Source organism: Chitinophaga sp. XS-30 (assembly GCF_008086345.1).
In the GTDB taxonomy this organism is placed as follows: Bacteria; Bacteroidota; Bacteroidia; order Chitinophagales; family Chitinophagaceae; genus Chitinophaga.
Window position 1 is genome coordinate 2,825,904 of the sequence record NZ_CP043006.1, and the last position, 57,671, is coordinate 2,883,574.

Annotated in this window: 47 protein-coding genes and 1 pseudogene (2 of these 48 cut by a window edge); 31 read left to right on the top strand and 17 right to left on the bottom strand. The window is 52.4% G+C overall.

All coding sequences use genetic code 11. From position 1 onward, the window contains the following. The 3 genes and pseudogenes from FW415_RS25360 to FW415_RS11640 form a co-directional block, all read right to left on the bottom strand. Window positions 1-443 (bottom strand): annotated as a pseudogene (locus FW415_RS25360) (glycoside hydrolase family 172 protein); it reaches 197 nt to the left of the window's first position. Further along, window positions 343-942 (bottom strand): DUF2961 domain-containing protein, encoded by a 600-nt coding sequence (locus tag FW415_RS25370; protein ID WP_246859009.1) that lies wholly within the window; start codon window positions 940-942, stop codon window positions 343-345. Before FW415_RS25370 ends, FW415_RS25360 begins: the two are co-directional and overlap by 101 nt. Window positions 943-1,003: 61 nt before the next feature. After that, window positions 1,004-2,017 (bottom strand): LacI family DNA-binding transcriptional regulator, encoded by a 1,014-nt coding sequence (locus FW415_RS11640; RefSeq protein ID WP_148385018.1) that lies wholly within the window; start codon window positions 2,015-2,017, stop codon window positions 1,004-1,006. A 244-nt stretch (window positions 2,018-2,261) separates the two neighbouring features. Between FW415_RS11640 and FW415_RS11645 the strand changes: the two genes are divergently transcribed. After that, on the top strand, window positions 2,262-3,263 hold the full coding sequence (locus FW415_RS11645) for a 2-hydroxyacid dehydrogenase (protein WP_148385020.1): 1,002 nt from the start codon (window positions 2,262-2,264) through the stop codon (window positions 3,261-3,263). Between the two features lie 11 nt (window positions 3,264-3,274). Here the strand turns inward: FW415_RS11645 and FW415_RS11650 are convergent, their stop codons facing one another. Continuing rightward, window positions 3,275-5,860 (bottom strand): phosphoenolpyruvate carboxylase, encoded by a 2,586-nt coding sequence (locus tag FW415_RS11650; RefSeq protein ID WP_148385022.1) that lies wholly within the window; start codon window positions 5,858-5,860, stop codon window positions 3,275-3,277. A 178-nt stretch (window positions 5,861-6,038) separates the two neighbouring features. On the opposite strand from FW415_RS11650, the gene FW415_RS11655 reads away from it, so the two are divergent. Next, window positions 6,039-7,187 carry a glycoside hydrolase family 5 protein gene (locus tag FW415_RS11655; protein WP_148385024.1) on the top strand — a complete coding sequence of 383 codons (1,149 nt, stop codon included), beginning with the start codon at window positions 6,039-6,041 and terminating at the stop codon, window positions 7,185-7,187. Window positions 7,188-7,294: 107 nt separating this feature from the next. Here the strand turns inward: FW415_RS11655 and FW415_RS11660 are convergent, their stop codons facing one another. Further along, window positions 7,295-8,650, bottom strand: a complete 1,356-nt coding sequence (locus tag FW415_RS11660; protein ID WP_168208780.1) for a trypsin-like peptidase domain-containing protein — start codon at window positions 8,648-8,650, stop codon at window positions 7,295-7,297. 189 nt (window positions 8,651-8,839) lie between these two features. Between FW415_RS11660 and FW415_RS11665 the strand changes: the two genes are divergently transcribed. From FW415_RS11665 to FW415_RS11680, 4 genes are all read left to right on the top strand, one after another. Further along, a complete protein-coding gene (locus tag FW415_RS11665; protein WP_246859010.1) occupies window positions 8,840-9,931 on the top strand; it encodes an efflux RND transporter periplasmic adaptor subunit in 1,092 nt (363 codons plus the stop codon). Continuing rightward, a complete protein-coding gene (locus tag FW415_RS11670; protein WP_148385029.1) occupies window positions 9,928-11,187 on the top strand; it encodes an FtsX-like permease family protein in 1,260 nt (419 codons plus the stop codon). The genes FW415_RS11665 and FW415_RS11670 overlap by 4 nt, the downstream gene beginning before the upstream one ends. 1 nt (window position 11,188) lies before the next feature. Further along, window positions 11,189-11,869, top strand: coding sequence for an ABC transporter ATP-binding protein (locus tag FW415_RS11675; protein WP_148385031.1), 681 nt, complete (start codon window positions 11,189-11,191; stop codon window positions 11,867-11,869). 146 nt (window positions 11,870-12,015) lie between these two features. Continuing rightward, a complete protein-coding gene (locus tag FW415_RS11680; protein WP_148385035.1) occupies window positions 12,016-13,188 on the top strand; it encodes a hypothetical protein in 1,173 nt (390 codons plus the stop codon). Between the two features lie 136 nt (window positions 13,189-13,324). On the opposite strand, the gene FW415_RS11685 is transcribed toward FW415_RS11680, so the two are convergent. Continuing rightward, window positions 13,325-14,275, bottom strand: a complete 951-nt coding sequence (locus tag FW415_RS11685) for an AraC family transcriptional regulator (protein ID WP_148385037.1) — start codon at window positions 14,273-14,275, stop codon at window positions 13,325-13,327. Window positions 14,276-14,444: 169 nt separating this feature from the next. Between FW415_RS11685 and FW415_RS11690 the strand changes: the two genes are divergently transcribed. The 10 genes from FW415_RS11690 (at window position 14,445) to FW415_RS11735 (ending at window position 29,749) form a co-directional block, all read left to right on the top strand. Then, entirely contained in the window at window positions 14,445-15,329 is an 885-nt protein-coding gene (locus FW415_RS11690; RefSeq protein WP_148385039.1) for a sugar phosphate isomerase/epimerase, read from the top strand. A 3-nt stretch (window positions 15,330-15,332) separates the two neighbouring features. Next, window positions 15,333-16,499 carry a mandelate racemase/muconate lactonizing enzyme family protein gene (locus FW415_RS11695; protein WP_148385041.1) on the top strand — a complete coding sequence of 389 codons (1,167 nt, stop codon included), beginning with the start codon at window positions 15,333-15,335 and terminating at the stop codon, window positions 16,497-16,499. 10 nt (window positions 16,500-16,509) lie between these two features. Continuing rightward, window positions 16,510-17,001, top strand: a complete 492-nt coding sequence (locus FW415_RS11700) for a VOC family protein (protein ID WP_148385044.1) — start codon at window positions 16,510-16,512, stop codon at window positions 16,999-17,001. Further along, window positions 16,998-17,933, top strand: coding sequence for a 2-hydroxyacid dehydrogenase (locus tag FW415_RS11705; RefSeq protein ID WP_148385045.1), 936 nt, complete (start codon window positions 16,998-17,000; stop codon window positions 17,931-17,933). Before FW415_RS11700 ends, FW415_RS11705 begins: the two co-directional genes overlap by 4 nt. 17 nt (window positions 17,934-17,950) lie before the next feature. Beyond that, window positions 17,951-18,811 (top strand): ThuA domain-containing protein, encoded by an 861-nt coding sequence (locus tag FW415_RS11710; protein WP_246859011.1) that lies wholly within the window; start codon window positions 17,951-17,953, stop codon window positions 18,809-18,811. Window positions 18,812-18,825: 14 nt separating this feature from the next. Beyond that, on the top strand, window positions 18,826-22,038 hold the full coding sequence (locus FW415_RS11715; protein ID WP_148385050.1) for a PVC-type heme-binding CxxCH protein: 3,213 nt from the start codon (window positions 18,826-18,828) through the stop codon (window positions 22,036-22,038). A 536-nt stretch (window positions 22,039-22,574) separates the two neighbouring features. Next, window positions 22,575-25,847 (top strand): TonB-dependent receptor, encoded by a 3,273-nt coding sequence (locus FW415_RS11720; protein ID WP_148385053.1) that lies wholly within the window; start codon window positions 22,575-22,577, stop codon window positions 25,845-25,847. Between the two features lie 11 nt (window positions 25,848-25,858). Next, window positions 25,859-27,796 (top strand): RagB/SusD family nutrient uptake outer membrane protein, encoded by a 1,938-nt coding sequence (locus tag FW415_RS11725; protein ID WP_210420867.1) that lies wholly within the window; start codon window positions 25,859-25,861, stop codon window positions 27,794-27,796. A 27-nt stretch (window positions 27,797-27,823) separates the two neighbouring features. Beyond that, entirely contained in the window at window positions 27,824-29,041 is a 1,218-nt protein-coding gene (locus tag FW415_RS11730; RefSeq protein ID WP_210420868.1) for a DUF5000 domain-containing lipoprotein, read from the top strand. Between the two features lie 12 nt (window positions 29,042-29,053). Continuing rightward, the gene (locus FW415_RS11735) at window positions 29,054-29,749 is read left to right on the top strand and encodes a DUF4998 domain-containing protein (RefSeq protein ID WP_148385058.1); all 696 of its coding nucleotides are present in this window, start codon (window positions 29,054-29,056) and stop codon (window positions 29,747-29,749) included. 195 nt (window positions 29,750-29,944) lie between these two features. On the opposite strand, the gene FW415_RS11740 is transcribed toward FW415_RS11735, so the two are convergent. After that, complete coding sequence (locus FW415_RS11740; RefSeq protein ID WP_148385061.1) at window positions 29,945-30,538, bottom strand: DUF4142 domain-containing protein; 594 nt, start codon at window positions 30,536-30,538, stop codon at window positions 29,945-29,947. Window positions 30,539-30,702: 164 nt separating this feature from the next. On the opposite strand from FW415_RS11740, the gene FW415_RS11745 reads away from it, so the two are divergent. The 3 genes from FW415_RS11745 (at window position 30,703) to FW415_RS11755 (ending at window position 35,228) form a co-directional block, all read left to right on the top strand. Next, the gene (locus tag FW415_RS11745) at window positions 30,703-31,506 is read left to right on the top strand and encodes a hypothetical protein (protein ID WP_148385063.1); all 804 of its coding nucleotides are present in this window, start codon (window positions 30,703-30,705) and stop codon (window positions 31,504-31,506) included. 36 nt (window positions 31,507-31,542) lie between these two features. Then, window positions 31,543-32,319: an alpha/beta hydrolase-fold protein gene (locus FW415_RS11750; protein WP_148385066.1), complete on the top strand. Its 777-nt coding sequence runs from the start codon at window positions 31,543-31,545 to the stop codon at window positions 32,317-32,319. A 92-nt stretch (window positions 32,320-32,411) separates the two neighbouring features. Beyond that, window positions 32,412-35,228, top strand: a complete 2,817-nt coding sequence (locus FW415_RS11755; RefSeq protein ID WP_148385068.1) for a prolyl oligopeptidase family serine peptidase — start codon at window positions 32,412-32,414, stop codon at window positions 35,226-35,228. A 197-nt stretch (window positions 35,229-35,425) separates the two neighbouring features. Here the strand turns inward: FW415_RS11755 and hemL are convergent, their stop codons facing one another. The 7 genes from hemL to hemA are packed head-to-tail and all read right to left on the bottom strand — an operon-like array spanning window position 35,426 to window position 42,572. Beyond that, window positions 35,426-36,712: a glutamate-1-semialdehyde 2,1-aminomutase gene (gene hemL, locus FW415_RS11760; RefSeq protein WP_148385071.1), complete on the bottom strand. Its 1,287-nt coding sequence runs from the start codon at window positions 36,710-36,712 to the stop codon at window positions 35,426-35,428. An 11-nt stretch (window positions 36,713-36,723) separates the two neighbouring features. Next, a complete protein-coding gene (gene hemB, locus FW415_RS11765) occupies window positions 36,724-37,695 on the bottom strand; it encodes a porphobilinogen synthase (protein ID WP_148385073.1) in 972 nt (323 codons plus the stop codon). Window positions 37,696-37,737: 42 nt separating this feature from the next. Then, window positions 37,738-38,658: an oxygen-dependent coproporphyrinogen oxidase gene (gene hemF / locus FW415_RS11770; RefSeq protein ID WP_148385075.1), complete on the bottom strand. Its 921-nt coding sequence runs from the start codon at window positions 38,656-38,658 to the stop codon at window positions 37,738-37,740. Continuing rightward, window positions 38,655-39,686: a uroporphyrinogen decarboxylase gene (gene hemE / locus FW415_RS11775; RefSeq protein WP_148385077.1), complete on the bottom strand. Its 1,032-nt coding sequence runs from the start codon at window positions 39,684-39,686 to the stop codon at window positions 38,655-38,657. Before hemE ends, hemF begins: the two co-directional genes overlap by 4 nt. Continuing rightward, a complete protein-coding gene (locus tag FW415_RS11780) occupies window positions 39,683-40,405 on the bottom strand; it encodes a uroporphyrinogen-III synthase (RefSeq protein WP_168208781.1) in 723 nt (240 codons plus the stop codon). The genes hemE and FW415_RS11780 overlap by 4 nt, the downstream gene beginning before the upstream one ends. Continuing rightward, window positions 40,386-41,315, bottom strand: coding sequence for a hydroxymethylbilane synthase (hemC, locus tag FW415_RS11785; RefSeq protein ID WP_148385082.1), 930 nt, complete (start codon window positions 41,313-41,315; stop codon window positions 40,386-40,388). The genes FW415_RS11780 and hemC overlap by 20 nt, the downstream gene beginning before the upstream one ends. A gap of 3 nt (window positions 41,316-41,318) precedes the next feature. Then, on the bottom strand, window positions 41,319-42,572 hold the full coding sequence (hemA, locus tag FW415_RS11790; protein ID WP_148385085.1) for a glutamyl-tRNA reductase: 1,254 nt from the start codon (window positions 42,570-42,572) through the stop codon (window positions 41,319-41,321). 286 nt (window positions 42,573-42,858) lie between these two features. Between hemA and hemH the strand changes: the two genes are divergently transcribed. The 6 genes from hemH to FW415_RS11820 all read left to right on the top strand — a co-directional run bounded on the left by hemH (window position 42,859) and on the right by FW415_RS11820 (window position 49,630). Beyond that, window positions 42,859-43,902 (top strand): ferrochelatase, encoded by a 1,044-nt coding sequence (hemH, locus tag FW415_RS11795; protein ID WP_148385088.1) that lies wholly within the window; start codon window positions 42,859-42,861, stop codon window positions 43,900-43,902. 73 nt (window positions 43,903-43,975) lie between these two features. Next, the gene (locus FW415_RS11800; RefSeq protein ID WP_148385091.1) at window positions 43,976-45,109 is read left to right on the top strand and encodes a Re/Si-specific NAD(P)(+) transhydrogenase subunit alpha; all 1,134 of its coding nucleotides are present in this window, start codon (window positions 43,976-43,978) and stop codon (window positions 45,107-45,109) included. Window positions 45,110-45,138: 29 nt separating this feature from the next. Then, entirely contained in the window at window positions 45,139-45,447 is a 309-nt protein-coding gene (locus FW415_RS11805) for an NAD(P) transhydrogenase subunit alpha (protein WP_148385093.1), read from the top strand. Window positions 45,448-45,453: 6 nt separating this feature from the next. Further along, window positions 45,454-47,025 carry an NAD(P)(+) transhydrogenase (Re/Si-specific) subunit beta gene (locus tag FW415_RS11810; protein WP_148385095.1) on the top strand — a complete coding sequence of 524 codons (1,572 nt, stop codon included), beginning with the start codon at window positions 45,454-45,456 and terminating at the stop codon, window positions 47,023-47,025. Window positions 47,026-47,055: 30 nt separating this feature from the next. Next, window positions 47,056-48,441 (top strand): RNA methyltransferase, encoded by a 1,386-nt coding sequence (locus FW415_RS11815; RefSeq protein ID WP_148385098.1) that lies wholly within the window; start codon window positions 47,056-47,058, stop codon window positions 48,439-48,441. Between the two features lie 154 nt (window positions 48,442-48,595). Beyond that, window positions 48,596-49,630: a LysM peptidoglycan-binding domain-containing protein gene (locus FW415_RS11820; RefSeq protein ID WP_168208782.1), complete on the top strand. Its 1,035-nt coding sequence runs from the start codon at window positions 48,596-48,598 to the stop codon at window positions 49,628-49,630. A gap of 210 nt (window positions 49,631-49,840) precedes the next feature. On the opposite strand, the gene fmt is transcribed toward FW415_RS11820, so the two are convergent. Both fmt and FW415_RS11830 read right to left on the bottom strand, forming a co-directional pair. Beyond that, window positions 49,841-50,761 carry a methionyl-tRNA formyltransferase gene (fmt, locus tag FW415_RS11825; RefSeq protein ID WP_148385103.1) on the bottom strand — a complete coding sequence of 307 codons (921 nt, stop codon included), beginning with the start codon at window positions 50,759-50,761 and terminating at the stop codon, window positions 49,841-49,843. A 38-nt stretch (window positions 50,762-50,799) separates the two neighbouring features. After that, the gene (locus FW415_RS11830) at window positions 50,800-51,951 is read right to left on the bottom strand and encodes an exo-beta-N-acetylmuramidase NamZ domain-containing protein (protein ID WP_148385106.1); all 1,152 of its coding nucleotides are present in this window, start codon (window positions 51,949-51,951) and stop codon (window positions 50,800-50,802) included. 102 nt (window positions 51,952-52,053) lie between these two features. Between FW415_RS11830 and FW415_RS11835 the strand changes: the two genes are divergently transcribed. The 4 genes from FW415_RS11835 (at window position 52,054) to FW415_RS11850 (ending at window position 55,091) form a co-directional block, all read left to right on the top strand. Beyond that, a complete protein-coding gene (locus tag FW415_RS11835) occupies window positions 52,054-52,482 on the top strand; it encodes a peptidylprolyl isomerase (RefSeq protein ID WP_148385108.1) in 429 nt (142 codons plus the stop codon). Window positions 52,483-52,608: 126 nt separating this feature from the next. Further along, window positions 52,609-53,856, top strand: coding sequence for a peptidase T (gene pepT, locus FW415_RS11840; protein ID WP_148385110.1), 1,248 nt, complete (start codon window positions 52,609-52,611; stop codon window positions 53,854-53,856). A gap of 74 nt (window positions 53,857-53,930) precedes the next feature. Next, on the top strand, window positions 53,931-54,647 hold the full coding sequence (locus tag FW415_RS11845; RefSeq protein ID WP_148385112.1) for a MotA/TolQ/ExbB proton channel family protein: 717 nt from the start codon (window positions 53,931-53,933) through the stop codon (window positions 54,645-54,647). A gap of 63 nt (window positions 54,648-54,710) precedes the next feature. Then, window positions 54,711-55,091 (top strand): biopolymer transporter ExbD, encoded by a 381-nt coding sequence (locus FW415_RS11850; RefSeq protein ID WP_246859012.1) that lies wholly within the window; start codon window positions 54,711-54,713, stop codon window positions 55,089-55,091. Window positions 55,092-55,152: 61 nt separating this feature from the next. Here FW415_RS11850 and prmC read toward each other — a convergent pair whose 3' ends face one another. Next, on the bottom strand, window positions 55,153-56,007 hold the full coding sequence (gene prmC, locus FW415_RS11855; RefSeq protein ID WP_168208783.1) for a peptide chain release factor N(5)-glutamine methyltransferase: 855 nt from the start codon (window positions 56,005-56,007) through the stop codon (window positions 55,153-55,155). 72 nt (window positions 56,008-56,079) lie between these two features. Between prmC and ribD the strand changes: the two genes are divergently transcribed. Continuing rightward, complete coding sequence (ribD, locus tag FW415_RS11860; RefSeq protein WP_246859013.1) at window positions 56,080-57,126, top strand: bifunctional diaminohydroxyphosphoribosylaminopyrimidine deaminase/5-amino-6-(5-phosphoribosylamino)uracil reductase RibD; 1,047 nt, start codon at window positions 56,080-56,082, stop codon at window positions 57,124-57,126. A 2-nt stretch (window positions 57,127-57,128) separates the two neighbouring features. Further along, window positions 57,129-57,671, top strand: the 5' portion of a protein-coding gene (locus FW415_RS11865; protein WP_148385119.1) for a YigZ family protein. It continues 54 nt past the right edge of the window; the window shows 543 of its 597 coding nt (coding positions 1-543); the start codon lies at window positions 57,129-57,131; its stop codon lies off the right edge, out of view.

Here is a 57,671-nt window from a genome sequence, read left to right on the forward strand (position 1 = left end):
GGCCGAAACGCTGCTGTGATTTATACAGGCCGTCCGGGCGGATCACCTGGTGCAGCCCGGCGTATGGCGTGGAAAATTCCTGGTAGCGGCCCTTGTTGTCGAAATTATAGGAGCCGCAGAAATAGTCTTCCGTGCCGGTGCCGCAGATCGTGGGATATTTGTTATCGCCATCCATAAAGAATTTGATCTCGCCTTCGCCCCACCAGCCGTTGTTGTTGACGCCCCAGGCCATATAGGTGCCTACGTACTGTCCTTTGCCTTTGATGCCATCCACCATCGTGAATTCCGCGTCTTTCACCGGGTTTGTTGCGGCGGAACTGCGCATGGAAATAACCCGCATCATCAGGTACCTGCGTGAGCGTGTAATCTACCTGGTAGTACAGGGTCATTCTTTCGGTGTTGATGTTCTCCATGGTGATCCGGCATTTTTTGCGGAAGGGCATCGTCCAGTAACAGTTGAAAGCGCTGCCGGGGGTTTACGGTAACGGCGAGGGAATTCATCTGTGCATATTCCCCCCAACCCATGCCGAAGAAGTCGCCAACCGGCACTTCCACCGAAGGGGTGGTCTCGTCGTCCCAGTAAAAACGCAGGATGGAATAGCGCCAGTTACCGGTTGGGGTCATCCAGATATGCTGGATAGCGCCCGGGCCGGTAATTTCGGCAAGCGTGTAGGTCTGCCCGGGTTCTATGTGAATATAAGGATTCACTTTCCAGCCCTGCCCAAGCTCGCGGGCCGCATTCCGGGCATTGCCCTGTTCCAGTGTGGCCATGCCGCCTTTGCCTGGTTCGCCGGTCGGGTTTTCCGGACTGATGGAGCGGGTTTTGGCGTCGGAAAGGCGGTGAAGATTGCCCATATTCATTTCCAGCCCGTTAAAGCCTTGCTGGGCGAGTGCAGCCAGGCCTGTGCAGACTGCCATCGAGAGGAGAAACAGTTTTTTCATACGGTGTTATAATTTGTGTGTTACATTGCTTTATCGATTAAGCATTGGCGTGAACGGAACATCAGCTGCTGGATCTTCTGATGACCAATGTTGTTTCCATGCAAACCGCTTCATGTGTTTTTTGCCTGCCCGTTATTTGATCCAGCAGCAGGCGAACCGCCATTTTTCCCATTTCCAGTATTGGTTGCCGGATGTAGGTGACGGGGGAATAGAAAAGATCGAATGCTTCGCTTTCATCAAAACTCAGCACCGCCAGGTCTTCCGGAACACGAATGCCCAGTTCATTGATATATTTCAGGCCTTCGATGGCGAGGCTGTTCGTGGCAAAGAACACGGCATCCGCGGGTTTGCTGCCCCCGAGCAGCTGATCTACCGCTTGTTTCGTGTCTTCTTTCAGGTGAGCATAGCGGGCGGTCTTCAGCAATTGCCGGGAAGGCAGCCCGTGATCGCGCAGCGCTTCCGAGTAGCCGCGCTTCCGTTCGGCGATATGATGTAATGTGGTGGCATACGCGATCATTCCTGTTCGCTTGCGGCCGCTTTTTACGAGATGGGAAACGGCATTGTAAGCCGATTCGTAATTGTTGACGCAGATGTGGCTGGCGCTTATGCCCGGAAAATACCGGTCTGCCAGCACAAAAGGCACATGCTGTTTTTTCAGTTGCCTGATCTGCTGCTCCGAGCCTTCCGCGGGGATCAGGATCAGGCCGTCCACCTGGCGGTTGAGCAGCACATTGATGAGATCGGCGGACTTGTCCGCATTCTCATCCGAGCTGCCGAAGATCACCGTGTAGTTGTGCTGTTTGGCTTCGTCTTCTATAGTCCGCGCGAGATTGGCAAAAAAGGGATTGGAAATATCCGCCACGATCAGCCCGATGGTATCCGAGCGGCCGCTTTTCAGGCTGCGTGCAATGTGATTGGGCTGATAGTTGAGCCTGTGGGCAATTTTTCTGATCTTCAGGGCCATTTCCCGGCCCACCCTCGCTTTTTCTTCCTTATTGGTCAGCACATAGGAAACCAGGGCGGTTGATACCCCCGCTTCCTGTGCAATATCCTTCAGCGAGACCTTTTTCTTCATGCCTGTAAAAATATGCTTAAACGTTTAAGTAATCAAGTTACGGGCGATCTTTTTTAACGGCGGCAGAGATGGCTCCTGCATGCGGGTACCCGCAGTTGGGCAAAACGCGGGAAAACCAGCGGGATATGTGTATTTTGTGAACTGATGAAGCCGGCATGATTAAAATTATCATTAGGCCAACAGGGGAATGATCATTTTAATCATCGAAGGCTCCATCAGACCCGTAAAGAATTAATATGAACTGATGAAAATCCTCTTCTTTTCTGCGAAACCTTACGACCGCGAGTTCTTCACCCGGCACAATGCCCCTTACGGCTTTGAACTGGAATTCCTGGAAACCCACCTCGGCCCGCATATCGTCAATGCCGTGGCGGAAGGCACTCCCGTGGTCTGCGTTTTTGTGAACGACCGGCTGACGGATGAGGTGATTGGCATACTGGCGGAAAAAGGGGTGAAGATCATCGCCCTGCGCTGCGCCGGTTTCAATAATGTGCAGCTGGAGACCGCAAAGCAACACGGCATCCGGGTATGCCGCGTGCCGGCCTATTCACCCGAAGCGGTGGCCGAGCATACGGCCGCCATGATACTGACGCTGAACAGGAAAACGCATAAGGCCTACAACCGGGTACGTGAACAGAACTTTGCGCTGAACGGCTTGCTGGGTTTTAACCTCTTTGGGAAGACCGCAGGGGTGATCGGCACCGGCAAGATCGGCCGCGCTTTCTGCAGGATCATGCTCGGCTTCGGCTGCAGGGTGCTGGCTTATGATCCCTATCCTGACGCGTCACTTGCGGCCACGGGTGTGGAGTATCTGCCGTTTGAGGAAGTGTTGAAAGAATCGGATATCATTTCCCTGCATTGCCCTCTCACCCCGGAGAACCGTTATCTCATCAACCGGGAAACGCTTGGTCTCGCCAAAAAAGGCATGACGCTGATCAATACCAGCAGAGGCGGGCTGGTCAATACCAATGATGTTATTGAAGGACTGAAAACGGGGCAGATCGCCTACCTGGGAATAGATGTGTATGAGCAGGAAGAAAACCTGTTCTTCAAGGACCTTTCCGGCAGCATTATTGAAGATGACACCATACAACGGCTGATGAGTTTCCCGAATGTGCTGGTCACCGGCCATCAGGCCTTCTTTACGGAAGAGGCGCTGGCCCAGATCGCGGAAACCACGCTGGGGAGTGTTGATCAACTGATGAAAGGGGGCGAACCTTCCGGCGAAGGCATCATGCTGGCGTAGCCGCGCGCGCCTTACACCAGGTTCCTGCCTGCATTCACAATGCCATAGACGGTGCGGATCACCAGCTTCGCATACGCATTCTTCAATTCCTCATCACCGGAATTTTTTGCCTTCTGCAAGGCATAGTGCTGCAAGACCACCAGCGGCAGCATGATCCGTTCGCGCATGGCGATGGAATGCTTCTCCACCGGATATTCCTGCATCAGTTCCCGGGTGCCGGTCAGTTCCAGCAATAATGCCTTCGTGAGATCAAATTCGTTTTTCAGCTGGGTCCAGAACGGGCCGTAATGCTCATCATACTGAAGATGCGCGGTAATGCGGAAATCGGATTTGGACATGGACATGATGCAGTTATCGATCATCGTCTTGAAGAAACCGGATGATTTGTACAATGCAACGATATCTTCCCACTTACCTGCATCCCTGGTGGCTTTCAACGCGGAGCCTACGCCGTAGAAAGCGGGAACGCTTTGTTTGAGCTGGCTCCACGCGGTCACAAAGCTGATGGCCCGGAGGTCTTCCAGCTTGAGTGCGGCGCCGGCATTCCGTTTGGTGGGGCGGCTGCTGATATTGATGTTGGAGAGGAGCTTCAGGGGGCTGAGGTTCTCCAGGTATTCCACGAATACCGGATGCTCGCGCAGGGCCACGAATTTCCCGAAGCTCTCTTCCGCCATCGCGGTGATCAGTTCTTTTTCCTTTCCGCAGAGATGATCGCGGTGGCCGGGATGCAACACAGGCGCCAGCCCGGCATTGACGAGCTGTTCGATATTGTATTTTGCCGTTTCTGTGGAGCCGTACAGGGAGCTGACGGTTTGTCCCTGTATGGTCAGCTGTATATGATCGTTGGCCACTTCCTCGCCCATGGCGGCATAGAAACGGTGGGTCTTGCCCCCGCCGCGGGAGGGAGGGCCGCCCCTGCCGTCAAAGAAGGTCAGGGCTATGCCGTATTTCCTGGTGATGGCGGTCAGCTCAACCTTTGCCTGGTAAATGGACCAGTTGGCCATGAGGTATCCGCCGTCTTTCGTGCTGTCGGAGAAACCGAGCATGATCATCTGCCGGTTGCCGCGCCTTTCCAGGTGCGCTTTATAAACAGGATGCGTGTACAGCTTTTCCATCACATCTGCCGCATGCTTCAGGTCGTTGATGGTCTCGAAGAGCGGCAGGAAATCAACCGTAAGGTCTTCTTTCGTCCAGCCGCACCACAGGAAAAGGTTCATCAGCTGCAGGATGTCCGATGCCTGCTGGCAGTTGCTGATGATGAAGCGGTGGCTGGCCATTTGCCCGTTCTGCTGCTGGATGCTGCGCATCAGCCTGATGGTGCAGAGGGTATCGTTGATCATGGGATCTACGCCCTGTACGGGAGCTTCCTGGCAGGGGAAGTCCACTTCATTGAAGCTGATGAGCTGCAGTTTTTCATCTTCGGGAAGACTATCGTACCCGTCTGCCGGCAGCCCGTTGTTCAGCTCGGGCTGCTGCAGCCCGTAACGGAACACATTCCGCAGTACCCGGCTGTCCTGCCGGATATCCAGCCTGGCAAAATAACAGCCGAACAGGCGGATCTTCAGCAGCAGGTCGTCCGCGAGATTGACGAAGAGGCCGTCGTGATCCCTGTTGAGCGTTTCTTTTATATTTTCCAGCAGACCGGTCATTTCGGGCTGCAGATCGGCCGTACCGGGCTGGGGATTGAATGCATTGTCATACAGCAGGCTGCCCAGTTTGTTCATGGGCTCTTCTATCCCCCGGAAGGTGATGCGGCGTTTGAGCGTGCGGTAGTCGCGGTAATAACACCTGAAGATCGTTTGCCGCAGTGTGGCGGCCACGGTGCGGGTGGACCCGGTGGTAACGTTCGGGTTCCCGTCCCTGTCCCCGCCGGGCCAGAAGCCCAGTTCCAGTATGCCGGCGCCGCCGGTATCGAATTCTTCGCTGATCCGGCTCTGTATTTCCGCCAGCGCATGATAGAATACATGCTCCAGGAACCAGATCAGGCTTACTGCCTCGTCTACCGGGGTAGGGGAGGTTTTATTGAAGAAGGGCGTTTTGCCCAGTTGCTGCAACAGCAGGTTGATGGCATTGATATCATTGACCTTCAGGGCCTCGGTGAGGTCCGTCATAATGGTCAGCACCGTTCCGGGATAGAACTGGGTGGGGTGAGCGGTCAGCACCAGGCGCAGGGAGAAGTCCCGCAGCTTTTCGCTGATCTTGTCCCGCAGTTCATCTTCCCCGGAGATCTGTTGCAGCATGCCCTGGAGGGTGCCGCTGCCGTCGGTTTTGCTGAGTTTGCTGAAAGACGAGTCCTCTATCGCATCAAACAGCACTACCTGTCTTTCTATATACTGGATAAAGCGGAACAGGCGGTTGATCTGCTCGCGTTCATCTATTTCCGGTGTACGTTCTTTAAAGAAAGCTTCGATGATGGCTGTGGGCGATTCCAGGCGGGCTACGCCTTTTTCGCAGTGCGCGGTGAAAAACGGCAGCAGAATGCCGGTATCTTTAACCTGGTAAAAAGGCAGGGTTAAAAATAAACTGTTGTACAGTTCGAAGCGGGTGATCACTTCGCGCGTGTAGATGTCTTTCTGGTTGCCGGTCTGTTTTAGCATGCAGTGGTTCTTTAAGCAGGCAAAGCTATAAATAATATTAGAATGGTCATAGCGGAGCGCGGAGATTGCGGCGCATCAAAAAAAAGCCGGTTAATTGCGACTGGATATTAACTTGCGGATGAGGCAGCAGGACTGATGGCCGGCTGCCGGCGAAAATTTCACGTTAAAAATTACAGTCATGGAACGGCGTTCTTTCATCAAAAATGCGGGATTGCTGACAGCAGGCTTAGGTCTGGCGGGCACTGCGGCAGCAGGCGGGCGATCTTTTCTCCCGAAGCCCAACAAGCTCCCGGCCTGGAAAGGGTTCAACCTCCTTGATTTTTTCTCGCCCGATCCGGCAAAGTCCCGCCCCCGGACCCCCGAAGATCATTTCCGCTGGATGCGTGACTGGGGATTCGATTTTGTGCGCATCCCCATGGCCTATCCCAATTACCTGGATATTGACCGCAGCAGGCGGATCACCCCGGAGGAAGTGTACAAAACAGATGAACGCCGGGTGGAGGAAATTGAAAAACTGGTGGCCATGGCCCACCGGTACAATATGCATGTGAGCCTCAATCTGCACCGCGCTCCCGGCTATTGCATCAATGCCGGGTTTTATGAACCCTATAATTTATGGAGAGATGAGGAGGCGCTGAAAGCCTTCTGCTTTCACTGGAACTTCTGGGCGAAACGTTTCGCCGGGGTGCCGGCGTCGAAGATCAGTTTTGACCTGGTGAACGAACCGGCGATGCGGGAAGATATGAATGACCAGCATACAAAGGTTTCCTCCGTCCCCGGGCAGGTTTACCGCAAGGTGGCACAGGCCGCCGCTGCCGCCATCCGTAAAGAAAACCCGGAGCGCCTGATCATTGCAGATGGTAATGATGTGGGCAGTTCCGTGGTGCCGGAGATCACAGACCTGGATATCGCCCAGAGCTGCCGCGGGTATTATCCCGGCCAGATATCGCATTATAAAGCGCCCTGGGCGAATAAGGATATCACGGACCTGCCGGAGCCGAAGTGGCCCGGGCAAATGGGAAACCGGTATTTCGACCGGCAGATGCTGGAAAAACATTACCAGCCGTGGGTCGATCTGGTGAAACAAGGAGTGGGCGTGCATTGCGGGGAATGCGGATGCTGGAACAAAACCCCGCATGATGTTTTTCTCGCCTGGTTTGGCGATGTGCTGGATGTGCTGGGGAGCCAGGGCATAGGCTTCGGGTTATGGGAATTCAGCGGTGATTTTGGTGTGCTGAACTCGCGCAGAACGGATGTGCAGTATGAGGACTGGCATGGGCAGCAGCTGGACAGGAAGCTGCTGGATTTGCTGCGAAAGGAGCGGTAGCGGCCGCAGGATAGCATTAGGGGAGACGGATCTCCTGTTCGTCCGCGAGCAGAATTCCGGTTTTCATTGACGCCGCTGGTTTGCAGGTGCCTGATCTGCTGCTGCGCTCACAGCGAAAATGTATAGTGATGCAGGAGAGAAGGATATTCCGGGAAGATGCCGCTGACAAGCACTTTCCCCTTATGGCTTTTCAGCAGCCTGAACAGCGCATCTTTCGAATGCACCGGCTTGTCATTTACGAACAATATTACAAATCCCGGCTCCATACCGGTTGACCAGTAAGCTTTTCCGCGGAAAACCCTGGTCACTTCCAGGCCACCATCTATATTCAACTGGTCTTTTCTTTTTTGAGACAGGATTTCGGTCACGTCTATGCCGATGTGACGGAGTAATGCGGAGAGATTCCTGATGCGCAGAGCCAGGTCTTCTTTTTGGCTATCTGGTACGAGCGGGAGCGACAGCCTGGCGCCGTTACGGCGTACCTGAACCGTGATGTTTTCTCCCGGCCTTTGCAGGAGCATGGCTTCATGGAAGCCTGTCATCGTCCGGATCTGCATGTCATTGATCTGTATGATCGTGTCCTGCGGCAGGAGACCGGCATTCATGGCCGGGCCATTCCACACAAGGCTGTCCAGCACCACCCCGCGGGCATTGGCCGTGTTCCCGGCATATACGCCCATATAGGCGCGCAGCACGGTGCCGTATTGCAGGAGGTCGTCACATACTTTCTTCACCACCTCCACCGGGATGGCGAATGCATAACCTGCATAGGCGCCTGTTGGCGTGATAATCCCCGTATTGATGCCGATCAGCCTGCCATTGATATCCACCAATGCGCCGCCGCTGCTGCCATCGTTCATCACGGCATCGGTCTGGATAAAGAAAAAAGGGCCGTCAGTGCCTTCCCCCGCATTGATATTGCGGTTCCTTGCACTCACGATGCCGGCGGTGACGGTAGAGGTAAGGCTTAACGGGTTGCCGATCGCCAGCACCCAGTCGCCTTCGGCGATATTATCCCGGCTGCCGAACCGGATAAAGGGCAGGCCCTTTTCGCTGATCCTGAGCAATGCCAGGTCCGTTGCGGAATCTGTACCTATTACCTGTGCGGTGTAGGTTCGCTGATCGGGCAATTCCACCTCCAGTGAAACGGCATTTTGTACTACATGATTATTGGTGACGATATAGCCGTCATCAGTGAGCATTACACCGGAAGCCCTGCCACGGGCCGGCCCGGCGCCATGCTGCCACAATTCGTTGTAAATATCGAGGAACGGATCACCGAAGGCCGGCCGGTAGCCGGGAGGATATGTGGAGAATACCCGTACAACGCCCGGCAAGCATTTGGCCGCAGCATAGCGGAAATTGCCGCTATCAGTGCCAGGGCCGGGGGGAAGGGGTTCCCTGACCGCCATCTGCCGCTGTTCCAGGGACATAAAGGGAACGGCGGGAGAGGAAATGTTCATTTTTTTCTCCTGTGCATACCCGGAAATCATAATAAGGCCGGGGAAAAGCAGTAAGATCAGTTTTTGCAGCATTATACGCGAAGCTACATGGTGCAATGCGGGCAGAGGATGACAGCTGTCATCGCATCCAATGACTGTCCGCATTACAATGGTCGCTCTCCATGGGTAATTTCACATTAACTGCCAGGTATGATGAAACCATATTGTTATAAAATTTTTGCAGCGCTGTTGTTGCTGCTCACCGCCTGCTCGGGAAAACGGGAACAGGCTTCCCCTGTAATGGAACCCGTCACGGAATCTGTTTATGCATCCGGGATCGTTAAAAGCATGGGGCAATACAGGGTTTTTGCCACTGTGAGCGGAGTGGTGCAACAGGTCTTTGTTACAGAAGGCGATACGGTAAAAACCGGGACCCCTATTCTTGCCATCAGCGGGGAAACCGCCCGGTTAAGCGGGGAGAATGCGAGGCTGGCGGAGCGGTTCGCCGCAGAGAATGCCAGCGGCGAAAAGCTGGAAGAACTGAAAGCACAGATAGCATTGGCCAAAAGTAAAATGGACAATGATGCTTTGCTGCTGGAAAGACAAAAGCGGCTCTGGTCGCAGCGCATTGGCTCGCAGCATGAGTTGGAGCAACGGGAACTGGCCAGCAGGAACTCTGCTACCGCTTACCGGTCTGCCGTTCTGCAATATGGTGACCTGCAGCGGCAGCTTTCGTTCAATGCCAGGCAATCCCGCAAGAACCTGGAGATCAGCAACAGCCAGGTGAATGATTACCTGGTGCGCAGCGGGATGGAGGGCAGGGTATATGATGTGCTGCCGGAGCCGGGGGAGCTGGTAACACCGCAGAGCCCTGTAGCCCTGGTGGGAAGAGCTGATTCCTTTCTTGTTGAATTGCAGGTAGACGAATACGATATTGCCCGGCTGCAGGTGGGACAGACCGTTATGTTGACGATGGACAGCTACCGGGGCTCGTTGTTCGAAGCAAAGATCACCCGTATCAATCCTGTTATGCACGAAAGCTCCAGGGCTTTTACGGTGGACGCGGCATTCATTTCGCGGCCCGCAACATTATACCCTAACCTGACTGTGGAGGCGAATATCATGATCCGGCATAAGGAGCGGGCAATGACCATTCCCAGGGAATACCTGGCGGAGGGAACGTACGTGATCCTGAAAAACGGGGAAAGGAAAAAAGTGGTGACGGGCCTGAAAGACTACCAGAAAGCGGAGATCATCAGCGGGCTGGATACCAGTGACATCATACTCAAACCTGACCGATGAACGGAAAACTCATTCTGGATATTGCCGGATCGCTGCTGATGGCCAGATGGCGCCAGACGCTGGTGGCTGCCGTGGGCGTGATGTTCGGTATCACCATGTTCATTGCCCTGCTGGGTTTCATGAACGGGCTGAACGATCTGCTGGATGGGCTGGTGCTGAACAGGACGCCACACATCCGCCTGTATAGTGAAATTAAGCCGAATCCCCTGCAGCCGGTCCGTTTAGCGCAGGCGTATAACGGGTATCATCACTTCATCCATTCCGTCAAATCTGTAAATAGCCGCGATGAGATCTATAACAGCGGTGCCATTATGCAGGCCATCCGGGGAGACCGGCGGGTAGCGGGAATGGCCCCGAGAATCACGGCGCGGGTATTTTTTACCGATGGTCCCATTGATATCACAGGCATTGTGAACGGAGTGGATGCGCTGGCAGAGAACGAACTTTTTCATTTTGGCGACTATGTGGTCGCCGGCAACCTGGCCGATATCGATAACATCGCCAACAGCATTATCCTGGGAACAGGCCTGGCGGAAAAGCTCCAGGTGGAAACAGGGGATATCGTACAGGTCACCACAGCACAAGGGCGGAGCTTTCCGCTCAAAGTCGCCGGGTATTTCCAGTCAGGCCTGCAGGAGTTCGATAATATGCAAAGTTATGCCTCTATTGCCACCGCGCAGAAGCTGTTGGGCAAAACCAGCAACTATATTACAGACATCCAGGTAAAGCTGAACGATATCAACGAGGCGCCTGCCATAGCGAAAGAATACCGGGAACTGTTCCAGACGGATGCGGAAGATATACAGACCGCCAACTCACAGTTCGAAACAGGGAGTTTTATCCGCTCGCTGATCTCATATGCGGTGGGCATCACATTGCTCATTGTGGCAGGGTTTGGTATCTACAATATCCTCAACATGATGATATATGAAAAGATGGATGCGATCGCCATTATGAAGGCTACCGGCTTTGCCGGCCGTGATGTGCAGCGTATTTTTCTGCTGGTGGCATTGAGCATCGGTCTTTCCGGCGGCGTAGCCGGGCTTCTTTTCGGTTACCTGGTGTCAATGGCGATAGACAGCGTTCCTTTTGAAACGGCTGCGCTGCCCACGATCACTACCTATCCCGTCAATTATGACATGATATATTATGTGATCGGGCTGACATTTTCGTTGATAACAACATTTCTGGCGGGATGGTTCCCGGCCAGGAAGGCGAGCAAAATAGATCCGGTCATCATTATCAGAGGAAAATAACATGGCAGCCATCATACTTGAAGCAAACCATATCAGCAAGGATTTTCATGATCCCGTACAGTTGCGCGTACTGAAGGATATTTCCTTTTCCGTGGAGAAAGGGGAGTTTTTATCTATTATCGGGAAATCAGGCTGCGGCAAATCCACCTTGTTGTACGTACTGTCCACCATGGACACTGACTATGAAGGAAAACTGCTGATAGACAATGAAGTGGTAACAGGGAAAAGGGAAGCGGAGCTGGCGGCTATCCGGAACGAAAAGATCGGCTTCGTGTTCCAGTTCCATTACCTGATCAATGAGTTCTCCGTATTGAAGAACGTGATGTTGCCGGCATTGAAGTTGGGCCGTTATACGGAAGAAGAAATAGAACATCGCGCGATAGAGAAACTGAAGATGGTGCACGTAGAGCATCTTGCCAGCAAACGAGCCAACAGGGTATCCGGCGGGGAGAAGCAAAGAGTGGCTATTGCGCGGGCGCTCATCAACGACCCGGGTATTATCATGGGAGATGAGCCGACCGGCAACCTTGATAAAAAAAATTCGGAGATCGTCTTCAATATTTTCAAAGAGCTGGCAGAAACCTATCACCAGACCCTGCTGATAGTAACACATGACCAGGAGTTTGCGGAACGCACGCATCGCATCATAGAAATGGATGACGGGAGGATCATGCGGCAGTGAGCATTATTCCGGCGGGGCTCCGGTCGTTGACGAAGATCATGGCCAACCCGGTATCCCGTCATTTCCCATAGGCGCCGACAGGCCTAACTTGGTGGATAGTGGTTGCCGCCGGCCGCCCTGTTCTTCATTTGCAAAACACAAAAGCTATGAAAAAAGTACTTCCCCTGCTCTGGTTGCTCCTGCCATTGTCCTCACCGGCCCAAAAACAGCAATTCGGTGAACGGATTACGATCGACAAGCCTGTTTATGAAAATTTGTATATAGCGGCCGGTACCGTGATCATCAATGCTCCTGTTCACGGAGACCTTGTGGTGGCTGGTGGTACCGTGATCATTAATGATTCCGTGACCAACGATATTTTGGCCGGTGGAGGTGAAGTGACTATCAATGGCCATATCGGTGATGATGTACGCTGCGTTGGCGGCAAACTGTTTATCAATGGGGTTGTGGCGGGAGATCTTGCAGTTTCGGGAGGAAGGGTGCATATTGCCCGAACTGCCATTATTGGAGGCAGCATGATCGCAGGAGGGGGAGAAGTGAAACTTGACGGCACCGTTAAGGACTTTGTTAAGGCCGGGGCTGGTGATATGCAGATCAATGGGAGTATTGAAAAGCATCTGGACTGCCGGAGCGGTACCATCGCTATAAATGGTACTGTAGGTGGGGATGCAATACTGGCAGCGCGGGACATACAAATAGGTCCGAATGCGGCATTCCTTCAATCGGTGAGGTACTGGGCAGATGACCGCCAGACGGACTTCAGGCAGTCTGTCAGAAACGGACAGGCCGTTTTCGATGAATCCCTGCAAATGGAAACACCCAGATGGGAATACCTTGGCTACGCATCCGCCCTCGGTTTGTTGTGGTACCTGGGCGCCGTTTTTCTTTTCATCCTGATCATTCAGTACCTGTTTGGCGGTATGATGCAAAAGGCTGGGGCTTCGCTCGCCGGTAATAGCCTCCGGCTTGCAGGCTACGGCTTTCTTTTCCTCGTGTTGGCACCCATTGGCATTGCCATTATATGTATCAGCCTGATCGGCCTGCCCCTGGGAATGTTGCTGCTGACCGCTTATATTTCTCTTGTGCTGCTGTCAACTGTGATTGCCGCTGTTATCATTGCGAACTGGGTAAACATCCGGTATAAAAAGGCCTGGAAGTTCTGGAACCTGGTATGGACTTCCCTGGGCATTTTTATACTCCTGAAACTTGTGTCCCTGGTACCGTTCATCGGATGGATAGCGATGCTGATAATCGTTTGCCTCGTGTTCGGTGCGCTTATGCAGCATATGCAGTGGCGTAAACAGGCGCAGCGGATTTGATCTGATGCGCCGGGGCGGATGCCTTATGTATGAACGTTTGCAGATCTGCCGGGAGAAGATGATGCGCGGGTCATTGCGCAGACAAAATTCCGGGTGTTGAAAGACGAGCCGGTAAACTGCTTCATGTCTGCCAATCCTAATCCGTAGGCCGCAAAAAAGGACTGCCGGCATTACTTTCAATAAACACCTTGCGGTATTCCCTGGGCGTCATTCCCTGATGGATTTTGAACTGCCTGTTGAAATAGGAAACATTGTCGAACCCACAGGCATAACAGATGTCCGTAATGTTGTTCTCTTTTCCTATCAATAATCTCGTGGCGTGGCTGATCCTGATCTCGTTGACGAACTGCGAGAATGTTTTGTGCGTGTTCCTTTTGAAGTAGCGGCAGAAGGCGGCTTCGCTCATGCAGGCCAGGGAAGCGGCGGCCCTGATGTCCACATGATGATGATAATTCTCAAATACGTAGTTGAAAATGGAAGCCAGTTTTTTAGAGTCGCTTTCCTTATAATGCGTCTTCCTGGTGTCGTCTGTCAGCAATAATGCGCTTTCCTTGCTTCTGAGGCTCAGCTCTTCCAGTATCTGTAGCAGCAGGATCAGGTTCCTCATCTGCTGATTGGGCCGGAACCCGAAGAACAGCGTGCTGAGGGAGGGCAGCTTGTTGTTGAATTTTATGCCATACACGGATTGCTGCAACAGTTCCTTTACTTTTCGCAATTCCAGGGTGTCGAAAAAATCTTTCCCCATGAAATCATCGGTGAATTGCAATACAATCGCATGTGCTACTTCACCGGCGCCGCGGGGCAGGTTGTCGCTGGAAAAACAATGTACCAGGCCAGGTCCGAACATAAATATCTCCCCCGCGTGATAATTCATCACCTTATTGCCCACATAAACGTGGCCGGCGCTTTTGACGATCAGGATCACCTCGTACCCGTGGTGAAAATGGAAAGTATTGGTGAAGCGCGGCTGGCAGTATTCCTTGATAGCAAAACTCGCGTCTTCATGCGTGGATATGTGCCGGTAAGAAACCTTCACCTGTTCATCCTTGTTTTTTTGCGGGCCATATGGAATCCTTGTCGGCTTCATATTACTATTTTTGGTACAATACTTGTTCCCGGGAGGAAAAAAATCTTATTACGGTAAATATAGTATTGAAAATTGGCAAATGAAGTACTTTTATTTCAGTGGAAGTCTGAATAAGTTTGTCATATAGTTTTCACGTTTACAAACTGACCACCACCCGTTAAAACACGTTATGGAACTTGCGATACATAATTGGATGCGCGCTGAAACGGTAGAAACAACCATACGAAGAGCAGCTGCACTGGGGTACACTAAATTCGAAATTGCCGGAAGCCCGGAGCAATATGATACAAAAGCAGTAAGAAAGCTGCTGAAGGATCATGGCCTTGTCTGCTGGGGCTCCGTAACCCTGATGCTGGGAGAGCGTAACCTGCTTGCCAGGAATGAAGCGCAACGCGCTGCATCTGTACAATATGTCAAGGATGTGGTGAAAATGGTAAAGGAGCTGGATGGTCATATGGTGTCTGTGGTGCCGGGCACGGTAGGGAAGATGGTGCCGGATGGAAGGCCGGAAGAAGAATGGAAGTGGGCGGTTGACTCCATGAAGGAAATATATGCATACAGCGAATCGGCAGGCATACTGCTTGGGATAGAACCTATCAACAGGTTTGAAACCTATTTCATCAACCGGGCAGAGCAGGCATTGGCACTTGCCGCGGAAACCGGCCCCAACTGTGGCGTATGCCTGGATACCTTTCACATGAACATTGAGGAAACGGATATGTTTGAAGCCATCAGGAAGGCCAGGGGAAAGCTGGCCGGTTTTCATGTGGCGGACAGCAACAGAATGGCGCCGGGAATGGGGCACCTTGACTGGAAGAAGATCATTGATACACTTGGGGAAGTGAATTATAACAGCGTGCTTTCCGTAGAATTCTGTGCGCCGCTGGATCGTACGCCCGTCAATCCCTACCCGGGCTCCATTGATGAAAAGCCGCAAAACCTTACGCCCGAGCAGGAGAAATTCCTGACAGATCATGGCAGCTCTTCCGTTACGGAGGAATTTTATACCATGCTCACGCAACAATCATATGATACCTTGTCAAAACTGATATAACGAGTGAAAATAGCTAACGTAGAGGCGTTTTGGTTACGCTGTCCCATTCCCGGGGAAAAACAACATACTTCGGATTATGGATTGCTGACCGATTTTGATATGACGCTGGTAGTCATCACAACGGATGAAGGACTTCAGGGATTCGGGGAAGCAAAAGCTGCAGTGGGATCATCAGGAGGATGCGCATCCATTGCATACTGTATCGAAAAGGAGTTGAAGCCCATGCTGCTGGGCAAGTCTGTCAGGAATATCACCCGTCTTTGGGAGGAGATGTACAACGGCACGCGGGACCATTACGCCCTGGCAAGAGGAAGAAAGTTCCCGATCCTGGGCAGGCGCGGGCTGACAATATCTGCGATGAGCGGTATTGATACCGCGTTGTGGGACCTGAAAGGCAAAATGCTGAACGTACCCGTGGTGGATCTGCTCGGTGGGGCATGCCGGGACAGGATGCCGGCCTATGCAAGCGGTGGCTGGGCTGATGTGAACAATATCGGCGCACAGTTGAAAGCTTATGTGGACAAGGGCTTTGAGGGCGTAAAAATGCGCGTTGGCGTGATGGATGGTACCGTTCAGAAAAGCATAGACAGGGTAAAAGCGGCACGGGCCGCGCTGGGGCCGGATATCAAATTGATGACGGATGCGCACGGAACTTTCAGCGTACCCGAGGCGAAGCAGTTTTGCAGAGGGGTGGAAGATTGTAATGTCTATTGGTTTGAGGAGCCCATCAGTCCGGACAACAGAAAGGGGACCGCAGAGGTGAGGGCTTCCACACACATCCCCATCGCCGCCGGTGAAAGTGAATATACCAGTTTTGATATACAGGACCTTTTACAACTAAGGGCAATTGACGTTGTACAACCGGATGCGGCTATCATTGGCGGTATTTCAGAAGCGATGCGCGTAGGGCATCTTGCCGGTGTAAACCAGGTAGAACTGGCGCCTCATTGCTGGGGTTCTGCCTTTTCTTTCATGGCGGGGGTAACCGTAGCGTTTGCCTCACCTTCGGCAACCATCATTGAGTTTTCCCTTGGAGGAAATCCTATGATGTACGACCTGGTGAAGGAACGGATCACTGTTACGAATGGCGAGATCGCCGTGCCAACCGCACCCGGATTAGGCGTAACACCAGACTGGGATTTTGTGAAGCAGTTCAAGCAGCCTGTTTAAATGATCTATTATGGCAAAAGCACTTAAAATCAACCACGTTACACTCATTGTAGACAACCTGGAAAAAGCAGGGGCCTTCTATCAGCAGGAACTCGGCCTGGAACCGCTGCCGGCTTTCCGGTTCGACTATCCCGTGATGTTTTTCCGGTTTAACGATGAGCAGCAACTGCATATTTCGGAATGGGAGGACCGTACTTCATTTCGCGGGCATATCTGCGTGCAGGTAGATGATTTCAGCAGCATCTTTTTTCGCATGAAAGCACTGCAGGCCATTGACATAAATCCCTGGGGGAAGGTGAGGAAGCTGCCGGACGGGGCCATGCAGATGTTTGTACGCGATCCTGCCGGTAACCTGGTGGAAATTTCCTCCGTACCCGGAGCGGAAGTGGATCCCCGGATATTCGAAGACGATTTATACGAAGAAGGGCTGTATGTTTCGAACAGGAACGACTTCAGAGGATACAGGTCTGATGACGCTACGCTATATCATAATAACCCATGAGGAAAAACGTATTGTTGCTTGAATCCATTGCAGACGAAGCATTAGCTGTGCTCCGGGAAAATGTGAACGTATTCACAGGATACGATGAGGGCAGTTTGAAAGATGTTTTGAGCAAAGTGGAAGTGCATGCCATCATTACAAGGGGTAAGAAACGGATCGATAAGGCTTTGATGGATGCATGCCCGCTTTTGGAAGTGGCGGCGCGGAGCGGTGTTGGACTGGATAATGTAGATGTAACCGAAGCAACGGCAAGAAAGATACGGGTGATCAATGCACCGGGCAGTAATGCGGCTACCATTGCAGAGCATACCCTCGCCCTGATGCTGATGCTGATGCGCAACCTGTATGGATCGGTGGAGCGTGTCAGGCAGAACGACTGGAACTGGCGCAATCAATATGCAGGCGATGAGCTGAATGGCAAAACCCTCGGCATCCTGGGCATGGGGAATATCGGAAAGCGCGTGGCCAGGCTGGGAGAGGCATTCGGGATGGAGGTGCTGTACTGGAGCCGGTCGGATCAGAACAGGTCTATGGAGGAGGTATTGCAACAGGCTGATGTAGTGAGCCTTCACCTGCCTTTGGATAAAGAAACGGAAAATATAATAGGAGCAAAGCAGCTGGCTTTAATGAAACCCGGCGCATTTCTCGTCAATACCGCAAGAGGCGCATTGATCGACCACGCAGCACTATTGGATGCTTTGAACACGCAGAAGATCGCAGGTTTTGGGGCGGATGTGCTGCCGGACGAGCCGCCTGTTCAGAGCCTCCCGCTTGTACAGCATGCGCGTGCCATCGTTACGCCGCATACTGCCAGCCTTACAGCCGCTACCTACCGGCGGATGTGCCTGCTTACCGTGAACAATGTTGTGGCAGTGCTTGCAGGCCGTGAGCCGGAATGGAACAGTGTATATAATCGTAACGCGTTTGTATGATAATCAATATCCCTGGTATGATGAACACTTTTTACATCGGTTTGTTATTAACGCTCAGCACCGGTTTGGGCTGTATCTCATCTCCGCAGCATGCAAAAAAGCCACTCGTTGTTTTTGTGTGCGGAGACCATGAATACAGTGGTGAGGAAACGCTGCCTGTCATTGCGGCGGAGCTGGAAAAGAATTATGGTATGAGGACCATCGTGCTCAAATCCTCTCCGGACCATAACAGCGAAGAGAATATCCCCGGCCTGGAAGCCCTGAAGGATGCGGACCTGGCTGTATTCTACCTGCGCTGGCGAAGGCTTCCTCCGGAACAGCTTGCCCATATTGAAGCATACCTGGAAACAGGAAAACCTGTGATGGGTTTCCGCACCACCACGCATGCATTCAATTTTCCCAAGGGGCATGCCAGCGAGAAATGGAACGCCTTTGGGGAATTTGCCTTGAATGCGCCTCCGGGCTGGGGCGGAAAAGCCAGACATACGCACTATGGGCATAGCAGCAGCACAGATGTAAGCATCGTTCCCGAAGAAGCCGGTCATCCTGTTCTGACAGGCGTAGCAAAGGATTTCCACGTTCGCTCATGGTTATATCATGTAGTGCCGGATTATCCCGTTAAGGGTTCCACGTCACTGCTTACCGGCAAAGCCGTAAATCCGGAAAGAGCCGCAGTGGAGAACCCGGTGGCCTGGACCGGCACCAATTCATTCGGAGGAAAGATTTTTATGACCACGCTCGGGCATCCGGAAGATTTCAGGATAGCAGCTTTTCAGCGGCTCGTGATCAATGCCATTCACGACGAACTGGGGCTGGAAGTACCAAAGGAATGGAAAGGCCAGATAGATATCCAGGTGCCTTACCGCGTTGCTAAATAAATATTCACAGGATCATGAGACTTGCAAAGACCGGCATTCTGTCGCTCATAGGGGTTGTGGCTGCAATAGTGATATTGTATGCCCTTACATTCAAAGCGTCTGCTCCCCTTGCTATTGAAAAGGGGGCGCGCATTGCATTGATCGGTAATAACCTGGGATCAAGGATGGTCCACTACGATAATTTTGAAACCGAGTTATATCTCCGCTTTCCAACGCATGACCTTTTCATTCGTAACATGTGTGACGGAGGAGAGACGCCGGGCTTCCGGCCGCATGCCAGCAGGAACTCCCCCTGGGCTTTCCCCGGCGCGGAGAAATTCCAGGCCGAGCGGGCAAACCTGGTGAACAGAAAAGACACTGCCAGTTGGGCCGGAATGGGAGACCCTGGTGAAGGCTTTTTTGAAACGCCTGATCAATGGCTCACCAGGCTCAGAACAGATGTGATCATTTCCTTTTTCGGGTTTAATGAATCGTTTGCAGGAAAAGCCGGACTGGACAATTATAAAGCAGAACTGGATGCTTTTATCAAATGGACGCTGGAGCAAAAATACAATGGCACTTCCGCACCGCAGCTGGTGATCGTTTCTCCCATTGCTTTTGAGGACCTCTCCGATAAATACGATCTGCCGGATGGCCGGAAAGAAAATGAAAATCTCGAATTGTACACCAAAGCCATGAAAGAGGTAGCCGCGCAGCATAAAGTACTTTTCGTAGACGCATTTACGCCATCCCTGCAATGGTATAAAGAAACAGCAGCGCCATTGACCATCGATGGTTCCCAGCTGAATGAAGAAGGGTATAAAAGACTCGGGGTATTGCTGGCTGATCAGATCTTTGGAGAAGGTACGCCAGCTGCGGAAAAGAACAGAGCGCTGGTGCATGATGCAGTGATGGAAAAGAACTGGATGTGGCTGAACGATTATAAAATTCCTAACGGCGTGCATGTTTATGGCCGCAGGTACAAACCTTACGGGCCGGATAATTTTCCCGCCGAAATAAAGAAGATCAGGGAGATGACGGCTATCCGGGACACCGCCATTTGGCTCGCCGCTTCAAAAGGGGAGAAGATGGATGTGGAAGCTGCCGATAAACATACCAGCGTATTGCCGGAGGTTAAAACCAACTATTCACCCAGCCGCAAGAATGGCAACCTGCAGTATCGCTACGGACAGGAAGCCCTGAACAGCCTGAAAGTGGCGCCGGGTTATAAGGTTGAGCTATTTGCTTCAGAAACGGAATTCAGTGAGCTGGCTAACCCTGTGCAGTTGTCGTTTGACAACAAAGGGCGCCTGTGGGTAGCAACGATGCCTACCTACCCGCAATATAGAGTGGGAGACAAAAAGCCTGACGACAAGATCATCATCCTTGAAGATACCGATAATGATGGCAAGGCGGATAAACAAACGGTGTTCGCAGACGGGCTCCATTTGCCGCTCGGCTTCGAGATGGCGCCGGAAGGCGTATATGTATCGCAGGGAACTGACCTGGTGCTGTTGACAGATACCGATGGAGATGACAAAGCGGACAAGAAAGAAATTTTGCTCAGCGGCTTTGATGATCATGATTCACACCACAGCCATCATGCATTCACAACGGATGGATCGGGGGCGATCTATTCAGGAGAAGGCGTGTTCCTCCGTACCAATGTAGAAACTTCTTACGGCCCGGTATATGCTACCAACGGCGGATTTTACAGGTATGATCCGAAACGGAAGAAGCTGGAGCGCACGGCGCAACTGTCTATTCCCAATCCCTGGGGCATCACCTTCGATGAATGGGGGCAGCCTTTCTTTGCGGAAACATCCAGTCCGGATGTACGCTGGATGCTTCCGGGAACAGTATTGCCAAGGTATGGGCAGGCTACGCACAAATCCCGGCAACTGATAGAAGAGAAACATCTGGTACGGCCTACATCGGGTATTGAGATCGTATCAAGCCGGCATTTCCCGGATGAAGTACAGGGCGACCTGCTGATCAATAATACCATTGGCTTCCTGGGAACAAAACAGCATACGCTGGAAGATGATGGAACGGGTTACAAAAGTCGTTTTCGTATGGACCTGCTGGTGAGCAACGATCCTAATTTCCGCCCGGTAGACCTGGAGTTTGCGCCCGACGGTTCGCTATACGTGGTGGATTGGCACAATATCCTCATCGGGCATATGCAGCATAATGCGCGGGACCCTTTACGGGATCACTCGCATGGGAGGATCTACCGCGTTACTTATCCTGCCAGGCCGCTGGTGAAACCGGCAAAGATAGCGGATGCCAGTATCGAAGAACTCTTTGAGAACCTTAAACTGCCGGAGTACAGAACGCGCTACAGGACCCGCCGGGAACTGAGGGGCCGCGACATGCCTGCAGTGCTGGACAAACTGGCAACCTGGATAGCGGCGCTGGATACCAGCGATCCCCGGTATGAACACCATTTGCTCGAAGGGCTTTGGGTGAGCTGGGGAATGGGTAAAGCAGATCAAAGACTTTTAAAGCAGCTGCTGAAAGCGAAGGAGTACCGTGTAAGGGCCGCAGCAGTGCAGGTAGTGCGGTACACCGGGCATCAGGTGCCTGATCAGGCGGATCTGCTGGTGGCCGCAGCCAGGGATGAAAGTAGCCGCGTAAGGCTGATGGCTATTGTGGCCGCTTCCTGGATCGGTAAAGAAAAAGGCCTTCCCGTTCTTGCAGCCGCCAGTGAATTGCCGATGGACAGCTGGATGGTGCCTGCATACAGAACGGCCGAAGCACATTTAAACGGGCGGAATGTACAGAGAGAAAGGGAGAAAAAGGAAAGCACTGAACTTAAAGGTGCAGCGTTGGCATTGTTCAACCAGGGGGAAATTATTTATAACAAGGAAGGATATTGCAGAACCTGCCATCAGCCTGATGGCGAAGGGCTCACGGCTTCCGGTTTTCCTCCCCTTGCATCTACTGACTGGGTAACAGGAAGTGAAGAAAGGCTGATCAAACTGGTGCTTAAAGGACTGATGGGACCAATAAACGTAAATGGCAAAATGTATCCGGGACAGGTGCCGATGACACCTTTTGGCGGATTGCTGAAAGATGAGGAAGTAGCAGCGGTATTGACTTACGTCCGCAACTCTTTCGGGAATAACGGCCCCGTTGTTTCCCCGGAGAAAGTGAAAAAAGTGAGGCAGGCCATAGAAAGTAAAAAAGATTTTTATACCACGGAGCAGTTGCTTAAAGAACATCCCATGGAAAGGATGCGATAACAGTAGAAGAGGAAAGAACAAAACTATAGGAACAACATAACGTTTTAAGAAGAAATGCTGATGGGTCATATCCGCGATTTTGTAGGATAGTAGCTATTGTTGATGTTTTTTTATCTAAATAGAAAGGTTTCTTTTTTCTTTTTAATAATTGAATTAGTTTAGTTGGAGTTACTCTTTTTTGTGTGTATTGATTTGTAAAATTCCATAGCCTTTCAGCATAAATTGAAGTTCAACAGACCTAACATTCGTTCACCCTTAATTGTGTTTTTGAAAAATCAGGTTGTAACAGTTGTGAAAGTTCCACGAATATGATCATGCAATTGATGCGTGCATAAAGAACTGTACAGCCCTGCAAATCTATTATTGAGATCAAGACTGATATTTCATTTTACCATTATTAACCAATAATCTGTTTTCTCGAACTGAGGCATGAAACGGAGGGGGAAAGGTACGCCCTGATCCTGTATGCTGTTGTCCGGTCCACGTTATCTGCCCTTTTAACACGCAATTATTTTCTTAATTCTAACACGATGTGTATGAGTAAAAAACTACGCCTCGGCACGGCATGCCTATGCATGCTCCTGTCTTGCTGTTTACATTTTTCCGATGCTTATTCCCAAGACAGGTCCTCCGTTATCGGAACGGTGAAAGACTCTACCGGCACACCGCTTCCCGGCGTCAGCGTAATGGTGACCGGTACTAAATCCAGGGGAACTGCTACTGATGCGAACGGCAAGTTTGTACTGGAGATAAGCGCCGGTGAGATGCTGCTGTTCAAATTCATCGGGTATCAGGAGCAGGTCATCACCGTCACTGACCTGAAGAAAGAACTGACTATTGTACTGCGGTCAGCGGAGACAAAACTGGATGATGTGGTGATCACGGCTTTTGGAAAAAAGCAGATCAAAGAATCTGTAGTAGGTTCTGTATCCACTATTACTCCCGGTAACCTCAGAACAGCAGCCAGTAATCTTACCAATGCCCTGGCAGGGCAGGTGGCGGGTGTGATCGGCTTCCAGTCCAGCGGGCAGCCGGGCCTGGATAATTCCAACTTTTTCATCAGGGGCGTTACCACGTTCGGTTACCGCCAGAACCCGCTGATCCTGATAGATAACGTGGAGCTTACCGCTAACGATCTTGCCCGTTTGCAGGTGCAGGATATTGCCAGCTTTTCCATATTGAAAGATGCCAGTGCCACGGCATTGTATGGAGCAAGAGGGGCCAATGGTGTTATTCTCGTTACCACCAGGGAAGGTAAATCCGGGAAGACGCAGCTGAATGTAGTGCTGGAGAACGCCATCTCGCAACCCACCAAAACCATCAAACTGGCAGATCCTGTTACTTACATGAAACTGTATAATGAAGCCAGTACCACGCGTGACCCGCTGCAACCCATCGTTTTTGATGCGGATAAAATATACAATACGGAGCAGACCATGAAGAATGCTCCGGGTAGCAATGGTTACGTATATCCGGCTGTGGACTGGCTGGATATGCTGTTCCGGAAAACCACCACTACCCAGCGGGCGAATGTGAATGTCAGCGGCGGCGGAGAATTTGCCCGTTACCTGGTCTCTGCTTCCCTGAGTAATGACAATGGTATGCTGAAGCGGGATGCGGCCAATAATTTTAACAACAACGTGAACTACAAGAACTATCAGTTACGGTCCAACGTAAATGTGAAGCTCACCAAATCAACGGAACTGGTATTAAGGTTGTGGGGCAATTTCAATGACTACAACGGCCCCATTACCAACGACGCTTCGTTCTCTTCTGACCTGTACAGCGCGGCGGTGCATACCAGTCCGGTGCTCTTTCCGGCATTCTATCAGCCGGATTCGGCCAACCGCCTGACACAGCATATCCTGTTCGGCAATTCCAGCCAGACGGGCACCGGTTCGGGCCAGAACAACGGTGTTGGCTATTCCAATCCCTATGCGCAAATGCTGAGAGGGTACAAACGTTTCTCCGAGTCCCGCATGTCCGCTACCGTAGAGTTGCACCAGGACCTGGATTTTATCACACCCGGACTAAAGGCGCATGGCTTCTTTAATACCAACCGGTATTCCTATTTCGATAATACAATGGCCTACAACCCATTTTATTATAACGTGCTGCCCGGAGATTACAACAGGGCAGATAATACATACAAGCTCACCTGGCTGAATTCACTGCCGGGCGGTGTATTTCAGGGCAGCCCCGGTTCCGGCAATAATGGAGCGGCCACGGAATACCTGGTGTATTCGCCCGGAAGAAAGGATGCCAATACCTTCCTGCAATTCCAGGCGCAACTGGAATATTCCAAACAGCTGAACGATCATAATATTTCCGGCTCGCTGATCACGATAAGGCAGCAAAGGCTGGTGGCCAACGGGGTTGATCCAAATACCCGGCAGCCCAGCTTGCAGTATTCATTGCCTTACAGGAATATGAACCTTGCCGGAAGAGCCACCTATAATTATGCTTCCCGCTATTTCCTGGAATTCAACTTCGGGTATAATGGCTCGGAACGTTTCTCTGAAAATAACCGGTATGGTTTCTTCCCCACCATCGGCGCCTCCTGGATCGTTTCACGGGAAAAGTTCTGGGGCGAAGGCTTGACGGATATTGTGAGCTCTCTTAAACTAAGGGCGAGTTATGGCTTGAGTGGTAATGATGATATCGGCAGCCAGCGTTTCTTTTATTTGTCTGATGTAAACCTTACCGCAGGCAACGGTTCCTCCTTTGGTTTAAATAACGGATATAACCGCAGTGGTGTAAGGATCAATAACTATGAGAACAGGAACGTGACCTGGGAAACGGCCAAAATATTCAACACCGGGATCGAAATGACGTTGCTCAGGAATTTCGATCTGATTGCGGAATATTGGACGCAGGACCGCAGCAACATCCTGATGAGCCGGAACATCCCGTCCAGTATGGGCCTGGAAGCAGGTATCCTTACCAATGTAGGTACGGTGGAAGTGCAGGGGCTGGACCTTACGGCGAATTACAACAAAGACTTTTCAAGGAATTTCAGGGTGCAGTTCATGTCCAACTTTACCTTTTCCAAAGGAAAGTATGGTGTATATGAAGAGCCGGAGTATGCAGAACCATGGCGGTATGTTTCAGGTACTATGCTGGGCCAGCAGTTCGGCTACATTGCGGAGCGCCTCTTTGTAGATGACAAGGAAGCTGCCGCTTCGCCCGTTCAGCAGTTTGGCGGCAATGCGGTGAGAGGAGGGGATATCAAGTACCGCGACCTGAACGGAGATGGTCGCATCACCGTAGCGGACCGTGCGCCGATTGGCTTGCCCACTACACCGCAGATCATGTATGGCTTCGGTTTTTCCGTGAATTATAAAGGCCTTGAAATAAATGCACGGTTCCAGGGGCAGTCGAATGTTTCTTTTTTTATAGATCCCCGCTCCGTGAGCCCTTTCATTATACCGCCTTCTCCCCAGATACAAAGCCAGAGCCAGGTGCTGCAGGCATTTGCGGACGATCACTGGTCTGAGGAAAATCAGAACCTCTATGCGCTCTATCCCAGGTTGGGCGTCAGTTCGCAGGCTATTGAGAATAACCTTCAACGGAGCACCTGGTGGATGCGCGACGGCAGCTTCCTGCGGTTGAAAACCGCTGAGATAGGATATGTGCTGCCTGTCAATTGGGTAAACCGGATAGGGTTGAAATATTGCCGTGTGTATGTAAACGGCCTCAACCTTTTCAATATCACCAAATTTGATCTGTGGGACCCTGAATTGGGTGGCAACGGGTTCAACTACCCCATTCAGAAGGCTTATAATTTAGGTATCAACATCAACCTGTAAACAACGAGATTATGAAGCACTATAATAAAAGATCAACGGCCACGGTGTTGTGCATGTTTGTATTGTGTGTGTCGGGTATCACCGGTGAAGGCTGCAAAAAATACCTGGACGTTACGCCGGAGAACGTAGGAACGATCGACTATGCTTTCCGGAACAGGAACGAAGCGGAGAATTACCTGTTCACCTGCTATAATACATTGCAGAATATGAGCAATGTATTGACCGATCCGGGATTCACCACATCCGCAGAGATCGTTTATCCCAATGATCTGTCTGAAAGACCTATTAATGACGAAGGCTTTCAGCTGATCCGGGGAACAGTGCAGAATATTTCCAGCCCGATCCTTAATTACTGGGATGGGGGAGGCCAGGTCTCCAGTATTTTCCAGGCTATCCGCCGCTGCAATATCATGCTGGAGAATATAGACAAACCGATCGATCTCAGTGCGGAGGAAAAAGCAAGATGGATAGCGGAAACAAAATTCCTGAAGGCTTATTACCATTTTTTCCTGGCCAGGCTGTATGGCCCCATTCCCATCTACAGGGAGAACCAGAGCATAACGGCGCCGATAGAAGAGATCAGGGTAAAAAGAGCGCCGGTGGATTCCGTGTTCAATTATGCCGTTCAACTGATAGACGAAGCATTGCCTGACCTGCCGGTGCAGATCGCAAACATTCAGCAGGAATTGGGAAGGATCACCAGGGTGATCGCATTATCCGTAAAAGCAGATATACTGGCTACACAGGCAAGCCCTTTATACAATGGTAATCCAGACTATGCCAGGTTCAGGAACAAGGACGGCGAGCAGCTTTTTTCCACCACAGCGGACCCTGCAAAATGGCAAAGGGCTGCTGCGGCCTGCAAAGCCGCCATTGATGAGGCAGAGAGCCTCAATATAAGGTTGTACACCTTCATTCAACCGGCCAACCTTCCCGTATTGACGGACTCGCTCCGTAAAGTGCTCACCATTCAGAATGCGGTAACTGAGAAGTGGGATTTCAATGCGGAAGTGATCTGGATGCTCAACGGGTTTTTCGGATACCAGAACTTCTGTATTCCACGCCTTACCGATAAAGCGGTGCAAAACTCCACTGCCGCTGCGGGTAGTTTCACCGTGCCCCTGGCAACAACCGACCTTTTCTACACGGATAACGGCGTGCCGATCAATGAGGATAAAACCTGGGACTATAGCCGCCGTTTTGAATTGCAGGCGGGAGACAATGCGAGCAGGTACTATATAAAGAGCGGTTATACCACCATCAAAAATAATTTTAACCGGGAAGTGCGGTACTACGCCAACATCGGGTTTGACGGAGGGGTATGGTTTGGCAACGGCGTAACAGATCAGAACAACCCCTTGTCTATCGAAGCAAAAGGTCCCGATTCAAAGGCCGGTCCAAAAGACCGCGTGCGGATCAATATGCTGGCCTTATGGCCCAAGAAACTGGTCAGTTATCTCACCGTTTTCAACGAAGGTGTGCAGCAAACCGGCTTCCGCCTGCCGCGTACCCGCCTGGCAGACCTCTACCTGTTGTATGCGGAATGCCTTAATGAAGCCAGCGGCCCTGATGCGGAAGTGTATCGCTACATAGACCTCGTGCGCGAGCGGGCTGGTCTTGAAGGTGTGCTGGATTCCTGGGCACAGTACAGCTCGTTGCCGGCAAAACCTTCCACGAAAGACGGGCTGCGGGAGATCATTCACCGGGAACGCCGTATAGAGTTATGCTTTGAAGGTAAAGCAGGATGGGACCTGAGGAGATGGAAGGAAATGCTCACTGTGCTGGCGCCGCCTATCCAGGGATGGAGCATCTTCCAGAAAACGAGCAGCAACTTCTACACCCTGCAAACGTTATTCATACCTGCCATGACCGTAAGGGATTACTTCTGGCCATTGTCAGACGCTGCATTGTCCAATAATCCCAATCTGGTGCAAACACTGTATTGGTAATCGTTTAACCGTATCAAAATGATTGTTATGAATAGTAAATATATCATGCTGCCATTAACACTGCTGATGATGGCAATGGCCTGTACCAAAGTAAAGGATTACAATGAACCGGTTTCCGATGATCCAACAAAACCCGGCGTTATCACCAATATCAAAGTGGCCAATTTCAACGGAGGCTCGTACATCACCTACAGCCTGCCCGCATCCGGAAATATCCTGTATGTGAAAGCCGAATATGTGATAGATGAAAAAACAGGCAGGAAGCGGCAGACCAAATCCAGCTATTACAGCGATAGCATCACGGTGCAGGGTTTTGCGGAAAACAAAGAGTATGCGGTAACGCTTACCACCGTCACCCGTTCCAATGTGGAGTCGGATGCTGTTACGGTGAATGTTTTTCCTGATACGCCGGTGTACCGGCAGGTAGCTAAAACTATCCGGATGCAGCCTGATTTTGGCGGTCTGAATGTACAGATCACCAATGTTGATAAAAAACCGGTGGGCGTGATCGTATTGTATAAACCTGAGGGGGCGGATAATTACGCCATCTATGAGCAGAAGTTCAGCGATTTTGCGGAAGTAGGTTTCTCTTCGAGAGGATTTGATACACTGCCCAAACAGTTTGCGGTGTACATCACGGACCAGTGGGGCAATAATTCAGATACGGTTTTCCAGACCATCAGCCCTTTGTATGAAGAGCAGCTGGATAAAAGCAAGTTCTTCGGGAATGCACTGCCAAGTGATGGGGTAATCGGTTTCAGCTGGCAGTTGGCCAATCTGTGGAACGGCAATAACGGCGGCACCGGCTGGCATACGGTACAGGAGAATAAGCCGATGCCGATTGTAGCCACATTCGGATTAGGCGTATCGGCGAAGATAAGCCGGTTTGTACTTCATGGACGCTCCGGTTACGAATATGCTCACGGCAATCCAAAGGTTTTCTCGATATGGGGCTCGGATAAACCGGCACCGGCAGACCAGGTATTGCCGGTATTTGCAGAAGAAGGCACCGTGCTGGGCGACTGGGTGAATATGGGCAATTATGAATGGCCCGGCCCACCTTCCGGAGCGCCGCCCACCGCACCAACGGCAACGGACCGATCTGTCTTTAACCGGGGGATGGAATTCAATGTTCCCTTCACCGCGCCTAAAACAAGGTTTATCCGGTTAGCCGTTAGTGAATCATGGTCCGGCGCCACCTTTGCACATGCCATGGAAATAACCCTGTTTGGAAACACGAATTAAAAAACTGACTGTATGAAAAGAAGTATCATTCTGCTGCTTTTTATCTCCTGTATATATATCGGCTGCAATAAAGGCGATACGGATTACAGGGAGCTGCTAAATAAAGAGGAAGTAGTGTACCCCGGCCTCACCGGTAATTTTAAAGCCTACCAGGGGAACCTGCGTGTGCAATTGGAATGGAATCCCAGTCCTGATCCCAGCATCACAAAGTACCTGATCTACTGGAATAACGGCGAAGATTCCCTGGCGCTAAATGCTTCCAGCAGCAATCCGCAGGATACGCTGCGCACGATGATATCCGGCCTTAACGAGTATGTGCAGAATTTTGTGCTGTACACCTTTGATGCGCGGGGGAACAGGTCCATAGGCCAGTCGCTTTCCGGTGTCAGGATCTATGGCCCGCTGTATGTGTCCTCGCTCGTGAACCGCCAGGTGGATGCGAGCCAGCCGCCTGTGGCCGTGAATGATTATACTTACAAAGTATTCTTTTCCAGGGCGGATACGATACTGAACACGGGTACTGCCATTTCCTATCTGGACAGCCTGCAGAACCCTGTTACGATCAACCTGGATGCAAAAACAGATACGGTGGTGCTGAACCTGGCGAAGGCGGGCACCAAAGTGGCCATACGGTCTTCATATGTACCGGTGTTTAAAGCGGTGGATACATTCCGTGTTGCATACAGCGATACGTTGCTGCTTGAATGAGGCTAAGGGAAGGGGCTCGAAAGTAATTTGATAAGCTTGGGAATCGTGTAAACGAAAATGCTCTCCACAAAGTACCCGAATCAAAATCGGGTAAAATTACTTTTGAGTCCCTTTTTTCTTGAATTCAGCTATAAAAAACTCCGGCCCAAAAGGACCGGAGCAACCTGATTGAAACTTATGCTATTTCAATTTACCCTATTTCAATTTCTCTTTTTCCGCCTTCGCCATTTCAAGATGGCTCCTCAACTCCGGTAAAGTCTTGCTGAACCAGTCCCTCACCTCGGGGTCCTGCGCATGCTCCGCCGTTTTCTCAAACAGATCAATGGCCTTTTCATGTTTGTCTACCAGCTCATCCACAAAGGCTTTATCAAAATCATTCCCCGTTTTCTCCATGATATTCGCTATATCCCTTTCCTTCGATTCATTCAGCGCCGTCGGAATGGTCACATTTTTCTTCGTGGCCAGCTCCGCCAGTTGCTGATTCAGCTTTTCGTGAGACTTCTGCATATGCTCCGCCAGTTTTTTGACGCCTGCACTGGTGGCTTTGGTTTTACCGGAAGAAGTGATCTTTACTTCATAAAGCCCGTCTTCAGCCGCTTTTGTTATATTCTTCGCATCGTCTTTTAAATCGTTAGAAAGTGCATCCCGGTTGATATCCTGCGCATCGCTGCGAGTCATACCGGTATCGCCGGCGGGAATGGAATCCTGGTTATTGTTGCCCGCATTGTTGTTGCAGGCGGCCATCATACCCGCAATGGCAAATGACAGTAAGATTGCTGATGTTTTCATATTCGTCCGTTTTAGTGTTCAGCATTGTATAGTGAAAAGATTATGCCAGCGCGTGATCAACTGTTTTACAGCTACTTCTGTGGAAATGCATGCCCGTTTTGGCGGAGGTTGTTCCACGAATAGGAGAAAAATTATATATTTATGCAGCATTAAGACCCGTATCTATGAAAACCAGGTTACTGTTGTTTGCATTGCTGCTGACCCAGCTGGCATGGGCGCAGCCGAAAAACCGCCAGCGCTTCAATCACCAGGCCTTTGCGGAAAAACTGTCCATCGCGGAATGGATGTCGGAATACGACAGCATCGCCTGGCGCATGTCTGACCTTGTGACCATGGCTACCTATGAGCAGCTGGAGCGGATGGACCGGCGGGAATGGTTCTGCTTCAGGGGGACAGACAGCCTCTGGAATGCGGTGTACGGGAAGTTCAACGACACCGCGTATGATCTCGTATTGCATTACAAGCTGTTTGAGAATGATACGATCGATGTGGTATGCGATGCCCCGGATACGGCCATGCTGCACAGTGTCTGCAGGGCCGTAAGGACAGCTTACCGGGAGGCGGGGCTGATCCTGGGAAAATCCTCTACCCGTTTTAACAAATTCGTGCGCTATCATGCGGATAAAACAGTCTCCATCTGGCTGCTGCCCGCCCTGCAATCCCTCGGTATTGCCGTGTACGGGGGCGAGTTTTATTATCATTTCGATGCTTCGGGAACGGTGGTGCTGGACAAAGAGGAATACTACCAGGGCAGCATTAAAGGCTTTAAAACGGGTAAGCCAAGGGAGGTGTGGCTGAGTTATGAGGATGCCGCCGCTCCCACCCAGGGCGCCGTTTATTTTGCCGTGCAATACCGGAAATATTTTACCGATATCCATATTGATACAAGAGAAAGCACCAGCGTACAGTCTTTCAGCCCCGGAAAGGGTTACTACTGGCTGCATGCGGATAAATTGAGGATGAATTAGTAAATTACCTGTTCATCACCTGTAATTTATATTCCCATGAGACAGTTATTCCTCCTTTTGTTGTTGGCCGCTCCCGTCCTGGCTTCTGCACAGCAGGGCTTTGAGGCCCGCTGGTTCAACCGTAACGGCGATACCCTACCCTACCGCATCCTGCTGCCGAAGGATTATGATGCCGCAAAAAAATATCCCCTCGTGCTGGTGCTGCATGGTGCAGGTGAAAGGGGGAATGACAACGAATCGCAATTAAAGCATGGCAGCCGGCTGTTCCTGAACGACACGGTCCGCCGGGAATTTCCCGCCATTGTGGTTTTCCCCCAATGTGCGCGGAATGGTTTCTGGGCGCCGATCCGGCCGAAACGGGACAGTACGGGCAAATTCACGGGCATGGAGTTCCCGGCCGATGTGCCGCCCACAACACCCGCCGCTCTTGTTCACCAGCTGATGGACAGTCTGCTGGCTTCCGGAACGGTGGATGCCAAACGGGTGTACATCGGCGGATTGTCAATGGGAGGGATGGGCGCTTTCGATATGCTGGCCCGTTTCCCGGAACGCTTTGCCGCGGCCTTCCCCATCTGCGGCGCCGGCAATGAGACCCTGAGCAGCCGCTATGCAAAGCATACGGCCTTATGGATATTCCACGGGGAGGACGATAATGTGGTGCCGCCCACTTTATCCCGGATAATGCATACCTCCCTGCAGGAGGCCGGAGCGGACGTGAAATACACCGAATACCCGGGCGTTGGCCACAACAGCTGGGACAATGCCTTCGCGGAGCCGCAATTATTACCATGGCTCTTTTCGCATCATCTGTAACAGTAGATCAGCCATTCATCACATTTGAGGGGAACAGCTGTTCCCCTTTTCGCTATTTTTAACCCATTACAACAATCATCTAAATCAACCGCATGCAACGTTTTTATTCCCTGATGCTATGTATAGGCATATCCCTTGCCGCTACCGCACAGCAAAAGAAAGACCTCTCCCCGGATGACTACGGCAAATGGCAGACCCTGTCCGCCCCGGCTCTGTCAGCTAACGGCGACTGGGCTGCATATGAAATGAAAGTACAGGAAGACAATGATACCCTGTACATCGTGAACCGCCTCAGCGGCCAGCGTTACGCCCTGGAGTTCGGCACCCGGCCGGAGTTTTCGGAAGACAATAAATGGGTGGCCTGGAACATCGGTGTATCCTACAAGGAAGCGGAAAAAATGCAGGAACAGCGCCAGCCCCTCCGCTTTAAAATGGGACTGATGAACCTGCAGACGGGTAGAAAAACCGTGGTGGACGATGTAAGGGCTTTCGACTTCTCAAAGAACGGAAAGTTCCTCGCCATCAGCCTCATCCCGCCAAAAGAGAACAAGGATAAAGGAGCGGTGCTGCTGCTCAGGAACCTGACGGACAGCTCTACCCGCACCATCGGCAACGTTACGGCGCATGCTTTCAACAAGAAAAGCGACCATCTCGCCTATATCGTGGAATCCGCCAACCAGGCAGGCAATTCCGTTGAACTGTTCAATCTGGACACTTATACGCTGAAGGTCATTGCCAGCGATACCCTCAGTTTCTCCAAACTCTCCTGGTCCAAAGAAGGCGACGGCCTGGCTTTTTACAAGACCGTAAAGGATGAGGATTTCGAGGAAGAGAATGCCCAGGTATATGTATATGCCCCGCTGCATAAAAATCCGCGCCTCACCATATTCGATCCGGTAAAACAGCCGGGTTTTCCCGAAGGGATGCGCATCCATCCCGGCTCTTCGCTGCATCTGACTGATAACCTTTCCTCCGTGTATTTCAGCATCAATGAATGGACGGCGAAGCCCAAAAAAGGAGAGAAAAAGGCAGCGGATAAAGATACCACCGGCGCCGCACCGAAAGATTCCGCAGCGATAGCGGCCGTTGACAAGGATAGCACCAAAGCGGTGGCAAAAAAAGAAGGCCCCGCCGCGAAGCCCGCCGGAAAAGACAAACCTGCCGCAGTAGATATCTGGCATTGGAAAGATGCGGACATTCAGCCCCGGCAGAAGATCACCTATGCAAAGGACAAGGAACAGAGCTACCAGTCCGTCTGGAATATTGCGGCCAACACCTTTTACCAGCTGGCGAGTGACAGTGTGCCGACGGCGGACTTTGATAACCGTCATCCTTACGGGCTGATCTTCACCGATAAAAAATACAAACCCGCCTTCAAGGAAGATTTTGCCGATGTGTATCTCGTCAATACCCAAAACGGTGAAAGAAAACTGATCGGTGAAAAAATAGCCATGCAATACGGTATGGTGCCCTCGCTTTCTCCTGACGGGAAATTCGCGCTCTGGTACCGGGACAAGCAATGGTATGCTTACAATACGGCATCGGGACAAACGGTTAACCTCACCGCGAAGATACCCACCGTGTTCGAGAACTTCCGCGACGATCATCCCGCCGTTAAGCCGCCTTTCGGTACCGGTGGATGGATCAAGGGAGATAAGGAAGTGCTGCTGTACGATGAATATGATGTATATGCGGTGAAGCCCGACGGCAAAGGGTTCCGCAAGCTCACCAACGGGACGGCGGACGAGATACAGCATCGCGTATTGCGCCTGGACCAGGAAGAGCCTTTCCTGGATGACAGCAAACCGGTTTTCTTTTACCTCTACGGTGATAAAAGCAAATTCACCGGTTATGCGAAAATGGAAAAGGGCAAACTGAGCCGGGTCTTGTATGAAGACCTCCAGCTTTCCCGTCCGGTTAAAGCCAGGGATGCCGATGTGTTCCTGTTCTCGCGGATGGATTATGATCGCTCCCCGGAACTGTTTACGACCAAAGCGTTTGAAGGCGAACAGCAAATAGCCTCTTCCAACCCGCAGCAGAAAGATTACAAATGGGGCAAAAGCGAACTGGTGTCTTTCACCAACAGGAAAGGGAAGAAAATGCAGGGTGCACTGTTCTATCCCGCCGATTACCAGCCCGGCAAAAAATACCCGATGGTCGTGTACATCTATGAAACGCTGTCCAACACCGTGCATGGATATATGCCGCCATCCCGCCGGAGCGCATACAATACCACCAACTTCACCACCAACGGGTATTTCATTTTCCGGCCGGATATCGTGTATGATATCAATGACCCCGGTATGAGCGCCGTGAATTGTGTAGTGCCGGCGGTGGAGGAAGTGCTGAAAACCGGTATGATCGATAAGGACAAGATCGGATTGATGGGACATAGCTGGGGCGCGTACCAGACCTCATTCATCATCACACAGACCGATCTGTTCAAAGCCGCCTGCGCCGGCGCGCCGCTGACCAACCTGATCAGCATGTCCCTCGCCATCTACTGGAATTCCGGTGTGCCGGACCAGAAGATCTTTGAAACCAGCCAGGGCCGCTTCGATGGCCCCTGGTATGACAGGATGCAGGAGCATATGCGCAATTCTCCCATCTATCAGGCCGCGAACATCAAAGCGCCGCTGCTGGTGGCATTTGGCGATAAGGACGGTGCGGTAGACTGGCACCAGGGCATTGAAATGTACGGTACCATGCGCCGCATGGAAAAACCGCATGTGATGCTGGTGTATGCGGATGAGAACCATGGTCTCGCTAAAAAGGAGAACCAGATCGATTATCAGCAAAGACAGCGGGAGTGGTTCGATCACTACCTGCTTGGGAAGGAAGCGCCGAAATGGATCACTGAAGGCGTAACTTATCTCGATAAAATGAAAACGCAGGAAAAAGCGAAATAAAACGATTGTTTTTAGTGTCAGGATCAGCAGCGCTCCGGTAACGGGGCGCTGTTTTTTTGGGCGGATGGCTGGTGCGTTATTGGTGGCAGAGAGGGCATTTTCCCGCCTTTCGGAATGTTTCCGGTGTTTCCGGAAAAGAAAAGAACTGCCCCGGAGGACAGCTCTTATTCTCAAAATACTCGCATTTGTTAGTTGCTTTATTTGATCACCTGCATGGCGGCTTTTGCGGCGTTCACGGTAAATTCAATGTCTTCCGTCGTCAGGGCATGGCTGATGAACCAGGTCTCGTATGCAGATGGCGGCAGATAAACCCCTCTTTCCAGCATGGCGTGGAAAAAGCGTTTGAACAGTTCATTGGCGGCGCCTGATGCGGAGGTGAAATCAATGATCGGGTATTCGGCAAAGTGAACCGACAGCATGGAGCCGATCCGGTTGATCTGGTACACTACACCTGCGGCGCCGAAAGCCTCGCGCAGTCCAGCTGCCAGGAGGCTGGTCTTCTCTTCCAGCTGGGTATAGATGGAAGGATGATCGTTCAGCGTTTTCAGGAGGGTATAACCGGCAATCATGGCGATGGGATTGCCGCTGAGCGTACCGGCCTGGTACACTTTGCCAGCGGGGGCTACATGTTCCATGATCTCCCTTTTGCCTGCGAAAGCACCTACGGGCATACCGCCGCCGATGATCTTGCCGAAGGTGATGATATCTCCACGGATGCCGAGCAATTCCTGCGCACCGCCTTTCGCCAGGCGGAACCCCGTCATCACTTCATCCATGATCAGCAGGATGCCATGCGCATCACAAAGGGCGCGCAGGCCTTCCAGGAAGCCCGGTTGCGGCAGTACGCAGCCCATATTGCCGGCCACCGGTTCTATAATGATGGCGGCGATCTCTTCAGGATGCTCAGCTATCAGTTGCTCCACTGCCGGGAGATTATTGTAGGGGACGCTTAATGTATCTTCCGCCACAGCAGCGGTTACACCGGGAACAGACTGTATGCCCAGTGTGGCAACGCCGCTGCCGGCGCTCACGAGGAACGAATCCGCATGGCCGTGATAATTGCCCTCGAACTTGATGACCTTGTTGCGGCCGGTATAACCGCGCGCCAGCCGGAGGGCGGACATGCAGGCTTCCGTACCGGAGTTGACCATCCGCACCATATCGACGTTCGGCACCATCTCCACGATCAGTTCCGCTACTTTCACTTCCAGTTCGGTAGGCGCGCCAAAGGAGGTGGAGTAGGCGGCGTATTCCTGGATGGCCTTTACCACCGGCTCATAAGCATGGCCGAGGATCATGGGCCCCCAGGAGTTGATATAATCGATATACCGGTTGCCGTCCACATCATAGAGGTACGCGCCTTTGGCGTGCTGCATGAATACGGGTGTGCCGCCCACGCTTCTGAATGCGCGTACGGGAGAGTTCACCCCACCGGGGATCACTTTGCCGGCCTGCTGGAATAGTGCTTTGCTTTTTGTGTACATGCAGAAATATTTTACTGGTTCAACAATTTCACCGCGTCTTTGGCAAAATAAGTGGCGATAAGATCGGCTCCCGCACGTTTGATGCTCGTCAGGCTCTCGATAATGGCCTTTTCCTCATTGATCCATCCCATTTTTGCCGCTGCCTTGATCATCGCATATTCTCCGCTGACATGGTAAGCGCTCACGGGAACGGTTACACTGTCTTTGATCAGGCGGATGATATCAAGATAAGCCATCGCCGGTTTTACCATCACAATATCGGCGCCTTCGTCCACATCCATCAATGTTTCTTTCAGGGCTTCGCGGGCATTCGCAAAATCCATCTGGTAGGTTTTCTTGTCCCCGAAACCCGGCGCGGAGTCCAGCGCATCCCGGAACGGCCCGTAAAAGCAACTGGCATATTTGGCGCTGTAGGCCATAATCCCCGTTCTGGAAAAACCGTTGTATTCCAGCGCTTCGCGGATAGCCAGGATGCGGCCGTCCATCATATCGCTGGGCGCTACGAAGTCGGCCCCCGCACGGGCATGGCTTACGCTCATTTCAGCCAGCACATTCACGGTAGCGTCATTCACGATCTCCTGCCCCTCTACGATGCCGTCATGCCCGTAAGAGGAGTAGGGGTCCAGTGCTACATCGGTCATCACCACCATTTCCGGTACCGCGTCTTTCACGGCTTTTACCGCGCGTTGCATAAGACCGTCAGGATTGATGGCTTCCGTGCCTTTATTGTCTTTCAGTTCATCTGCACATTTGATAAAGAGCAATACGCTTTTGATGCCCATGGCCCACAACGCCTTCACTTCCTGCACGGTAAGGTCCAGCGAATGCCGGTAATAACCGGGCATGGAAGCGATCTCTTCTTTTACGCCGTTGCCTTCCGTGATGAACAGCGGGGCAATAAAATCAGCGGGGGTAAGGATCGTTTCCGCTACCATCGCGCGAATGGCAGGAGTTGTGCGTAATATTCTGTTTCTTCTGATCATCGTAAAAAATTAAACATTCAAAGATAGCCATATCATACGGCTTCACGCTTCTCCCGCCCAATCCCGCGGCTTCAGGTATTCCAGCAGCATTGCTTCGGGGCTGCCCGGGGCGGGATGGTAGTCATATTCCCAGCGCGCCTTTGCGGGCAGGCTCATCAGGATGGATTCGATACGGCCGTTTGTCTTCAGGCCGAACAATGTGCCCCTGTCGTGAATGAGATTGAATTCCACATAACGGCCACGCCTGTATTCCTGCCAGTGTACCTGTTCTTCCGTGTAGGGAAGATCTTTCCGCTTTGCCACGATGGGCAGGTAAGCCGGGATGAAGGCATTGCCGTTGGCAAACTGGAACTGCAGCAGCGCTTCTGCTGTACGGTCCGGTTGCGGGCGCAGGTAATCATAAAATATCCCGCCGATGCCGCGCGCTTCGTTATTGCGGTGTTTGTTCACGAAATATTCATCGCAATGCTGTTTATACAACGGGTACAGCGTTGTGCCGAAGGGATCGCAGGCGGCTTTGAAGGTACGGTGGAAATGCCTGCCGTCCTCCTCGAAAATATAACAGGGCGTCAGGTCCGCTCCGCCGCCAAACCAGCTGTCGGCCACAGCGCCATCATCCCCGTACAGTTCAAAATAACGGAAATTGGCATGCACGGTAGGCACAAAAGGGTTTTCCGGATGGATCACCAGCGAAATGCCGGCTGCCAGAAAACTGCTTTCTTCACCCACTTTGAATTGCTGCGCCATAACAGCGGGCAGTTTGCCATGCACTACAGAGGTATTCACACCGCCTTTCTGGAAAACGTTGCCGCCGGTGATGATACGGGTGATGCCTCCGCCTCCGCCTTCCCTTTCCCAGCGGTCTTCCCGGAACTTCGCCTTGCCGTCCATCTCCTCCACGGCCTGGCAGATCTCGTTCTGCAGCTTGTGGATGAAGGGGATGAACTGATCTTTGATACTCATGATGTAAAGCTTTTCACGGCCTCAACGAATGCTTTCGCATGATCTACCGGGATGTTCGGCAGAATGCCGTGGCCGAGGTTCGCAATATACCGCTGCGGTCCGAATGCACGGATCATTTCATGTACGGACCGGGTGATCTCCGGAATGGGCCGCATCAATTGTGCCGGATCATAGTTGCCCTGCAGGGTAACGGCAGGCCCGGCGAACTGACGGGCCAGTTCGGGTTTGATGCACCAGTCCAGCCCCAGTCCCTGTGCGCCGGTAGCGGCCATTTCTTCCAGGGCGAACCAGGCGCCCTTGGCAAAAACGATCACGGGGCATACGCCCTGCAATGCGGCTACGATGCGGCGGATATACTGGAGGGAGAATTCCTCGAAATCTTTCGGGCTGAGCAGTCCCCCCCAGGAATCGAATATCTGCACCACATCGGCCCCTGCCTGCACCTGGGCTTTCAGGTAGGCGATGGTGGTTTCGGTCACCCGGTTCAGCAGTTCATGGGCTACATCGGGTTGGGTATAGCAGAAAGCTTTTGCTTCATCGAAGGTTTTGGATCCTTTGCCCTGCACCATATAGCAGAGCAGCGTCCAGGGGGCGCCGGCAAAGCCGATGAGCGGCACTCGGCCGGCGAGGGTTTGTTTTGTCAGCGTCAGCGCTTCCATGACGTAATGCAGGCGGTCCTGCACATCGGGGATCACAATGCGGTCCAGGTCCGCCGCGGATTTCACCGGTTGCGGCAGCAGGGGCCCCATTTTTTCCACCAGCTGCACTTCCATGCCCATGGCCTGCGGTACTACAAGGATATCGGAGAAGATGATCGCCGCGTCCACGCCCACCTGGTCTACCGGCATAACGGTGATCTCGGTGGCCAGCTCGGGCGTCTGGCATCTTTCAAAGAAAGAATATTTATCGCGCAGCTTGATGTAATCCGGCAGGAATCTGCCGGCCTGGCGCATCATCCATACCGGTGGGCGGGGAACCGGTGTTCCCTGCAAGGCTTTTAGCAACAAATCGTTCTGTAATCCACTCATTCTTGGGAATTGATATTGTCAAAGTATAAAATTACTGTTTGCAGCAGTGTATCCACCGCCGGTTCAGGGCTGATCACCACTTTATTTGCCGTGAGCTGCCGCAGTGCGTTGGCGGTGGTATGCCCGATGGCGAAGCAGACCGTATGCCCCGGCAGGTTATTGGCGGAAAAGAAGCTCATCACGCTGCTGGGACTGTAAAAGAGGATGCCGTCATATACCGAAGTCAGCCGTACCGGCGTTTCCAGCGTTTCATATACGATGATCTCTTCCACATTCACCCCCTGGCCGCGCAGGATGTCCGGCAGCTCATCCCTGCGGATATTGCCGCAGAAAAAAACGACAGATGCAGCGCCGTGCTGCAGTATCCCTTCCGCCAGCGCTGTGGAATGGGCTGCGGTACCTGCAATTTCCGCCTGTGGCAGGAGGGAAACTACGGCATCCCTCGTTGCGCCCTGTATGCAAAATACACGGATGCCGCCGGTCTGTTGCACGCCTCTCAGCATATCCGCCACGATCCTCACGGCATTCGGACTGGTAAAAACGATGAGGCCGCCGGTCCGGAAGATGTCAGCGCAGCGCGCCTTTATTCCGGCCGTTATTACCGGCCTTATGGCAATGAAGGATTTTCCGGATACCACGCATCCATGCCGGAGGGCACGTTGTACCTGCTCCTCCGCAAGCGGTTTTGTGCTTAATATGTTATGCTTGTTGACGGGCATTCCTGATCGCTTCAATGACGGTATCGCCGCCCTGTGCCAGTATTTCGGCGGCAGCATCCCTGCCGGTGCCGGCAGCGGCTGCAGCTGGTACGGAACGGGTGGCGGTCATCGAAGTTACACCATCCAGACTGCAAAGATTGCCTTCAAAATGAAGCTGGCCATCCTGTATGCAGGCATATGCGCTGATGGGGGTGGTGCATCCGCCCAGCAATGTGCGCAGGAACTCGCGTTCCACGCCTGTGCAGATGGCGGTTTCCGTATGGTTCAGTGTGGCGAGGGCGTCCTGGCAGAAGGTATCGTTCTCCCGGCATGCGGCCACTATGGCGCCTTGTGCGGGTGCGGGCAGCATCCAGTCCAGTATCACGGAACTTTCCGGTCGTACGCCGATGCGTTCGAGGCCTGCCGCGGCAAAAATAGCGGCATCCCAGTTCTCGGAGGCCAGCTTTTGCAGCCGGGTATTCACGTTCCCGCGAAGATTATGCAACTGGTGCCGGGGATAACGGCGCAGCCACTGCGCTTTCCGGCGGAGACTGCTTGTGGCGATATGGGCCACATATGCCTCATCATCCAGGAAAGCGGTGCCGGTTTTATAGACCAGCAGGTCCTTCACAGGCCCGCGCTCCAGTATAGCGGCGTTAATAATGCCCTTGGGCAGTTGTGTGGGAACGTCTTTGAGGGAGTGAACGGCCACATCGATCCGTTCATTGATCAGTGCAAGGTCCAGGCTTTTTGTGAAAATACCCTGTACGCCGATCTCGTAAAGCGGCGTCACCAGGTCAATATCACCTTCGCTTTTGATAGGCACCAGCTCGGCGGCATATCCCTGTGCTGATAATAAAGTCCTGACCAGGTTAGCCTGCCACAGTGCGAGCTGGCTTTCCCGGGTACCTATTCTGATCACTTTGTCCATTTGCTATTCCTGATTAACGCCGGTCTCGAAAATATCGTTGATCATGGCGATGTACTGATCGCTTTTATCGGTATCCCGGCGCACTTTTCCGGCCATGAGATTGATCATTTTCTGGATGATGCGGGAGGATACCGCTTCTATATCTTCCAGTTTGTATTGTGCGCCGTTCTTTTGTGATTGTATTTCGCGGGTGTGGATCTCTGTCAGTTTTTCCTTTACGGCTTTCAGTACTACGGCATGTTTGCGCATTTTGAACCAGTAAAGGAACTCTTCCATATGCTCTTCGATGATGCCCATGGCTTTGGGCACTTCGTTGAGGCGCATTTGCAGGGTTTCGTCCTGCACCTTGCTCAGCTCATCCACATTCACTACCTCCACACCGGGCAGCTGGCTGACATCGGGGGCGACGTTGAAGGGAATGGACAGGTCTACGATCAGCTTCGGGTGCGCGCCTTCCAGGTTGGCACGGGTGATGGTGGGTTGCTGGGCATTGGTGGCTACCAGGATGATATCCGCTTCCCGCAGCGTTTCCTCCATTTCATCATAAGCGGCGAACTGCAGGCCATGCTGACCGGCGAATTCTTCTGCAACGGCCATCGTGCGGTTGATCAACGTGATGTTCCGCACACCCAGGTATTCCATCATGTTCTTGCTGGTATTGCGGCCGATCTTGCCTACGCCGAGCAAAACGATCTTTTTCCTGCAGATATCTTCCACCTTCTTTTCCAGCAGGCGTACCGCCGCAAAGGAAACGGACACGGTGCCGGAACTGAGACCTGTTTCGTTCTTGATCAGCTTGGAAACCTGCAATACACTGTTCACCAGCCTTTCAATGAAAGTACCGATGCATCCGCGGGATTTGGCGAACCTGGCGGCCGTTTTGATCTGGCCTACGATCTCGTAATCCCCGAGGATCTGTGAATCCAGGCCGGTGCCCACATGATAGAGATGGCGCACGGCGCCTTCGCCGCTCTTCCGGTAGGCGATCTCTTTGAACACCTGCAGGTTACCGCTGGAGATGCTGCACAGCAATTCCGCAAGTACATCGGGACTGGCGGCGAATCCATAGATCTCGGTGCGGTTGCAGGTGGACAATACGAACAGATCATCTACGCCCGCAGCTTTGCCCTGCAGCAGCAATTGATCGTATTGTTCCTGATTGATCGCGAATAACCCCCGGATCGCAGCGTCAGTTTTCTTGTAGTTGATGCCAACGATGTGGAAATGTTGTATGTCTTTAGGCTGATTGACCTGCATGATTTTCTTAAAAGCTTCCGGGTGCAAAAATACTGGCATACACTTCAAAACCGCGCCTGGTGCTGTCACTAGTGTGTCATTTCTAAACATGGCGAAAGTACATAGCAAAAAATGATCTGGATCATGTTTCGCATAAGTATATCCATACCACGTTTCAGCGTTTTCAAACAAGCGTGTGACAGTGCATGCTGATCACTGTCATGCTACTGTATTCTAACAATTTAATGACAGAAGTTACCGCATAAAGGTAGAAAAGCCCTTACTTTTGCAACAATTTTTAAGGTCTATGGTCTCGAAATCTGATACTGCCATCATCCTGATGAATCTCGGATCGCCTGATTCTACAGCGGTCCCTGATGTGAAGAAATACCTGCTGGAGTTCCTGATGGACAAACGGGTGATCGACTATCCCTGGCTGCTGCGCAAGCTGCTGGTAGGCGGTGTCATTGTACCCCGCCGTGCGGAGAAAAGCGCCGAAGCTTATAAAAGCATCTGGTGGGATGAAGGCTCTCCGCTCATTGTGCTCACGAAGCAATTGCAGAAAGCCGTGTGGCACGACCTGGAAATTCCGGTGGAGATCACCATGCGTTACGGCACGCCCTCACCCCAGGCAACCTACGACAAGCTGCTGAAGGAGCACCCGGGCCTCAAGGAGGTGATCCTGCTGCCGCTTTATCCCCACTATGCCATGAGCAGCTACGAAACTGCCGTGGAATATGCAAAAGATATCCATCGCAAAAAACGCTATCCCTTTGAGCTGAAGATCGTAAAACCCTATTACGATCGCCCGGAATATATTCACGCACTGGCCGAAAGCATGCGGCCGTATGTAGAGCAGGAGTTCGATTACCTGCTGTTCAGCTATCACGGTGTGCCGGTAAGGCATATACGAAAAGGAGATGTGACCGGCGGCCATTGCCTGAAGGTCAATGATTGCTGCCATGTTGCGTCCAAAGCGCATACACAGTGCTACCGCCACCAGGTGATCGCCACATCGGAGCTGGTGGCCGCTGAGCTGGGCATACCCAGACAGAAATGGGGCGTCTCTTTCCAGTCCAGGCTCGGAAGAGAGGAATGGATCAAGCCGTACACGGCGGAAAAGTTCGAACAGTTGCCTGCTGAAGGCGTTAAAAAGCTCCTGGTGGCCTGCCCCGCTTTTGTGTCCGATTGCCTGGAAACCCTTGAGGAGATCGGCGTGGAAGGGAAACATTCGTTCATCAGCAGCGGAGGCGACAGCTTTACCATGATCCCCTGCCTGAACACACATCCCCTGTGGGTGAAGACCATCGGCGCGTTGGTAAAAGAAGAAATGAGTGTGGTAGCGGAATAGGCATTATCCCGTTTTTTTTAGTTCACCGGACCAGAATTTTTCGGTAAATTTCATCACCGTAAATCCATCACCGATGATCCTGGCCGTTCTCAAAGAAAATGCCGGGGAAAGCAGGGTATCGCTTGTCCCGGAAGTCGTAAAGCAATTGGTACAGCTAAAAGTGGATGTCCGGGTAGAAACCGGCGCAGGCGCCGCTGCATTCTATACTGATGAAGCTTACCGCGAAGCAGGCGCCACCCTCGCCTCCCGCAATGATCTGCTGCAACAGGCGGATATGCTGTTATCCATCCGTCAGCCGGACCAGGCGGAATGGGGCCTCACCGGCGCCGGAAAGATCTGGCTGGGCGTCTATCAGCCCCTTTATCATCCCGGCCTGATGCAGCAGTGGGCAGACCGGCAACTCACCGTTTTCAGCATGGATACGATCCCGCGTACCACCCGGGCGCAAAGCATGGATGTACTGAGTTCCCAGGCCAATATAGCCGGTTACAAAGCGGTATTGCTTGCTGCGTACACCTATAGCCGTTATTTTCCCATGTTCATGACCGCCGCGGGGAGCATTCCTCCCGCAAAAGTGCTGATACTCGGTGCGGGAGTGGCCGGATTGCAGGCCATCGCCACAGCGAGGCGCCTTGGTGCAGTGGTGGAAGTGTTCGATACCCGGCCCGCCGTAAAGGAAGAGGTGATGAGCCTTGGCGGGCGTTTCGTGGAAGTGGAAGGCGCAGCTGATGCCTCGGCCGCAGGGGGATACGCCGTGGAGCAATCCGCGGAATATCAGCAGAAACAGGTAGCGAAGATCGCGGAAAGCGCCGCGAAAGCGGATATCATCATCACCACCGCCCAGATCCCCGGCAAACCCGCGCCAGTGCTTATTTCGGAAGAAATGATCGCCGCGATGAAAAAAGGTTCGGTGATCGTGGACCTTGCCGCCGCCACCGGCGGGAACACGGCATTGACAAAACATGCGGAAACCGTTATCCACGAAGGCGTGACCATCATCGGTGATTCCGACCTGGCCGGCAAAGCGCCTGCAGATGCCAGCAAACTCTACGCCCGTAACGTATTGAACTTCCTGAAGCTCATCATCGGAAAGGAAGGGCAGCTGGAGCTGAATTTTGAGGACGATATCGTGAAAGGCGCCTGCATCACGCATGGCGGCACTATCGTCAATGAGCGTGTGAAGCAGCTGCAACCCGCTGCCGTTTAATATTCCATCGAAATAATAATACCCTTCATATGAGTGCAATACTCGAATTTCTGCAATTGCATATAGAGATGGTGTACATCGTGATCTTGTCAGTATTTCTTGGTATAGAAGTCATCTCCCGTGTGCCCTCCGTACTGCATACGCCGCTGATGAGCGGCGCGAACGCCATTCACGGCGTGGTGATCATCGGCGCCATCATTGTGATGGGGAAAGCGGAGGCCGATAACTATGCCGCACTGATCCTGGGGTTCCTGGCCGTAATACTGGGAACGCTCAATGTGGTGGGTGGTTTTGTGGTGACCGACCGTATGCTGGAAATGTTTAAAAAGAAGAAATAATCGTTTATGCCTGGAACGCTTTTGCAAATAGATGCGGCCACCGGCCCCGGCCTGTTGTCCATCGCCTACCTGATCGGCTCGGTTACCTTTATCATTGGCCTGAAAATGCTCAGCCATCCGGCTACCGCCCGCAGGGGCAATCTCATAGCGGCCGGCGGCATGTTCATCGCCATACTCGGTACCATCTTCCTGTACGAAGAAGGGGGAACGAAACTGGGCAACTACGGATGGATATTCAGCGGACTGATCATCGGCTCCATTGTGGGCGTAATAGCTGCGCGCAAGGTGAAGATGACCGCCATGCCGGAAATGGTAAGCCTTTTCAATGGCATGGGAGGCGCCTGCGCCATGCTGATCTCCATCGTGGAATTCAATCATCTGTCCCATTCCCTGCCTATCAACCTTTCGCAGCTCAGCGGGGAAGGATGGGCAGCGGACCTGCTGCGTACTGCCATACAGAATATCACCTCCGCGCTGGATATAGAAGTGCACGCCGGTGGCACGCTGCTGATCATCCTGCTGGGCCTCATCATCGGCACGGTATCATTCGCCGGCAGTATCATTGCCTGGGGCAAGCTCAATGGCCGCATTAAAGATTATGCCTTTAACGGCCAGCATATCGTGAACCTGCTCGTACTGGGCGTAGTGGTCGTTCTTTCCGCGTACATGCTGTTCAATATCAACGACAGCTACGAGGCCGCCGGCAACAATATCAACAGTTTCCGGCTCGATACATCCATCATTGTCAGCTTTTATATCATTCTCGCGCTTTCCGTGCTTTACGGCGTTTTGTTCGTCATGCCTATCGGCGGAGCAGATATGCCGGTAGTGATCTCCCTGCTCAATTCCTTTACCGGTGTGGCAGCGGCCTGCGGCGGTTTCCTGTACGACAATCCGGTGATGCTCACCGGTGGTATCCTCGTTGGCTCAGCCGGCACCATCCTCACCATCCTGATGTGCAAGGCCATGAACCGCTCACTGAAGAATGTGCTGATCGGTTCTTTCGGCGGCGCCAAAGCGGGTGCGGCGGCCAAAGAAGTGGAGGGCAATTACAAGGAGATCAGTGTTTCCGATGCGGCCACGGTGCTGCGTTATGCTACGAAAGTGGTGATCGTGCCGGGATATGGCCTCGCAGTGGCGCAGGCGCAGCATGTTTGCCATGAACTGGAAAAGCTGCTGGAAGAAATGGGCGTTGAAGTGACCTATGCCATACATCCCGTAGCGGGAAGGATGCCGGGGCATATGAACGTATTGCTTGCGGAAGCGGATGTGCCTTACGAAAAACTGCAGGAGATGGAGCAGGCCAATGCGGAGTTCCCGGTAACGGACGTGGTGCTGATCCTCGGCGCGAATGATGTGGTGAATCCCGCCGCAAAACATGATCCGGCCAGTCCCATTTACGGCATGCCCATCCTGGAAGTGGAACTGGCAAAAATGGCGATCGTCAACAAACGCAGTATGAAACCCGGTTACGCCGGTATAGAGAACGAACTGTTCTTCCAGCCCAAGACCTCTATGCTCTTCGGAGATGCAAAAGCCATGCTGCAACAGCTGGTAGCCGAAGTGAAGACGGTATAAAACCGTACCTTTGCCGGAAAATTTTTGCGTTTGCCAGTTTTACCTGAGGCTTTTACAGATACCCTGAAAGGGTTGCCAGGCTTCGATATACAGTCTTTTTTACAGGTGCATGCATCACCGGAGCGTGTTACTTCCCTGCGTTTGCAGCCGGAAAAAGTAACAGACCCTTCCGTGTTGTTCCCTTCGCTGACCAAAACACCGGTGCCCTGGAACCGTTACGGGTATTACCTTTCCTCCCGCCCGTCCTTTACATTCGATCCTTACTTTCATGCCGGCGCCTACTATGTGCAGGAAGCCTCTTCCATGTTCCTGGAAGAAGCGCTGCGGCAGACGGCCGATCTGTCTAAACCCCTGAAGGCACTGGACCTCTGCGCCGCGCCGGGAGGCAAAAGCACTTTGCTGCAAAGCGTGCTGAACAGGGGCGGTCTGCTGGTGGCGAATGAAGTGATCAAAACAAGAGCGGCCATCCTGGCCGATAATATCACCCGCTGGGGAGCGGATAATGTGGTGGTCACGAATAATGACCCGCGTGATTTCTCGCGGCTGGATGGGTATTTCGACCTGGTGACGGTAGATGCGCCATGTTCCGGCTCCGGGCTGTTCCGCCGCGATCCGGAAGCTGTGGAAGAATGGTCTTACGATAATGTAATGCTCTGCAGCCAGCGCCAGCAAAGGATACTGGCGGATGCGCTGCCCGCGCTGAAACCCGGCGGCGTGCTGATCTATTCCACCTGCTCCTATGCCAGGGAAGAAGATGAGCAGATCGTGGAATGGCTTTGTTCGGAAATGGGTATGGAGCATATTCCGCTGCAGACAGATCCTGCCTGGAATATAATACCCGGTGAAAAGCAACGGGGGTATCGCTTTTACCCGGATAAGGTCAGCGGCGAGGGCTTTTTTATTGCCTGTTTCCGGAAACAGGGCGCAGCAAAGGCCTCTCCCAGGGCGGTCAGCCGGAAAAAGAACGGTATATCCCTGCTTCCGCAGAAGGATGCTGACCGTGTTGGCGACTGGCTGAAAGAAGGCGTTGACCACGTATTGCTGACGCATAAGGACGATGTGATCGTTCTGCCGCCGCAGGTTGCGGCGGAGTTGCCGCTGCTGCAGCAACACCTGTATCTGCGGAAAGCTGGCGTGAAGGCGGGACAGCTGACGCCGAAGGGGTTGCTGCCGGATCATCAGCTGGCGCTCAGCACCATCATCGCCGATGATCTGCCTGTCATGGAACTGGCGGCGGAGCAGGCCCTCCGGTATCTGAGAAAAGAGGATATCCGGCTGGATAATGCCGGGAACGGGTGGACGCTCATGCGGTTTGGCGGCATGAACCTGGGCTGGGCCAAGATTTTGCCTAACCGCGTGAACAATTATTATCCGAAGGAAATGCGCATCCTGAAAGCAGGAACACCGGATTACTAACATGTGGAGAAATAGAACCGGCAACGGTTGCAGGGCTGGCAACAAAATTGTTTTTTTGTCGTTTCGTAATAAATGAAAATCCGTTTTTAACACATATATTCGTTTCTTTAAAGTATTAGATATTATGTTAAAGTCAATTTTATTGGGTGTTTTAATGGCCTGGACAATCGGGGCAGCCGCACAGGATGCCTTGCTTGCACAGGGCAGCGCACCTGATCTGTATTTGGTGCATACGGTGAAGAAAGGGGAGACATGGTACAGTCTTGGCCGCGCATATGGGTTAAGCCCGAGAGAGATTGCCGCCCGGAACAATATGCAGATGGAGCAGGGGCTGGCCTTGGGAAAACAGATCACGATACCGCTGAACAGCAGTAATTTCATTCAGTCAAAGGATGCTTCCGCTGCTGAAGGCCTGCGTCCGGTGTATCACCACGTAGGGGATAAAGAAACATTATACCGTATTTCCATCCGATATGCCAGGGTGCCGCTGGATAATGTACGGCAGTGGAATAAATTTACCGGCGATGGTGTGCAGAAGGATGCGATGCTGATCGTAGGATATGTAAAGGGCACCAGCAATTCTATCGTACAGGTAACTCCCGCATCACAACCCGTTGCAGCCAATACGCCTGCTCCGCCGGCAACACCGCCGCCTGCTACTGTACCGGAACAGACGGTTACCACACCTCCGCCGGCACAAGAACCTGTTGCCACGCCTCCTCCTGCTCAGCAAACCGTTACAACAACTCCTCCTCCGGCACAGGAAACGCCTGCTGTGGTAAAACAGGACACACCCGCAACGGTAGTGGAAGAACAGAAACAGGCATCAGGCACCAGTCTTGGCCGTACACCGGCCATTCCGGAAGGTGGTTTTGAGTATATTTTTATGCAGCAGACCAATAACGGACGGGATGTTACCACCGAAAAAGGTCCCGGCACCTGGTTCCGCAGCAATGCGATCGTAGGTTCAGGCAAATATTACGCATTGCATAATACCGCCCCGCGCGGCACCATCCTGAAGGTGACGAATCCGCTGACCGGCAGGGCGATCTACGCAAAGGTGCTGGATGCTATTCCTCAGCTGAAAGCCAATGCCAATCTCATTATCAAGCTGAGCGATGCCGCACAGGATGCGCTGGGCATCAGAGAGGGAAGGTTTTATTGCGAGCTCAGCTACGACGAACAATAAAAAGTATCACATAAAAGACTAGCAAGCGGGTGTGCCGGATCACGGCACACCCGCTTGCTATATACGGATATCTGACAGAAGATGTATCCAGCAAAGTGGGTCGCTTTTCAGCGCTTTGGGCACAATGACCGGCAGTGTAGTATTACCCCTGGAACCGGTATCCCACCTCCATTTTTTTGCCTTCCAGTTGGAGGGATAGCGCACCTGAAATTACCCCTGAAACCGGTACCCCCGCAGGAACTCGTCCACTTCCATTTTCTTTTTCCCTTCCAGTTGCAGGGATAGTACCTGAATATATCCACCCGGCGCCGCGAATTTCAGAAACGTCTTCTGGTCGGTATGCACAGAGCCGGCAGGATGAGTATGCGGGGCGGTTTCTTTCGCCGCTTTGAATATCTTGAGCGTTTTATCCTGCAGATGCGTAAATGCGGTGGGATAGGGACTTAGCCCGCGAATGAGATTGTAAATATTGTCCAGCGGCGCTTCCCAGTTAATGAGGCAATGTTCTTTGAAGATCTTTGGCGCATGTTTCAACGCCGATGCGGGAATATCCGCCTGCGGCATTTCCGGGGCTTCGCCTGCGGCGATGGCCTTGACGGTTTTGATCAGCAGGCCCGCTCCGGTGACGCGCAAGACCTCATAAAGCTCCCCGGCCGTCTGGTCTTCCGGAATATCCACGGCTTCCGAAAACATGATATTCCCGGTATCGATCTCATGCTGCAGTTTGAAGGTGGTGACACCGGATTGCCGTTCCCCGTTGATGATGGCCCAGTTGATGGGTGCGGCGCCACGGTACTGCGGCAGCAGCGAAGCGTGTACATTGATGGTGCCGCGCGGCGGCATGCTCCATACCACTTCCGGCAGCATGCGGAAGGCCACCACCACCTGCAGGTCTGCCTGGTACGACCGCAGGGTATCCAGGAATGCGGGGTCTTTCAGTTTCAGCGGCTGGAGGACCGGGATATTTTTACTGACCGCATAGGCTTTCACCGCGCTTTGCTGCAATTGCAGCCCCCGGCCTGCGGGTTTGTCCGGCGCAGTAACCACCGCTGCTACATCATATCCCTCTTTCACCAGCGCGTCCAGTGAAGTAACCGCAAAATCGGGCGTACCCATGAAAATGATCCTCATGTAAAAAAGATTTTCGAAATGCGAATGTAGCCGAAATTTCAGAAGTCCTCATACAGCAGGTATTTCCGGCGGATCTTCCCGAATGCGGCCAGCCCGGCTTCCCAGGTCTTCCGGATCTGCTCAGGCGAATGGCCTGCCTTGATCTGCGCCATCAGTTCCTTGTTGCCTGCGAGTTTGTTGAAGAAGGCATTGAAGAACTTATCCTTGTCCGGGAACAGCTTGTAGGCATTGATGATCCAGTCCAGCCGGATCTTGTTATCCGGATGGGCTTCATGCGAGAGGTCGTATCCATAGCAGGTCTGGTCCATCAGCACGGGGGATTTGGCGCCGGGCAGGCTGCGGGGCGTGAAAGAAAAGAGGTCTTTCGGCAGCGCGGGATGCCCGTACACCTGGAAAGGCTTGTCCGTACCGCGTCCCAGGCTGAATACCGTGCCTTCGAACAGGCAGGTGGAAGGGTAGAGGTAGATGGATGCCATGTTCGGCAGGTTGGGGGAAGGTTTCACCGGCAGCTGGTACATGGTGCGGTGCGTATAACCGGCGCAGGGAATAACGGTAAGCCTGCACTGTGCTTTATTGTCCAGCCAGCCCTCTCCGTTGAGCATTTTGGCATATTCTCCAACCGTCATGCCATGCACGGTGGGGATGGGCTGCATGCCCACGAAGGAGCGGAAAGCCGTATCCAGGATGGGGCCATCGGTATAATGTCCGTTGGGATTGGGACGGTCCAGCACCAGCAAGGGTTTGCCATGTTCTGCAGCGGCTTCCATCAGCTCTTCCAGTGAAGAAATGTAAGTGTAAAAACGGACCCCAACATCCTGAAGATCAAATATCAGCATGTCCACATCCGCGAGGTCTTTTGCATCCGGTTTCCGGTGTTTGCCGTACAGCGATACGATGGGCAATCCGGTTTTTTTATCAACGGTATTGCCAAGTTTTTCGCCGGCATCGGCGTCGCCGCGGAATCCGTGCTCCGGGCTGAATATCTTCACGATCTTCACATCAAGCTTCAACAGCGAATCTACCAGATGGCTGCTGCCGATGATGGAGGTCTGATTGACCAGCATGCCTACACGCTTGCCTTTCAGCAGGGGAAGATAAACATCTGTACGGTCGGCTCCGGTAAGAAGGGGTTGTTGCGCGAAGCAGGAAAAACAGCCGCAAAGCAACAGGAGAAAGAGTAGACGTTTCATTTTGATATGTTGATGAATGCAACAAAATAACGCAAGATGCCGGTAAATAAAAAACAAAATCTGTACCTTCACGGGACAATTGTCTCATTTTAAATTATTTTTATGCAACAAGTCAAGACGGGAGATACGGTACGGGTTCATTATCACGGCCGTTTAACCAACGGTACCACCTTCGATTCTTCAGAAGGCAGAGATCCCCTGGAGTTCAAGGTAGGCGCCGGTATGGTGATCAAGGGCTTTGATAATGGTGTGCTCGAAATGGCCATAGGGGAGAAGAGGACCCTTAATATCCCGGTAGAAGAAGCATATGGCCCCAAAAGTGAAGAGCTGATCATGGATTTTCCAAAAGCGAATATACCGGAGGACCTGAATCCGGAAGTAGGTATGGAGCTGCAGATGAGCAATCCGCAAGGTCAGGTATTCCCGGTGAAAGTAGCCGCTATCAGCGGTGAATTCATCAAACTGGATGCCAATCATCCGCTCGCGGGCGAACCGCTGGTGTTCGACATCGAACTGGTGGAGATCGTTTAAGTTTGCATTGAACGTAAAAAATATATGGAGGGAAAGGTAAAACGCAGCCCGTTTTACCTTTCCCTTTTCGCTTTTAATTTCAGCGTGTCGTTTTTTACTTTATTTTTACTTTTTACCAATATGCCAATGGATAGAAATTATGCCTACTCCGTCTCCGAACGCTTCCTGCGTTATGTGCAGATAGATACGCAATCAGACCCGCTCAGCAATACTTTCCCTTCTACCGCAAAGCAGAAAGACCTGTCTGCCCTGCTTGTCAGGGAGTTGCAGGAAATGGGCATCACGGACGCGATGACCGGTGAATACGGATATGTGTATGCCACCATACCCGCCACCACTACCAAACAGGTGCCGGTGATCTGTCTTTGTGCGCATATGGACACAGCGCCCGATTGCAGCGGCGCTAATGTAAAACCCATTGTGCATAAAGCATATGACGGCGGCGATATTGTGCTGCCGGATGATCCCGCCCAGGTTATCCGGGCAAAGGAGCATCCTTATCTCGCCGGAAAAAAGGGCGATGATATCATTACTGCCAGCGGTACCACCCTTCTCGGCGCGGACAATAAAGCCGGTGTAGCGGAGATCATGGATGCCGCACAATACCTGTTGCAGCATCCGGAGATCAAACACGGCAGGATCCGCATCCTGTTCACCCCGGATGAAGAGGTTGGCCGCGGTGTGGAGCATTTGAACATGGAGCAGCTCGGCGCACAGTTCGGCTACACCATGGATGGTGGGGAACTCGGCTCCCTGGAAGACGAAACATTCTCGGCGGATAGCGTAAAGATCTCCATCAGCGGCATCAGCACCCATCCGGGAACGGCCAATGGCAAAATGGTGAGCGCCATCAAAGTGGCCGCCGCTATCCTTGCGGAACTGCCGGCGAACATTCTTTCCCCGGAGACCACGAAAGACAGGGAAGGGTTTATTCATCCCGTACGCATGGAGGGAATGGTGGAGAAAGCTGAACTCGATTTTATCATACGCGATTTTACCACGCCGGAGCTGGAAGGTCACGAATTTTATCTCCGCAAGATCATGGAAACCGTGCTGCAACGTTACCCTGGCGCCAGCGCCACTTTCAAGGTAACGGAGCAGTACCGCAATATGAAAGAAGTACTGGATAAGTATCCGCAGGTGGTGGCCAATGCAGAGGAAGCGATCCGGCGCGCCGGGATCGAGCCTCTACGCCTGAGCATCCGCGGCGGTACTGACGGTTCACGCCTGTCTTTCATGGGATTGCCCTGTCCGAATATCTTCACAGGAGAGATGGCGCTGCACAGCAAACACGAATACGTGAGCATACAGGACATGCAAAAGGCGGTGGACACCATCGTTCATCTCGTGCAGGTTTGGGAGGAAAGAAGCTGATAATAATTTTACGGGAAGTCCGTTTTTATTATTACTTTGACCCCTTATAAAATTCGAATGTTAAAATTAAATACATGTTGCCAGGACTAATTACGTTTTTGCAGGATTCTCTTTTACTTCCCAGGGCCGACACAGTGGCTGCAGGAGTGGATGCCGCTGCAACCGCAACCCAGGAGATCAAATTATGGGACATGATCGTGAAGGGCGGCCCGCTGATGATCCCCCTGGGCGTTCTTTCCGTGATAGCGGTATATGTATTCGTGGAAAGGTTCATCACCATCAGAAAGGCAGGACGGCTGGAAGACAATTTCATGCCGATGGTCCGCGACCATATTACCTCCGGTAATATCAATGCGGCGCGCTCCCTGTCCAGGAACACCAACAATCCCATCGCCAGGGTGATCGACAAAGGGATACAACGTGTGGGCAAGCCGATCGACAATATCGAAAAATCAATGGAAAGCGTAGGCAAGCTGGAGATCTACAAAATGGAAAAGAACCTCATCATTCTTTCCATCATCGCCGGTATTGCGCCGATGTTCGGGTTCCTCGGCACCATCGCCGGTATGATCCAGACCTTCTTCAACATCTCGCAGACTTCCGATATCACACTTGGCGCTATTGCAGGCGGTATCTACGTGAAAATGGTGACCTCCGCAACGGGGCTTATCATCGGCCTGATCGCCTACATCGGCTACAGTTATCTGAATGCGCAGATCGACAAGGTGATCAACAAGATGGAATATTCATCCGCAGAGTTCATAGACATTCTGCAGGAGCCAACGAAATAGGATTTATTAATCGTAATCGATACAAGTATGAATTTGCGGAGGCGTAGACCAGCACATGCGGAAATGCACAACGGAGCGTTGAACGATATCCTGTTCATCCTCCTGCTGTTCTTCCTGATCGTGTCGTCCCTGGCCAATCCCAACGTCATCAAGCTGATGTTGCCGAAGGCCAAAAGTAATACCAAAGCAAAACAGACGGTAGTGGTGAGCATCGATGCGAAGCAACAGTTCTATGTGGGCACGAACAAAGTGAATTTTGAAGAGCTGAGAGCGGCATTGGTACCGAAGATCAACATCAATGAAGTAGATCCGACCATTGTGATCAATGCCGAAGAATCCGTTCCCATCAGTGCGGTGGTGAGTGTAATGCAGATCGCAAGGGAACTGGGCGCAAAAACGGTGTTGGGTACGGCCAACCCGCAAAATACGGCACCGAAAAGATAGTATAAGGTATTTGCTGACAGAAGAGGTTGCGTTCATCATGCAGCCTCTTTTTTTTATGGCATTATTTTTTTGTTGCCCGTATCATCCTGTCTTTCCCGAACATATCCTGTTTCAGGGCCACTGCTGTGAAACCCACTTTTTCCAGCAGGGATAAGACTTCCTGCCCGAGGGCCTCATTGATCTCGAAATACAACATCCCGCCCGGTTCCAGTTTTTCCATCGCGAGTTGTGCGATGCGGCGGTAGAACAGCAGGGGATCATTATCCGGTACAAAGAGCGCGATGTTCGGCTCAAAGGCATGTACCTGCTGCCGCATGCCAGGCCTTTCGTTTTCGCAGATATAGGGTGGATTGCTGACGATGATGTTGAAGGATGGCAGTACCTGTGCGGCATCGGAGGAAAGTATATCCTGGTGTACGAACCGTACGGGCGTATGCTGGATGCCGGCGTTGCGCGTTGCAACAGACAATGCGGCGGTGCTCACGTCCAGGCCCCAGATATCGGCTGCCGGCCATTGCTTTTTCAGGGCGATGGGAATGCAACCGCTGCCGGTACCAATATCCAGCAGGCGCCAGGCCGGCTGGCAGGGATGATCGAGCAGCACCCATTCTACCAGTTCCTCCGTTTCAGGGCGGGGGATGAGCACCTGTTCACTGACGGTCAGCTCCATCCCGTAAAACCAGCTTTTTCCGGTGATATGTTGTACGGGCCGGTGTTCCAGCAACGCTTCCAATGCCTGATGGTACAGGGTTTCCTGTGCGGGAAGGAGGTCTCCGTCTTTATGGATGATCCGGTCCAGCTTCCCTAGCCCGGTAATATGCTCCATTACCAGGTGCGCAATATTGGAGGCCTCGCGGGCATCGTACATGGGCCTGATAGCTGTGGTGATGCCGGCAAATGCTGATTGAATGGTCATGATATTTGGATGAACAGCGAAAATTAGCCGCTGAAACGATATTTTTGCAAACATATTATTTCAAACGCATTCATGGACAGCATTTCCCACGAAATTTTTATGCGGCGCTGCCTGCAACTGGCGGCAACAGGTATGGGTCAGGTGGCTCCCAACCCGATGGTGGGGGCTGTGCTGGTCCATGAAGGCAGGATCATCGGGGAAGGGTACCATAAAATATTCGGGCAGGCGCATGCCGAGGTGAATTGTGTGAACAGTGTGCCGGGGGACCAGGAGAGCCTCATTCCCAGGTCCACCCTGTACGTGAGCCTGGAACCCTGCTCGCATCACGGTAAAACCCCGCCCTGCGCGGACCTGATCATCTCCCGCCGGATACCGCGGGTGGTAGTGGGCTGTATCGATTCCTTCTCCGCCGTGGCCGGAAGAGGGATCAAACATATGCAGGATGCCGGTATTGAAGTGATCACCGGTGTGCTCGAAGCAGAATGCCGGAGCATCAACAAACGGTTCTTCACTTTCCATGAGAAAAAACGCCCTTATATCATCCTGAAATGGGCGGAATCGCGGGATGGCTATGTAGCCCTGCCCGGAGGGCAGCCGGTAAGGATATCGAACGGTTATACGGACAGGCTGGTGCATCAATGGCGAAGCCAGGAAATGGGGATCATGGTGGGCACAAAAACGGCCCTGCAGGATAATCCGGGGCTGACCACACGGCTATGGCCGGGAAAAAGCCCCGTACGCATCGTGATAGACCGGAAAATGCAGACGCCGCCGCATTATCAGCTCCGTGATGCCGCGGCGCCGACCATTTTTGTGACGGAACAGGCCACGGACGGCGTTACGTTCATACAACTGGATTTCAACCGTGATATCATTCCGCAGCTGTTGCCGCAATTGCATGCCGCCGATATCCAGAGCATCATCGTGGAAGGAGGGACCTACCTGCTGCAACAATTCATCAACAGCGGCTATTGGGACGAAGCACGCGTGATCACCGGCCGGGAAACCCTCGGCAACGGCATCGCCGCGCCAGTCATCACAGGCGCCTCACTACAGGATGAAATGGAACTGTATGGCGACAGGATCGCCGTATATGTTCCCGCATCCTCATCAACCTGACAATGGAAGTTTATTATACGATTGAGAAGAAAGCAGTAGCGGAGTTCAAGGACAGGGGCAGCAAATTCCTCGCATATGCCTACCCCGTAAAATCCACCGAACAGGTAAAAGAGTGCCTGCAGGACGTGAAGAAAGAACACCCCAAAGCCACCCACCACTGTTATGCCTACCGGCTCGGGACAGACGGGCTGCAATTTCGCGCTGTGGACGACGGAGAACCTTCCGGTTCCGCCGGTAAGCCCATTCTCGGGCAGATCGACAGCAAACAGCTGACGGACGTGCTGGTAGTGGTGGTCAGGTATTTCGGCGGTACGCTGTTAGGCGTTCCCGGCCTCATCAATGCCTACAAGATGTCAGCCGCGCTGGTGCTACAACTGATCCCGGCCGTGCAGAAAAATGTAGAGGCCAGGTACCGGCTGACATTTGACTATACCATATTGAATGATGTGATGATGGTGGTGAAGCAGCACAACTGCACCGTGCTGTCACAGGATATACAGCTGTTCTGCAGTATGGAAATTGGTATTCCCAAAGCCAGCCTGGAC

Bases quoted from the DNA above. Each gene is read 5' to 3' on its own strand.
- FW415_RS25370 (WP_246859009.1), bottom strand. From the start codon at position 942: ATGAAAAAACTGTTTCTCCTCTCGATGGCAGTCTGCACAGGCCTGGCT.
- FW415_RS11640 (WP_148385018.1), bottom strand. From the start codon at position 2,017: ATGAAGAAAAAGGTCTCGCTGAAGGATATTGCACAGGAAGCGGGGGTA.
- FW415_RS11645 (WP_148385020.1), top strand. From the start codon at position 2,262: ATGAAAATCCTCTTCTTTTCTGCGAAACCTTACGACCGCGAGTTCTTC.
- FW415_RS11650 (WP_148385022.1), bottom strand. From the start codon at position 5,860: ATGCTAAAACAGACCGGCAACCAGAAAGACATCTACACGCGCGAAGTG.
- FW415_RS11655 (WP_148385024.1), top strand. From the start codon at position 6,039: ATGGAACGGCGTTCTTTCATCAAAAATGCGGGATTGCTGACAGCAGGC.
- FW415_RS11660 (WP_168208780.1), bottom strand. From the start codon at position 8,650: ATGAACATTTCCTCTCCCGCCGTTCCCTTTATGTCCCTGGAACAGCGG.
- FW415_RS11665 (WP_246859010.1), top strand. From the start codon at position 8,840: ATGATGAAACCATATTGTTATAAAATTTTTGCAGCGCTGTTGTTGCTG.
- FW415_RS11670 (WP_148385029.1), top strand. From the start codon at position 9,928: ATGAACGGAAAACTCATTCTGGATATTGCCGGATCGCTGCTGATGGCC.
- FW415_RS11675 (WP_148385031.1), top strand. From the start codon at position 11,189: ATGGCAGCCATCATACTTGAAGCAAACCATATCAGCAAGGATTTTCAT.
- FW415_RS11680 (WP_148385035.1), top strand. From the start codon at position 12,016: ATGAAAAAAGTACTTCCCCTGCTCTGGTTGCTCCTGCCATTGTCCTCA.
- FW415_RS11685 (WP_148385037.1), bottom strand. From the start codon at position 14,275: ATGAAGCCGACAAGGATTCCATATGGCCCGCAAAAAAACAAGGATGAA.
- FW415_RS11690 (WP_148385039.1), top strand. From the start codon at position 14,445: ATGGAACTTGCGATACATAATTGGATGCGCGCTGAAACGGTAGAAACA.
- FW415_RS11700 (WP_148385044.1), top strand. From the start codon at position 16,510: ATGGCAAAAGCACTTAAAATCAACCACGTTACACTCATTGTAGACAAC.
- FW415_RS11705 (WP_148385045.1), top strand. From the start codon at position 16,998: ATGAGGAAAAACGTATTGTTGCTTGAATCCATTGCAGACGAAGCATTA.
- FW415_RS11710 (WP_246859011.1), top strand. From the start codon at position 17,951: ATGATGAACACTTTTTACATCGGTTTGTTATTAACGCTCAGCACCGGT.
- FW415_RS11715 (WP_148385050.1), top strand. From the start codon at position 18,826: ATGAGACTTGCAAAGACCGGCATTCTGTCGCTCATAGGGGTTGTGGCT.
- FW415_RS11720 (WP_148385053.1), top strand. From the start codon at position 22,575: ATGAGTAAAAAACTACGCCTCGGCACGGCATGCCTATGCATGCTCCTG.
- FW415_RS11725 (WP_210420867.1), top strand. From the start codon at position 25,859: ATGAAGCACTATAATAAAAGATCAACGGCCACGGTGTTGTGCATGTTT.
- FW415_RS11730 (WP_210420868.1), top strand. From the start codon at position 27,824: ATGAATAGTAAATATATCATGCTGCCATTAACACTGCTGATGATGGCA.
- FW415_RS11735 (WP_148385058.1), top strand. From the start codon at position 29,054: ATGAAAAGAAGTATCATTCTGCTGCTTTTTATCTCCTGTATATATATC.
- FW415_RS11740 (WP_148385061.1), bottom strand. From the start codon at position 30,538: ATGAAAACATCAGCAATCTTACTGTCATTTGCCATTGCGGGTATGATG.
- FW415_RS11745 (WP_148385063.1), top strand. From the start codon at position 30,703: ATGAAAACCAGGTTACTGTTGTTTGCATTGCTGCTGACCCAGCTGGCA.
- FW415_RS11750 (WP_148385066.1), top strand. From the start codon at position 31,543: ATGAGACAGTTATTCCTCCTTTTGTTGTTGGCCGCTCCCGTCCTGGCT.
- FW415_RS11755 (WP_148385068.1), top strand. From the start codon at position 32,412: ATGCAACGTTTTTATTCCCTGATGCTATGTATAGGCATATCCCTTGCC.
- hemL (WP_148385071.1), bottom strand. From the start codon at position 36,712: ATGTACACAAAAAGCAAAGCACTATTCCAGCAGGCCGGCAAAGTGATC.
- hemB (WP_148385073.1), bottom strand. From the start codon at position 37,695: ATGATCAGAAGAAACAGAATATTACGCACAACTCCTGCCATTCGCGCG.
- hemF (WP_148385075.1), bottom strand. From the start codon at position 38,658: ATGAGTATCAAAGATCAGTTCATCCCCTTCATCCACAAGCTGCAGAAC.
- hemE (WP_148385077.1), bottom strand. From the start codon at position 39,686: ATGAGTGGATTACAGAACGATTTGTTGCTAAAAGCCTTGCAGGGAACA.
- FW415_RS11780 (WP_168208781.1), bottom strand. From the start codon at position 40,405: ATGCCCGTCAACAAGCATAACATATTAAGCACAAAACCGCTTGCGGAG.
- hemC (WP_148385082.1), bottom strand. From the start codon at position 41,315: ATGGACAAAGTGATCAGAATAGGTACCCGGGAAAGCCAGCTCGCACTG.
- hemA (WP_148385085.1), bottom strand. From the start codon at position 42,572: ATGCAGGTCAATCAGCCTAAAGACATACAACATTTCCACATCGTTGGC.
- hemH (WP_148385088.1), top strand. From the start codon at position 42,859: ATGGTCTCGAAATCTGATACTGCCATCATCCTGATGAATCTCGGATCG.
- FW415_RS11800 (WP_148385091.1), top strand. From the start codon at position 43,976: ATGATCCTGGCCGTTCTCAAAGAAAATGCCGGGGAAAGCAGGGTATCG.
- FW415_RS11805 (WP_148385093.1), top strand. From the start codon at position 45,139: ATGAGTGCAATACTCGAATTTCTGCAATTGCATATAGAGATGGTGTAC.
- FW415_RS11810 (WP_148385095.1), top strand. From the start codon at position 45,454: ATGCCTGGAACGCTTTTGCAAATAGATGCGGCCACCGGCCCCGGCCTG.
- FW415_RS11820 (WP_168208782.1), top strand. From the start codon at position 48,596: ATGGCCTGGACAATCGGGGCAGCCGCACAGGATGCCTTGCTTGCACAG.
- fmt (WP_148385103.1), bottom strand. From the start codon at position 50,761: ATGAGGATCATTTTCATGGGTACGCCCGATTTTGCGGTTACTTCACTG.
- FW415_RS11830 (WP_148385106.1), bottom strand. From the start codon at position 51,951: ATGAAACGTCTACTCTTTCTCCTGTTGCTTTGCGGCTGTTTTTCCTGC.
- FW415_RS11835 (WP_148385108.1), top strand. From the start codon at position 52,054: ATGCAACAAGTCAAGACGGGAGATACGGTACGGGTTCATTATCACGGC.
- pepT (WP_148385110.1), top strand. From the start codon at position 52,609: ATGGATAGAAATTATGCCTACTCCGTCTCCGAACGCTTCCTGCGTTAT.
- FW415_RS11845 (WP_148385112.1), top strand. From the start codon at position 53,931: ATGTTGCCAGGACTAATTACGTTTTTGCAGGATTCTCTTTTACTTCCC.
- FW415_RS11850 (WP_246859012.1), top strand. From the start codon at position 54,711: ATGCACAACGGAGCGTTGAACGATATCCTGTTCATCCTCCTGCTGTTC.
- prmC (WP_168208783.1), bottom strand. From the start codon at position 56,007: ATGACCATTCAATCAGCATTTGCCGGCATCACCACAGCTATCAGGCCC.
- ribD (WP_246859013.1), top strand. From the start codon at position 56,080: ATGGACAGCATTTCCCACGAAATTTTTATGCGGCGCTGCCTGCAACTG.